We start from the raw sequence: 57,671 nt of genomic DNA, 5'->3' as shown, positions 1-57,671 counted from the left end.
TAACCTCTTACTCAACCAAACCGAAAAAGGTAACAGAAACCGTGGTAACCTCGATACCGCTAATACCACATTTACCGACCTCACCTTGCTCTACCCAAACACAAAACAAGCAAAAAGCGCTAAACAAAAACTCAAGCAAATTGCACAAGCTGACGTCCAGAGAAGCTTCAGTATCGCCGAATTCTACGAGAATAAAAAACAATACCCCTCAGCCGCTTTCTATTACAACGAAGTCATCCGTAATACAAAATCCGGCTCCCAACTTCATAATCAGGCCAAACAGCGCCTCGCTGCAATCTCACAGTAGTTAGATAGATGATACGGTTTCTCCTAGCAGCTCTCATCAGCACCTTCGCTCTCACCTCGTGTGCTGGCTATAAACTTGGGAATTCTAAACCCAGTGAACTCAGCACTATAAACACTATCGCAGTTCCTCTCTTTAAAAATAAAACCCAAGAACAGCGCCTCGCCAGCCTCGTAACCAACTCCATGGTCGACACCATCGGTCGAGATGGCACATACCGTGTCACCGACGCCCAACAGGCCGATGCCACCCTCCTCGGAACTATCAATACCGTGCGCTATAATGAGCGCAGATTCGACCGGTTCGATTCCCTACGAGCCTCAGAAATGTACATGTACATCGTCGTCGACTGGAAACTCGTCGGACCACAAAATGAAATCCTCGCCTCAGGACAAGCATCGGGTCGCACGAACTTCACCATCGAGGCAAACCAACAAACATCACGTGCTAACGCCTTCCCTGATGCTGCTAAAGCGACTACTGAACTCATTATGCAACGGATCGCCAACGGATTCTAACAATGGTTAGCTTTGTCCCAACACCTATTGGTAACCGAGGCGATATCACTCGAAGAGCAGTGGAAGTCCTCCAAGAAGCCGACCTCATTACCTGTGAAGACACACGCCACTCTCGGCCGCTCTTAGAACACCTAGGTGTCTCTAAGCCACTGATGGCACTCCACGATCATAACGAAGCCCAGAAAACCCCTGAGCTCGTAGAAAAAGCCAAACTAGGTACAAAAATTGCCGTCATCTCTGATGCTGGGATGCCAGCTATCTCTGACCCTGGATACCGACTCATGCAGGCCTGCATCGAGCATGAACTCGATTACACCGTCCTACCCGGCCCCTCTGCCGTGCTCACAGCCCTCGTCGGCTCCGGCTTCCCACTCCATGCCTTCTTTTTTGGTGGCTTCCTCCCAGTTAAAAAAGGGAAGCGTGCAAAGGCCTTGTTAGAATCCTGCGAGGCTCCACACACCTCCATCTTCTTCGAGTCCCCTCACCGACTCCTCTCTACCCTCGAAATCCTCAATAACCAAGCCCCGGATCAACGACTCTGTGTCGCCCGCGAACTCACCAAGAAGTTTGAAACCTACCACCGTGGATCATCCAGCGAACTCTTTGCGCATTTTTCCACGCACAAGGCGAAAGGCGAAATCGTTCTCCTCATCGCCCCTAGCGCCTGATTCCCTCATTCATGCTTAGCTTTTCTACATGCTGGAATAATGCTCGCCACCAATGTGGAGAAAAAGTTATCGATGAAATCGTCGAACTCGGCTTCCGCAACATCGAGCTCAGCCACGGCATGATGATCACAAAGTTGCCCGGGATTCTCGAAGCCTACAAGAAAGGTAAATTTAATTGCTGTGGCGTGCATAACTACTTCCCCTCGCCGGTCGAAGTCATGATCGACGCCCCCGACGCCTACGAATACACCTCTCACAGGCCCTTCGACCGCAAACGTGCCATGGATCTCACCCTTAAATCCCTGGAAATGGCATCCCGCTTTGAAGCCGATTATATGGTCCTACACATGGGCTCAGTCCCCATGAACCCAAAACGTTGGACAAACAAACTCACCGACTTCGTCAAACAAGAAAAGCACGAGGAAAAACGCTTCCTGCGCCGTAAAGAAAAGTTTATCAAAAAACGCGCTAAAGTCGGCACCACCTATTACTCACGTGCCATCGAAGCACTCGAAGAAATTGCCGAAAAAGCAACTGAACTTGGAGTCAAACTCGCCGTCGAGTCGCGCTCACGCTACGAAGACATGCCCACAGAGACTGAAATGCTCGCCCTCCAAGAACATTTCAAAGACAACCCCATCATCGGGTATTGGCACGACTTCGGCCACGTCCAACTCAAACATAACATCCACTTGCTCAAGCACGATGAATGGCTCGCGAGCATGCAGCCATACCTCATAGGCGCACATGTGCATGACGTCTATTGGCCAGACCGCGACCACCGCGTACCACTCACCGGAGAAATCGATTTCGATCAACTCCTCCAGTACTTTACCCCAGAGATGCCCTACACTTGGGAACTCAGCCCCACACGCTCAGCGGATGATATTCGCCAAGCCCTTGTCCAGTGGAAGCAACGCTTCCCTGAAACTCTTACAGAATAACGCTTGTGGCAGATTGGAAAAAATGGGCACTCGGTGACTTCACCTTGAAACGACTCCTAAAGTCAATCATCTCAATTTACGTCATCCTACTCATACTGGCCGTCAGCCTTGGAGATTTCCTCATCTTCCCATCTCCTCGCCCACAGTATGACGACACCCTACCTCATCTAAAGCTTCTCCCACCCACCGAAGACAGCGAAGCGATAGCTTACTATCATCTTCCAGCTAAACCTAACATGCCAACCTTGCTCTGGTCACATGGCAATGCTGAAGACATAGGCAGCATCCGCCCGCTCCTCGATATCCTCCATAATCAAGGACTCGGCATACTCACATACGACTACCCAGGGTATGGGTTGAGCCCAGGAAACACGAGTGACCGCTCCTGCTACCAAGCAATTGAAAGAGCCTACCAAAAACTTACCGATGACCTTAAAGTCCCACCTTCATCCATCATTATTGTTGGCCAATCAGTCGGCTCTGGCCCCTCCTGCTACATTGCCGAAAAGCAGCAAACCGCCGGCCTCATCTTGATCTCCCCCATTTCTAGCATCTACCGAGTTGCCTTTGGCTTTCGCCCCTTCCCTCGCGATCGCTTCCCCAATATTGATCGCATCAAACATATCCATTCCCCACTCATGGTCATTCACGGAGAAGCCGACACAATCGTGACTCCCGATCATGGCATGGCTCTGGCCGCTGCCCACCCCGGAGAAACACAACTAGAGATCCTTCATGCACGTGGTCACAACGACATCGTGGGGAGAGACCTCGATGAAACAAATACCTACATTGCCTTGATCCGTGACTTTGCCCTCCTCCATGCTACCTCATCCCACTGAGCACTCTGCTAGACAGAAACTATCTCTGTTCCAAAAAAGTCACGCATGACTTGTCGGTAGACATCTAACTTAAAGTCAGGCAACCACTCTTCATCAAATTCCTCAGGCCTCACCCAGTCATAGTCACTGAACTCAGGGTTATTATCACCTAGATCTACCTCCGGTGCTGACTTCTTTAGCTTACACAAAAAATACGTCTGCTTCTGCCCATCGTGCTTCTTTTTCTGCCGCACCTTCGGTGGGTACAGGTACTTGTAGCCATCCTTTTGGTCGATCACCTTATAATACTTGGACTCTAACCCAACTTCCTCCCACACTTCACGATGCAATGCCTCTATAAAGCTCTCCCCTTTATCCACTCCCCCTTGCGGAAATTGCCACGCACGCGCATTGTTCTTGCGCTCACAAATCAGAATTTCTCCCTCCCGATTCAGGATAATCGCAGCTACATTGTCGCGGTACTTTGGCATCGCGCATGTTCTCTCAGTATCCTCATGAAATGTAAACGCTCATTTTAGCCAATTCTCCTGTAACCAATATTGCCATATCCACTTAGTACCTTGTAGAAAAGCACCCAACATGAAAAGCATCCTACCAATCCTCACTCTCGGCGTTTTCGCACTTACACCTCTGAGCCATATCCACGCTCAGAATAATAACAACCGCAACGATAACGTCACCGACCAATCTTCAGCTCCCCGCTTCTGGGAAGCCAATCTGCCCGGTGGCCAATACATGGTCTCACTCGCTCGTATCTCCTCAATCAGCATGAGCACGTACCACGTCAAAGGCATGGTCGTCCACGAAGTCGATATCGAAACCATGGGCTCCGCACTCGCACGCTTCTACGCCATCGAAGTCGCCGGTGAAAGCAATGGATCCAATGTTGCCTCTAACCTCATCGACCGCGCGAAAGATATCGGCCGTGAAGCCGGGGAAAAAGCAGGTGTCGATCCAGACACTACCGTCACCAAAGAATACCCAATCACAACCCACGCCAAAACTGTCGAATTCCGTGTCGTCGATAAAGCCGACCTCAAGGAAATCTACAAATCCGTCAGCAAAGCGTGGCGCGAGAATCGAGGCCGCAAAATCACAATCAAGTGATCCCTCTACTCTAGGCGGTGTGGACACATTGATTCGTTAGGAGATGAGAGATGACTTCAGAACTGGCCAGGCGGTGAGTGAGAAGTCCCGCACGCGCGGGATGACGCAATTACCAAGGCAGTGAGTTGCCAAATCAGCCTCAAAGCACGAAATTTACCTACATAGCTCGGCGATAAAGCCGTGAGCACCATTTTTCAGCCCCTTAAAACACAAAAACCAGAGCGCATTCTAACACGCTCTGGTTTTCTCGTTTTAAATGCTTGGTATTAAGCGTCGCCCAAATCTAATTCTTGGTTTTTCGGTGCTCGAACCACTCGGTCAACCGCATGCTTCGTCACCAAGTTACCGCGGACCCCACGCCCCTTGATGGCAATGTCCTCAAACTTGAACGGTCGAGCTAAGTTGCGCAGACGCAATTGAGCCTTCAAATGTACCAGCACAACATTGTCATTGGATTCAGCTTCTGAATCGTGAATCGCAAAATACAAAATGCGTGTGCCCTTAGTAGCCGTTGCTAGATCGTATTCCTTATCGCGAGTGACTCCTCCTATCTTAAAGCGCTTCGCCCTCACGGGACCGTCTCGCCCTTCACGATAAATGATAGAGTAGATTTTTACCTCATCCTTACGGAACACAGCAATGTGCTGAGGACGCTTGCCAACGAAGAGCTTCTCAGCAACCTTCATGACCTTCATCTTACCATCAGTGCCGATCACAATGATATCATCGAGCTCTGAACACTTCTCCAAGGCCTCTTCTTTCTTCAGGCCGTATCCAGCAAAACCATTCTTGCGGTCAATGTACAAGGTCTCATTAGCCACCACCACTTGCGTACGGTCCACTTTCTCGAAGCTTGAGATCTCGGTCTTGCGCTCGCGTCCCTTACCATACTTCTTCTGTAAATTCTTGAAGTAAGAAATCGTGTAGCGCGTCAAATTACGAAGGTTCTTCTCGACCTCAGCAATGGAGTCCTCCAGCGCCTTGAGCGCCTCATCTGCCTTCGCACTGTCAAACTTCGTCATGCGCAAAAATGGCAACTTAGAGAGTTTAACAATGTCATCTTCCACCACTTCTCGCTGAAGCAATTTCTTGAATGGAGTCAACCCCTTATCAATCACCTTGATCACCTCCTCCATGCTCTTACAATCTTTCATCTTCAGATAGATCTCATTCTCAATGAAGATCTTCTCTAACGAGCTGAAATGCCACTTATCGTTGAGCTCACCTAACTTGATTTCAAGCTCCTGCTGAATCAAATCCTTGGTGTGGAACGCACTATGCTTGAGGATATCATGTACCCCCATGAACTGTGGCTTCCCATCAACAATCACACAGGCATTGCCAGAAATGCTCACTTCACAATCCGTGAATGCATACAGAGCATCACGCACAATCTCCGGATCTGCTCCAGTTGGTAGATGCACCAAAATCTCGGCATGAGCTGCCGTGTTATCCACCACCTTCGCGATCTTAATCTTCCCCTTCTCGTTGGCAGCAACAATGTTGTCCATCAAACCACCCGTTGTCGTACCATAAGGTACCTCAGTAATTCGCAACAACTTCTTGCTCTCAATCTCTACCCTAGCCCGTACTCGAACCTTACCACCACGCAAACCTTCACGGTAATCACTCGCATCCATGATGCCCCCCGTTAAAAAATCAGGAAAGATCTCTATCGCCTCCTTGCGAAGCACTGCAATACATGCATCCAACAACTCGTTGAAGTTGTGCGGCAAGATCTTACATGCCAAACCAACCGCAATCCCCTCTACCCCCTGCGCTAAGAGCAATGGGAACTTTACCGGCAAAAATACAGGCTCCTGGTTACGACCATCATAACTCGGTGTCCATTCCGTCGTCTTAGGATTGAAGGTAATCTCCTTCGCAAAGGGTGTTAGGCGTGCCTCAATGTATCGTGGTGCCGCAGCCCTATCCCCCGTCAACACATTCCCCCAGTTACCTTGGGTATCAATCAATAAATCCTTCTGGCCCAAACCAACCATGGCGTCACCAATCGATGCATCACCATGTGGGTGATACTTCATCGTATTCCCTACCACATTGGCCACCTTGTTATAGCGCCCGTCATCCAACTCATTGAGTGAATGTAAAATCCTGCGCTGCACAGGCTTTAACCCATCTTCCACATACGGTACCGCACGCTCCAAGATCACGTAACTCGCGTAATCTAGGAAATAATCCGAGTACATGTCCCGTAAACTCACCTCTGCTGGCATTTCATCCTGACTCATAAATTAATTAAGATCACTTAATCTCAACAAGCCAAGCCCAAGCGTCAAGGCGATTCGCTTCTCGCCTTTGCTTCCCCCTTTTCCCCAAAATCCCGCACTACCAATATCGACGCAAAGCTCTGGTCCAGCCTATCCCCAGCCACAGGAGTCAACACCCCTGAAATCGCCCCGTCTAGATAGAGGGCCGACTCACAGCCTAGGGTATCGCGCATATACATAGCGGTTCGATACAAGTTAAGCGGTTCAGAAAAGTAAGCCACACAAACAGCACCATTCGACTTCACGCCGATCGCATTCCTGGTGAAGGCATTCTTTGATGAAACTCGAAATGAAGGATGGATTTGACCTCGATCCAACAATAGAGGGCCCGATTGAATCGCTAAATTAAGCGACGCTAGATCTCTCGTAAATTGGCTACTCTCAACAATGAACGCATTTCCACCCTCGAGATAAAATACTCCATTCGGCTTGAGATAAAAATTTCCCTCACCTTCGTCGAGATTCAATGGCGTAACTAGTTCACCATCGTAGCACAAACCAAGTGGGTGATGGTTTCCGTCAAAAATCCCCCCATTCGTCGCTATAACAAGATTTTCAACTGAAACCTCTCTCAAACAATCGATGCCGTCTCGTTTCGAAACATATAGGGATACATCTACCTCACTGGGCTGAAAGCATGCACTCACAACTCCTGAGACAAGCAATGCCTCCACCTCTGATTTTTTTGATTGCGAACAAGATAGAGTACAAACAAGCAAGGACAGCATCAGCCCCCCCATCAAAGCTCTAGTCACCCCATGCAATCGACTAAGCACCACTCAAGACCTTCTGCACATCCGCTTCGATCTGAGCCTTCAATTCCTCCACAGAATGAAACTTTTGCTCAGTACGAATAAACCTCACAAATCGTGCTTCAATGACTTGATCATACAAATCCCCGTCATAATGAAACACATGCACCTCTAGTAGCCTTCTCGCCCCCTCATATTCCACAGTAGGACGCCTCCCGAGGTTGCCAATAGCTCTATATCGCTTCCCCTCAATGATAGCTTCCAGCTCCCACACTCCATCTGGCGGTAACTGCTCATTGTGAGCCACGACATTGGCGGTAGGGTACCCGAGTTGACGTGCCAACTGGCGACCACGCTCGACAGTCCCTTCAACCGTGTAATCTCTCCCTAACATTTCACGCGCGGCATCGAGATTGCCATCCCTCACTGCCTGCCTGATCCGTGTGCTGCTGACTCTCTCACCCGCTACCATCACAGGCGGTGCCGCATCGACAACAAAACCTAATGACTCCCCCCATTCCCTCAGCCTTTGGACATTGCCACCACGTGCTTTTCCAAAAACCCAATCCTCACCGACTGCTATGCGTTTGAGCGCCCCCGTAGAATCAGCTAAGTCTTGAATAAAATCAAAGGCCTCTCGCTTCGCAAAATCTAACGTAAATTCCTGCACACAGAGAAAATCCACCCCCAAATCAGCCAGTAAACGTGCCTTGTGCTCAATTGAGGCCAAAATCCTCCTCGGTGCACGCTCGGGCGCAAGCACTCTTATCGGATGTGGCTCAAATGTCACCACACCAGCTAAGCCACCCTCACGCCGCACACCTTCCACCGCGTGCCGAATTACCTCTTGATGCCCCACATGAACCCCATCAAAAACTCCCAGCGCTAAATGCACGGGAGCACCTAACTCCGCTAACTCTGAAAGTTGATGATAGACAATCATGCTTCTCCTCTCGATCTAACTTAACATCTCGGCAATTTCGTCGAGCTTGATCATCTTATCAATAATCTCCTGCCGCGAGGCCACCTTGAGATCCTCAGTCTTAATCGCCCGACTCAAGTCAAACTTCCCAGAACGTGTGCGTCGCAATGCGATCAAGTGTGCCCCACATCCTAATTGCTGGCCAATGTCATGCGCATAAGTGCGCACGTAAAAACCCTTTGTACAATGCACAGTGAAATCCACTTCAGGCAATCCAACCCGATGGATTTGATAGTCCATCACACGTACTGCGCGTGGCTTACGCTCCACCGTCTTGCCCTGCCGTGCCAGCTTATACAGTGGCACACCATTCTTTTTAATAGCTGAGACCATCGGCGGAATCTGTTCAAAATCTCCCACGAAATGCTCAAATCCTTCTTTAATCTCAACATCACTATATGCGGGAACCTCACGCACCTCCTCGATGTCACTCTCCTTATCCTGAGACCCTGTCGTCTCACCTAATTTGAGCGATCCATCATAGACCTTATCTTCAGACATCAATCGGTCTTGCAACTTTGTCGCTTTGCCAATCACTAACATCATCACACCAGTCGCCATAGGATCCAATGTCCCACAGTGACCAATCTTCTTGAAATTCAGTTGGCGTCGCGTGATCGCTACCAGATCATGCGAAGTCATCCCTGAATCCTTATCCACCACCAACACCCCGCTGGGAACTTCTTCAATCATCGCTTCCATTGATTTATTCTCACTAACAAGCGTCCACTCTCTTGCGTAACTCAGCAAGAACCGCATCGCGAATACCGTCTAGCGTCCCTTCAGCTCGGATGCCCGCAGCCAGTGTGTGCCCACCACCACCAAACAACTTGGCCACCTCACACACGTCAATCGAAGGATTCTTTGAACGCATGCTCACACGAATCGTTCCATCCTTCAGTTCCTCAAAAAATACAGCAACTTCAACCCCCTCAATCGCACGAATCATATCAATCAAGCCCTCACTATCCTCTGGCTTCAATTGCAATTCTTCCTTCGTCGCATACACAAGTTGCCAATCCGCAATCCGTCCATCCTCAGCCATCACCAAGGTATTCAATAAACGACGAGTCAATTCAACGCGGCGATACGGGTGAGAATCATAGGTCTTGGCATTGATCTCCCCCACATTGAGACCACGACGTACCAGATCAGCTGCCATCTCATAGGTTGCTACGGTCGTGCCACTGTATTGGAATGACCCTGTGTCTGTGGAAACCGCCACATAGATCGCATCACGCGTCACCTCACTCAAAGGCAATCCCTCAGCAGTAATGAAATCATACAAAATCTGTCCAGTCGCCGGCGAACCCGAATCAATGTAATTCAAATCACCATACCCAGGGTTCGATTTGTGGTGGTCCATATTGATCCACAACTTAGCCTGTGACGCAGCTTTGAGGGCATTGTCACCTAATCGAGGCTTATTGGCACAGTCTAACGCAATCGCCACATCGACATCCAACACCTCTCCCTGCGGCTGCGTAATACGCTCAGAATGCGGAAGAAACGCTAAATTCTCAGGCAAGCCATCCTCGTTGTAGTAATAGACAGTCTTGCCCATTTCCTCCAATGCGTGCCCTAATGCTAATTGAGAGCCAATAGCATCACCGTCAGGCCGTACGTGACTCATGATGATGAAAGATGCATGCTCACGGAGAGCTTGGGCGATTTCTGAAAAGGTACTGTTACTCATGGGAAATTCTTGTCTGAAGTTCGCGATTGTCTCCAGCTTCCCCTAGCAAGCAAGCCAAAGCAGCCTCATTCTTCTCATTTCCTCCACTTCGCCAGCACCCGCTCCCGGTCCGCCTTCTTTAAACCTTGTACCACCAGCTCATAGGAATGCTCAATCATGCGCTGTAACAATGCCACCTCCAGTGAGCCATCCAACACAACCGTATTCCAATGCCGCTTGTTCATATGCCATCCAGGCTCAACAGCATCATGCGCATCCCGCAACTCCAGCGCCCAATCGGGATCACACTTCAAATTCATGCTCACCGGATGCCTCCCCGGATCCGTCACCGCAAACATTTTCCCAGCGACCTTATACACCAAGGCATCAGGCCCAAATGGCGTCACCTCCTCCACCTCAGGTAAACCCATACAATATTCTATCATCTCAGCTAAATCCACACTCTCACTCATACCCCATCCTAACTTTATTGACCAGTCTCCAATATCTCAGTTCCACACACACACACTAAACTCATTCTCTATCAACCCACTACCATCCACATGCACCGGCACCCACACCTATCCCACAATCCAGCCAAAAGCATGCCTCATTTTCTGCTTGAGATCAGGGACATTCAGAAGACTATAACAAGTATTATTCTTCTACATCTGGTGTCGCCTACACGCACTCTGGTCGTCTGAAAAATACTATAATCAAGTAACCAAACTCAATGAAAACACAAAACATCTACCTCCTACCAACCATCAGCCTTGTTGCTCTCAGCCCACTGATGGCCCAAGACAACGGCGTCGATACTAAAGCGGCCAACTTCAAAGAAGGCAAATTCACCGATTACCTCGAACTTGCCGAAAAAGCCATCGAAGCAAATGCCGACGACCTCCCAGAAGATGTCAAAGCACAGGACCTCTTCAACGCTCTCGGCCTCGGTAACATTTCTAAGTACGCTCAATCCTCTACCCCTCAAGGAACTGAATGGATCAACAAAATCCACCTCAACAATGGCGGTGACAACCAAGGCGCCCTCAAGCTCCTTCTTGATACCAAACATAAGGGCCTATCAGTCCCTAACATGGCTCCAGCTGGATCCGATCTCGCCCTCCAGCTCAGCTTGAACCTCTCTAACCTAGAGCCTCTTGTCAGCAGTGTCATGGCTAAAGCCGCTACTGATGAAGACAAAGCAGACTTCAAAGCTCAAATGGAAAGCCCCGTCCCAATGATGGAAATGACTACCTCCGAGCTACTCCAAAAACTCGACCTCCGCCTCAACCTCGTCATCGACCTCGACGAAAATGAAAAACTCCCTACCCCAGTCGGTGAGTTCAATAAACCACATATCGTCGGCCGCATCGACGGCGCAGCCTGGACATGGGCAAAAGTTGGAGCTCAAGCCATCGGCGGCACCGGCCTTCCATTCCAAAAAGCTGAAGCCAACGGCGTCACCACCTACACATTGCCTGCCGAAATGAGCGCTAACTTCATGGGATACTCACCTGTGATTTCAGTGGATAAAAATAAAGACCAAATCTGGGTTGCTAGCTCCCCAGAATTCCTCAAGAAAAGCAGTAGCGGACAAAATACTCTCGCTCAAAGCGAAGACTATAAGAAAACAATGGAAGGCCTACCTAAAGACGGTGTCTCCATGACCTACGTCTCCAAAGGCTTCGCTAACTTCCTCTTCAATGCCCTCGGTGAACTCAAAACCAAAGGCATGCTCGACGAAGCTGGTGATGAAGCAAATGAACAGATTGACCTCGCTCTTGCACAGCTCAATAAAGTGCAAACCGGTATGGCCCAAGTCATCTCCACAGACGCTAACGGCATCCTCCTTTCAGAGCGTAATGTCAAAAATATTGAAGAACAAATGAAAGAAGGCCTCAAGCTTCTCGAAACGAAGTAACTGGCCCCCTCTCATCCCCTCCCATTCTATTGCGCCTAGCAGCTCCAGCTGCTAGGCCTTTTTTATACCCCACTATAATCCCTCCCCAATTTTGTCGTAGCCAGATAGTTTAATCCCACACACTCTCCACCTATGCCCGATATAGCTGACACCCACAAAAATGGACTCAAGTTACAGTCAGTCTCAGTCACCATCGGCAACTCCCGCATTCTCTCACAAATTAGCCTAGACCTCGACCCCGGCCAACTCGTCGCTCTCATCGGCCCCTCAGGTGCTGGCAAGAGCACCCTCATGCGCTGCATCCTTGGCCTCAAATCCCCAAGCCGCGGCTCTATCACATTCAATGCTAAACCACCCAGTCAAGCCGGCCCACTTGGCTACGTACCACAACACGACCAACTCCACCAACACCTCACAGTCGAACGAGAACTAGACTACGCCGCTCAACTCAGACTCCCCAATGACTCACAGGACCAAAGGCAACAAATAATACAAGACATCCTCCAAAAAGTTGACCTAACAGAGCGAAAGAACCTCAAAATCAACAAACTTTCAGGCGGCCAGAGAAAACGAGTTTCACTGGCGCTAGAACTTCTAACAAACCCTGAACTCCTAATCCTTGATGAACCCACCAGTGGCTTGGACCCTAACCTTGAGTCCAAAATGATGCATTTCTTCGCACAACTCACAGAAAAGAAACGCACCATCATCGTAGCCACACATGCCATGGAGAGTATCATGCTCTGCGACCAAGTCGTCATGCTGATGCAAGGCCACCTCATCTTCTCAGGCTCACCTCAAAAAACACTCGATCACTTCCAACAAAACGAATTCGTCGACATTTTTAAAGCTCTCGATAAACACCCCGTCTCACACTGGAGTAAACAATGGCCTCCGTCCCCATGATCAGTCCCGAAACAAAAAGACAAAAACGCATCCTCACCGAACGCTATTGGGATTGTCTGCTCGGCGACTTCAAAAGCGTCCTACTCCTTATTCTTCAAGCCCCTCTGATAGGCTGGCTGTGCACCGTCGTCTGGGGCTCGCTGGGCTCAGTATCCCCAATGCTCTACTTCGTCCTGTGCCTCAGCTCTGTCTGGTTCGGTGCAGTTAACGCCTGCCGTGAAATCGTCAAAGAACGTGCTATCCTACAACGTGAAAGCCTCTTCGGGCTATCCTCTCTCGCCTACTTGCTTTCAAAGTTTCAAGTTCTCTCCATCCTAGCACTCTGCCAAGTGAGCCTCCTCTTAATGGCTGTTGAATGGCAACTAGCCCTCCCTGGCCCCTTCGTCATCCAAATCATCACTCTCTGGTTCTGCTCTATTGCTGGGGTTGGCTTAGGCCTCACCATCTCCTCATTTGCTGGAAACCAAGAACGAGCCGTCCTCTCCGTCCCTATACTGATCATCCCACAAATACTCTTCTCAGAAATCGCTGTCCCCTCACACCTTTTCGGAAAAACCATGGCGATTGCAGAAAAACTCATGCCCGTGCGTTGGGCATACGATTCATTTCTCCAACTCGCCGCCCCCACTACCTCCTGGTTCACAGTTGCCACCAACCTCGTCGCCCTAACAACCTTCCCCATAGCACTAGGTTTACTCTCATTGCTCAGCCTAAAATTTACAAAATCGACCTGACCCTGAACTCCATGAAAAAAAAGCTTCTACTCCTCCTAGCTCTGCTAGGGCTCACTGCGAGTTACTTTGCGGCCGTGCACCTCTCCGGTGGGGCTTTCCCCGCTCCAGCGTTTCTCAAACTCGGAGGTGACAAAGAAAAATTGCGCTCGATTTCGATGAAGTTCATGGAAGATATCGAGTTCAAAGACTATCAGAATGCTGCTAGCTACCACCACCCTGAGCTCCAGTCCACTGTCGACATCCCCTTCCTTATCCACCGCCTCTTCAAAGTCAAACCTGAGGCCATGGATATCATGGAATACGAACCCGTCTTCGCTAAGTTAGACTCAAGCAAGCTGCGCGGACGCGTCAAAATGCGAGTCAAAGTAAAGCTCCTCGCTCAAGAAAATATCATCACCAGAGAACTCATGCTCTTCTACAGCAGAGACACCCCCACCTCACCATGGTACATGATCCTTGAAGATAGCCTCAGAAACCCTGAGTCAGATAAAATGAAAAAGTCTTGAAAGAGCCACCGCCAACTACCGCCAGGCGGGCATAAAAAATAAGCCCAGTTGCGAACTCTCACAACTGGGCTTACTTGAATAACTATCCTCCCTACCTTTCAAGTAAGGTCGAACCTGTCATTTCTTCAGGTTTCTCCACCCCTAACATGTCAAGCAAGGTAGGCGCAACGTCCGCAAGGATCCCATCCTTGACCTTCACAGCCTCATGGTCATCGGCCACATAAATAGCATGCACCAAATTCGTCGTATGCGCCGTATGAGGAGATCCGTCAGCATTGATCAACTTCTCACAGTTACCGTGGTCAGCCGTAATGAGCACCTTACCTCCGAGATTTAAGGTCTCCTCAACCACTGCCTGCACCCCTTGGTCGATCGTCTCACATGCCTTCTTACAGGCTTCCACGATGCCTGTATGCCCCACCATGTCTGGATTCGCAAAGTTTAGGATAACCATGTCGTAATCCTTCAGACGCTTCACCAATGTCTCAGTCACCTCCGGAGCACTCATCTCAGGCTGAAGGTCATAAGTCGCAACCGCCGGAGAGGCCACAATCTGGCGGTCTTCATCCATAAATGGCGTCTCAGCACCACCATTGAAAAAATAGGTCACATGCGGGTACTTCTCAGTCTCAGCAATGCGCAATTGACTCAATCCCGCATCAGCAACCACCTCACCTAACACATTCTTCATGCTCGAGGACGGATAGACTACGTCGCACTCATATGTCTCATCGTATTCAGTGAGCGTGAGGAAATGCGGCTTGGGATGCACTTCCTTGTCAAAAGCGACAAAAGCCTCCCCATTTAAAAATGCATTACACAACTGACGCGCACGGTCCGCACGGAAGTTAAACCAAAAGACAACATCCTCATCATCCACGCGCTGTTGGTCCGCATCGCCCAAAATGATAGGCTTGATAAATTCGTCAGTCTCGCCCGCCTCATATTCCGCAGCAAGTGCCTCACTCGCTTTGCCATCAAATTGTTTACCTCGACCTAACACAATAGCATCCCAGGCCAACTTGTTACGCTCCCATCGCGTGTCGCGGTCCATCGCATAATAGCGTCCCACTACAGTCACAATTCTCGCTCCAGTCCCCTCAATATCTGCCTCTAATTTCTTAAGGTAGTCTACCCCACCAGTTGGAGACGTGTCGCGTCCATCAGTGATTGCGTGGATCGAGATGTTCTTCACTCCAGCCTCAGCAGCGGCCTTAACAAAAGCTGCTAGATGATCTTGGTGACTGTGCACCCCTCCATCCGATACCAACCCCATAAAGTGCAACGTGCCACCCTTTGCTTTTTCAAAAGCTCGCTTCAATGCCTCAATATTTGGCATCTCACCATCATCGATGGATTTGTTGATACGCGTGAGACTCTGGTATACAATGCGGCCCGCTCCCAAGTTAAGATGCCCAACTTCAGAATTGCCCATCTGCCCATCAGGCAGACCCACATCCATGCCTGAGGCACTCACGAAGCCCTTCGGGTAAGTGCTTAATAAGCTGTCATGAAATGGGGTATTCGCTAGCAATGTTGAATTGCCATCCTGTTCGGCAGTTTCCTGACCACCAGGGTTCACACCCCAGCCATCACGGATAATAAGTACTACTGGTTTCTTGGCCATAGACGCGGCTTATAAATTCATTACGCCCTGCTGGCAACTGGGAACTGTAAATCCCCTACTTGCCTCTTGCCTCTTGTCTCCAGACACTCCAATCTGCGCCCATGCACGGCCAACTCCTGCTCCTCGGCATCAAAGGATACGAACTCTCTAGCAATGAAATCCACTACCTAAGTAAGATCCAGCCCGGCGGCTTCGTGCTCTTCGGTCGTAATATCCACTCACCAGAGCAGGTCCGCGCTCTCACCGATTCATTGCGAGACCTCTGCGATATCCCCCCCATCATCGCTATCGACCAAGAAGGGGGCCGCGTCACCCGAACCAAAGAAATCGGCAACACCCCACCCTCAGCCGAACAACTTGCACAATCCGGTAAACCCGACCTCATCGCCTGGCACGGTATCCTCACCGGCCTCGTCCTCACCCAGCTCGGGATCAACATGAACCTAGCCCCCGTCCTCGACATCAGCTATATGCCAGATGCCGACAATGCGCTACGAGGCCGTTGCTACGGCCGCGACGCACAAGAAGTCATTAACAATGCCGGGGTCTATAACCGCAACCTCATCCGCACTAAAGTACATGGCTGCGGTAAACACTTTCCTTCCTGCGGACTCGCCGATGTCGACCCACACCATAAACTCCCTACTTCGAATAAAACCAAGGAAGAAATGCTCCAAAGCGACCTCCTCCCCTACACAGCCCTTGGCAGCGAACTCAGTGCCATCCTCACCTGCCACACCCATTTCTCCGAGCTTGACCCAGATACCCCAGGCCTCCCGGCCTCCCTCTCCCGCAACGTCGTGACCCGACTCCTACGGGACCAACTCGGCTATAAAGGTGTCGTCATGACCGACGACCTCGATATGGGAGCAATCATCAATACCTACGGCCGTGGACCTGATGTGAAAATGGCAATCGAAGCCGGTAACGACATGGCAATGATTTGCCATCAAACAGATACAGCTGAACAAGCCCTCGCATCCCTCCAAGAACTCTCCCCCTATGCCATCGATGACTCACTCAAACGTATCCGTAAATTGAAAAAAAAGCTCGCAAAAACCATTGCTTTCAGCCGCGATCGCTGGGACAAACTCAATGACGAAATCATGGAGCTGCGCATCGAAACACTCGGTGAAGAGGCTGCCCGTGACCAACATGACTCGATCGCAAATTCACGCAGCCCCGTCGAAGACTACTAATCTCCTTTTCTCAATTCCTAGACCCAATTACCGTGAGCTCCAATCGCACCTCTGGCTCAGTCGCCATGGACGACTACCTCGAACAAATCCTCAACCTCATCGAGGAAAAAGGCTACGCCCGCCCCATCGATATCTCAAAAAATCTCGGCATCTCTCAAGCCTCCGTCACCAACATGTTGCGCCGACTCGATTCCGAGGGCCTCGTCAAACACGAGAAATACCGCGGCACCATCCTCACCGATAAAGGCCACGAAATCGCAAACGCCATCATCGAGCGACACGCTGCACTCACCGAATTCCTCCGCCTCTTCGATATCGATGAAGAGACCATCTACGCCGATGTCGAAGGCATGGAACACCACGTTTCCAAAGCCACCCTCGGCGTCATCACCGCACTCGTCGATGAGCTCAAGTCCAACCACGAGCTCCTCACGCGCCTGAGAAAGAAAATTTAAGCCTCCCTGAGACACAAAGTCCCTTGCCTATCGAGGCTAACGGGTGTATGCAGCTTCCCGCCCATCATTCAAATCCGGGCAGATAGCTATGCTTAAATGGATTCTCCAAAAAATCGTCGGCAATAAGAACCAGCGCGAGATTAAGCGCATGAACCCAATCGTTGCCAAAATCAACGAAATCGAGGAGGCACTGCAAAACGAGTCAGAAGCCACTGTGCTTGCCAAAGTTACCGCATGGCAACACCACCTCCACCGCTACCTCCCACTCGACGCCCCAACCAAGCGTACTGTCGAATCTCTCGACCAAGATGCCCTCAGCAGCCTCGCTGAAGTCCTTGAAACTCGCCTCTCAGCCCTACGCAACGAATACCCTTCGCTCCCTACTGTTGAAGCATCACCCGAATCTATCGAAGCCGCAAAAGCCGCTTTCTCAGACATCGAAGACGATTTCACCGCCAAGCGCGACACCTACCTCAAGCAAATCCTTCCCGAAGCTTATGCCGTCGTAAAAAATGCCGCACGCCGTATGTGCGGTCGTAGCATTAACCTCGGTGGCAACCAAATCGAGTGGAACATGGTCCACTTCGATGTCCAGTTGATCGGCGGTATCGCCCTCCACAATGGCATGATCGCTGAGATGCAAACGGGTGAAGGTAAAACCCTCGTCGGTACGCTCCCCGTCTTTCTCAATGCCCTTACTGGTCTCGGTGTACACGTCGTCACTGTAAACGACTACCTCGCCCAGCGTGACTCCGAATGGATGGGCGCCCTCTATTCCTACCTAGGGCTCACTGTCGGCTGTATCCAAAACCAACAACCGCCTCAGTACCGCCGCGCTCAATACGAATGCGACATCACATACGGTACCAACTCTGAATTCGGATTCGACTACCTGCGCGATAACGGCATGTCCTCCTCCCGTGACGAACAAGTCCAGCGCAGCCACTACTTCGCCATCATCGATGAGGTCGATTCCATTCTGATCGATGAAGCCCGTACCCCATTGATCATTTCAGGCCCATCCACCATCTCAAATACTGAGCAGTACAATGTCTACAAAGGTGGGATCGAAGCACTCGTTAAAAAACAAAATGTGCTCTGTAACGAACTCGCCGAAGAAGCCAAAAAAGCTCTCGAAAATGGCGATGATGAAGCCGCCGGTCGCGCACTCTTCAAAATCAAACTCGGCCAGCCACGCTCCAAGCAACTCGCTCGCTTCATGCAAGAGCCTGACACCCGCCGCTTGATCGAGAAAACCGAGCTCGACATGTACCAAGATGCGCAGAAAAAAGACCTCTACGCCATCAAGGAAGAACTCTTCTACACCATCGATGAAAAAGGCCACGACGCCGACCTCATGGACCTCGGCCGTAACTTCCTCGACCCGAACGATAGCGAATCCTTCGTCCTTCCCGACCTCGCAGAAGAATACGTCGACATCGACGCCGATGCCGGCCTCAGCGACGAAGATAAAGCCGCCCGTAAAGAATCACTCCAAACTCGCCTCGACCAACAAGGCGAAAAAATGCACTCCATCTCACAGCTTCTCAAGGCCTATTGTATCTACGAGAAAGATGTCGAGTACGTCATCGAAGAAAATAAAGTCGTCATCGTCGATGAACAAACCGGCCGAAAAATGGCCGGACGCAGATGGTCCGATGGCCTCCACCAAGCAATCGAAGCGAAAGAAAATGTGACCGTAGAACGTGAAACACAAACCTACGCCACCATCACCATCCAAAACTACTTCCGCCTCTACGAAAAACTTGCAGGTATGACCGGCACCGCTGAAACCGATGCCGCAGAATTCCACGACATCTACCACCTCGATGTCCTGCCAATTCCCACCAACCGCCCAAATACCCGCATCGATGATAACGACCAAGTCTTCAAGACCCGCCGCGAAAAATACAACGCAGTCGTCAAAAAAATCGCCGAAGCTCAGGAGCGCGGACAACCCGTCCTCGTTGGTACCGCTTCCGTAGACGCATCTGAAACTCTCTCTCGCCTCCTCAAGCGTAATAAGATCAAACACCAGGTCCTCAACGCCAAATTCCACGAGCAGGAAGCTGAAATTATTGCAAGTGCTGGCCAAAAAGGTGCCGTCACCGTCTCTACAAACATGGCTGGCCGTGGTACCGATATTAAGCTCGGCGAAGGAGTCCCTGAACTGGGCGGTCTCTACGTCATTGGCTGCGAACGCTACCCATCACGCCGCGTGGACAGACAGCTCCGTGGTCGCTGTGCGCGTCAGGGAGATCCTGGTCTCTCACAATTCTTCATCTCATTCGAAGATGACCTCATGCGTAACTTCGCCGCCGCAGACCGCATGACTACCATGATGGAACGCTTCGGCATGGAGGAAGGTGAAGCCCTCGAACACAAATGGCTCAACCGCTCCATCGAAACTGCACAAAGACGAGTTGAACAACGCGACTACCAGTGGCGTAAGCGCGTCCTCGACTTCGATGACGTCATGAACATGCAGCGCGAAGTTGTCTACGGTTACCGTAACGAAGTACTCTCCTCAGAGGATCCACGTGAGCTGCTCACTGAGATCATCGATGAAATGATCGCTGCCACCGTCTATGACTACATGGAAAACCGTGACGAAGGTGCCCCTGACTACACCGAGCTCCTCGGCTGGATCAACACAACCTTCCCTCTTGGCCTCTCCATGGAAGAGAGCGGCATCCAAGACCGCAATGCCGATGACAATGCCGAATGGCTCATCACTGAAGTCAAAAAAGCATACGAACTCAAAGTCGCCGACCAACCCGCTGAGTACCTCGATCACCTCGAGCGCCAAATCATCCTCACCGCCATCGACCGACTCTGGCAACAGCACCTCTATAATATGGATGCCCTCCGTGAAGGCGTCCACCTCCGTGCTCAAGGCCAGAAAGATCCCTTGGTCGAATACAAGAATGAAGCCTACGCACTCTTCGAAACACTCATGGATTCCATCAAAGCGGATGCACTCAACAACCTCTTTAGATCCACTGCTAGCCTCGACCAATTCGAGCAATTCCTCCAAAGCATGCCGCAGGACCTCAATGAACCCGAAGTCCCACAGCTCTCAGACGCAAACCTCGCTCAGGTCCTGACCTCACAAGACGTCGCCCTCAAGCCCGTCAAGAGTGATAAACCCGTCAAAATCGAGCTGCCAAAGCGCAAACCCATCCAACTTAAAAATACCAAAAAATCAGATGCATAAACACGCCACGTCGGCGATCGTTAGCATCACACAAAATTAATTAATCAATCCGTGCTTTCCGGCTTTTCTTTCAGCCCATTATCACCTTATAGAAGGCCAGAAAGCATTCGGTCCAACCACCTCTTTACTCAAATTCAAACACAACCCCTCAAGTCGGTGAGCTCAGATTCCCACTTGAGAAACACACAGACACATGGCCAACCTCAATCTTACACTCAAAGTCTGGCGTCAAAAAAACGCTAACGACCGCGGACATATCGAAACCTACGAGGCTAAAGATATCCCTGAAGAAGCATCCTTCCTCGAAATGCTCGATATCGTCAATGAGCGCGTTATCAATGAAGGCGGCAACCCCATCCACTTCGACCACGACTGTCGTGAGGGAATCTGCGGAATGTGCTCGCTCACAATCAACGGCGTCCCACACTCAAAAGAGCAAGGCATCACTACATGCCAGCTCCACATGCGTAAGTTCAAGAGCGGTGAAACCATCTGGATCGAACCATTCCGCGCCAAAGCATTCCCTGTAGTGAAAGACCTCGTCACCGACCGTGGTGCTTTCGACCGCATTATGTCTGCAGGTGGCTTCATCGACGTGCGTACTGGATCTGCTCCGGACGCCAACTCCATGCCGATCGAGAAAAAGATCGCTGATGAAGCATTTGACGCTGCTGCCTGCATCGGCTGTGGTGCTTGTGTCGCAGCTTGTAAGAATGCATCCGCTATGCTCTTCGTCTCAGCCAAGGCCGCACACCTCAATAAACTTCCCCAAGGCCAACCTGAAAAAACCAAGCGCACTCTCGCTATGGTCAAACAAATGGACGAAGAAGGCTTCGGTAATTGCACCAACCAGTACGAGTGCGAAGCAGTCTGCCCTAAAGAAATTAGCGTCGATAATATCGCTAAACTCAACCGCGACTACCTCCTCGCTTCCGTCAAAGACGGCGTCAGCTAATCGCACCTCTCGATTTCACAAAACGCCCACTTAGCTCAATGCTGGTGGGCGTTTTTTATGGGTGCAACGGTGACCTTCTCATCTGGGTACTGCCCCCAAAAGCTTCAATCCCCTCTCATTCCTTATCAACATCACACTAGGAATCACTTCGTACGTGTACCCACCGTAATCCCGCCTATACCTACTAGCGCTTCCCCCTTGAAAAGCTTCTTTCGCTCCTGAGAATAGAGAATGTTATCAATCGCTAAATTGTGCGCGTTCCCCTCACCACCAGTGCGCTTCAACACCAGCTCATAACTCTGGCCAGGCTCACCTACAAAACCTAACACAACCTGAGGTGCGCCACTAAATGCCTTGCCGTGGTCCGTCACCCATTCTCCAAACTTCTGACTGTGAACCACCTCACGGTCACTCGACCTTACTATGGCAACATCGTAGGCATAGCTATCCCCTTCCGTATCCCCAATAAAATTGAAACCATGAATGGTGAGCTGACAATCACTGGCATTTACCTCAAAACGTAACACGTGCTGCGCCCCCACCGTGGCGCCCTCAATCTGCATCACCGCCCCCTTTGCATACGGAGACCCACCCCATTTGTGATATTCCCAACTCCCACCAGCCCAACTTAATCCAATGTTAGGGGTCCCTCCATCAGTCACCTTGAAACCACTCTGCTCCGCTGAAATAAAATCACCAAAGGATTGGTCAATCGACACATTCGTCTCACGCTCCCCATCCCCATCGATCCGCGTACTGCCAGCCAACACAGATCCCGACAATAATGTAGCAACTAATAACACTTTCATAGGCATAAAATGATTGCCCAACATCATGCCCCACCCTCCACTTCTGAGTATACTCAAAAACCCATCACGCCGCCTAATGCTAGGCCTATGCCTTTTTTGCCTACCACATCCCCTCCTGCTTTATTATCAAGATTGATCAAGCAAAAGCGCCACATACTCCCCTCTGTGTACCCCCACTTTCTCGCCTTCACAGAAGATCTCCGACTCAACCCCTAAGCGTGCTCGCCCCTTGCGCTTCAACATCTTAACAAATCGTTCGAATTTCTCAGGACTCGGAATCTTCGCTACCGCCTGAAAAGACGCCACTGCTGGCTTGCCAAATTCAAAACTCGAACTCTGAATCACCAATGTATTCTCCATTCCTAATTCACGAAGCTTGATAAATAGCAGTCCCCAGCCAGATAAAATTCCTATCGCTGACATGCTCCCACCAAAAGCCGAATGACGATGGTTGATATTCGCCTCCAGGGGAGCCTCCACAACCAAGGCGTCCCCAGAATATTCAGTAAAATCCGCTTCTAAACACGCAGTGATCGGGATGTGCGCATGTACGTAAGCTTTGACTTCTCCCAAATCCATGACCGCTTATAAGTCAGATCTTCCCATTTGACAGTGGAATCTACCCAGCTCGGATTTGATATTGATCTAACTATCACCATAATTTATCTTCACCTCGCAATCATTGATTTAATCGCTTGCCACACCCTATGAATCAACCGCTCCAATTACTACGCATCTTCCTCATGGCCAGTCTTTTGCTCGGCGCCGCACATGCGCAGAGACTGAGCTCACCCACTGCTGCACGCGACCCTTTCCAAAAACAAAGCTACCCGTGGAAAAAAAATATCACTGCCACGATCTTCTGGATTGGCGAAGAACCCACTGCCAAAAACCCCACCCCCAACCACGCCAGTTCCTGGGACACAAAGTGGGAAAAAAACTACGGTGGCTTCGACGACCCCAATCCCGCGGCACGTACCTACGGATACCGCCCCATAGCCTTCCGCCCAAAACAAAACCCCTTCTACATCGCCCTCCCATACAACGACCGCATCGACTGGCGCCGTCACAAACCAGAAGCCTCCAAAGTCATCCCCTGGTTCCATAAATACCAACCAAAACCAGGAAAAACTGTCCTCAAAGGCCGCTGGCTCCAAATCGTCCACGGCCGGAAAGTCTGCTACGCCCAATGGGAAGACTGCGGCCCCTTTTGTACCGACGACTGGCGTTACGTCTTCGGAAACGCCCGCCCCAAAAATAAAAAAAATAATGGCGCCGGCATCGATGTCTCACCCGCTGTCCGCGACTACCTCGGACTAAAATCTGGTGGCAAAGTCCACTGGCGCTTTATCGACTTCGAAAATGTCCCCAAAGGACCTTGGTCGAAATTCGGAGATAACAACCCCTTTATCAATCCCTCCATGGACCGCGACCTCATCGCTAAAAGACGCTACATGGAATACCTCAGACGCCAACGCGATAAAGCCCACGGTAAACAATCATAAGCACACCGCCTATAGCTTCCCACGCCTGAGAAAACAGTCTACCGACTCTAACACATCTGGGTGCGATGTGATGAAGGTGTGATCGGCATGCACGACCTTAAAGTCGCTTAAACCTCCAACTCTCCCCGCATCCACTCGTACAATACCGTCACTCTCCTCATCAATCACGTGATGTAATAAAGGAATCTTCACCCGATCTCCCATGATCACCGCAGCATTCACATCGTGCGCAATGACACCAGACTCGTGGGCCATCGATTCTGTTGAGAGAAACTCACCAGCAGGACCTAACACTTTTCTCAGAGGTGAACCACTTAACCAATCAATAATCTTACTCCCGTGCAGTGGTGGCGCTATCATCAACACCTTTTCACATCGACTGTGCTCACACGTCTCTAAATACCGCCTCGCAATTACGCCCCCCAAAGAATGAGTCACTAGATGTACCTTTTCATAACCAGCACCTTCTTTTCTAACAATCCCATCAAGACGCTCAACCATCTCACCCAATGATTCCTTAAATGAAGGATAGGGAACGTTGAGACAACTAAAACCAGATTTGATGCATTGTCGTGCAATAGGCTCCATCGCCCACTTGCTCCTCCATAAACCATGTAAACAAATTACCAACTCCCGACCATCCCCTCTCAGCTCTGCTTTGTGCCACGGCATGGGCATTCTCAACACCCCTAGTTGCTCCCATGGAAATGCATCCCGATTCCTCTCTCTCTTCATTACCATCGTAGCTTAGTCAATTAAAGCCCCGTTGAAAATCGATTCTTCTGATGCTATCATCGATATAATCGTATTTGCCCCCATCCCATTAGAAATATTTTTTTTACATCTTCTCGGAATAAGCATACGATCCGCACCCTCCTAGTATGTGTGCCTGCTAAATATGCAGTGCGCACCTCAATGAAAATCGAAAGACACATATTATGAAGATCAAAATGACCCTACTCGCCGCATCAGCCATGGTTAGCTTTGCCGGCATCGCTCAAGCGGAACAATGCGCAACTTCCAAAAAGTGCAAAACTGCATGCGACTCCCAAAAAGCCGCGGCTTGTGAGGAAAAGTGTGAAACTGAATGCGCCGATAAGTGCGATAGCGAAAAGGCTGTCGCAGCAAATACCACACACTTTAATGTCTCCGGCATGACTTGCGGAGGTTGCTCCAAAAAGCTCACTACCGCTCTTGCTGCTGTCAAAGGCGTGAAGGTGAAGAAAGTTTGCCACAAGTCGGGCTGCGTTGATGTCGTTCTCAGCGATGGTGCTACTGCCGACCAAGTCAAAGAAACCATCACTAAAGCTGGCTTCAAAATCACACCAGAACAGAAAAAGAGCTAATCACTCCCATCATCGTTCAATTTTAAAAAAAGCGCATTGGTCATTCGACTAATGCGCTTTTTTTTGAGCTCCATAGCGTTTCACTTCTCAGCCGCAATCACCGAGACCTCTACCAGCAGCTCAGGTCGCGCCATTCGCGCCTCTACACAAGCACGCGCCGGAGCGTGCCCCTCTGGCACCCAAGCATCCCAAACCGCATTCATTGCCGCAAAATCCTTCATGTCTCTGATGTACACCGTGGCAGATAACATATGCTCGCGATCTGAACCCGCCTGTAATAACAAAGCATCCACCTTGTCTAACATTGTTTGAGTTTGCTCCTCAATCCCCTTACTAGCATCAGCACAAACCTGCCCACAGAGATAAATCGTACCATTGTGCTTCACAATCCGACTCATCCTCTGCTTGATTTCTTGACGTTCAATAGACATGCGTCGCTTCTAGGCCCTAGCTATTAAAATTGCCAGCCTGATTCACAATTGCATCCACACCAGACTTTGTCCTAACCTGCGACGAACATCGTGAGATGACCACCCACTAGCCACTTTAATGCCTGAGCTCATCCCTACTCCCGCCATCTGCACCCGCCGACTTCTAGATCCTGCTACTCCCTTGTTAGTATCAGCCGCTAGATACCTCCTTTCAAAAGGGGAAGATCTTAAAGACAGCATGGTCCTCGTACCTACAGCTCACTCAGGACGCCAACTTCGCCAATCACTTCCCGAACACGCAGGCAGAGCCATCCTAGCCCCTTCAGTCGTAACCCCAGATGTCCTCTTCCGTCCCCTAGCACAGGCTAACGCTGCCACAAAAATCGAATGGTGGCATGCCTGGGCGGAAGTGCTCATGCGCCACCCACTCGAACACCTCGACGCACTCTTCCCCCAACTCGATAATGTAGACCGTGATTTCAACTGGGCTCTGAAAGCCGTAACACGCTTCACTAAACTCAAAACCGAAATCACCAACGTCAACCACTCCCTCACCCAAGTTGCTGAAGCGAGCGAAGAACCTGACCGTTGGAAACAACTCGCAGAACTCGACCAACAGGTCATTGAATTACTCTCCAACCGAAACCTATCCTGCCCAGCAGACGCCAAACGCCAAGCCGCACTTCATTGGCAGCCCCCCCAAGGAGTCTCCTCTATCATTATCCTCGGAGTCCCCGATCTTCCCGTTCTCGCTCAGCTCGCACTTAGCCAATCATCTATCCCAGTAGAAATCTTAATCCAAGCTGATGAGTCTCTAGCAGAAACCTTTTCGCTCTGGGGAGTGCCGACTCCTGAGTATTGGGCCCAATGCCCTATTCACATTCCCCAACCCGCCGCTGAGCACATCTCTGTAAGTGCAACAAGCCTAGAAGCCGTGGACAGCCTTCTCTCAGAGCTAACATCGCATAGCTCAGACTCTATCACTCTAGCAGTAACAGATTCCGCTCTCTCGCCACTTCTCAGTGATAAAATAGCCTCGGCCGGTTGGCCTAGCTTTGACCCAGATGGTACCCCCCTCAGCCACACAGGACTTTGGGCATTCCTTAACCTCTACCGCAGAGCCCTCGCAAACTCTAATAATTTCCTCCCCATCCCCAGCTTGCTTAAAGCTCCCGAGTCCAGCAGCATCCTCACCAGCCTCAAAAACCACGCGACCATTTCCCAAAGTGTTGATTCTCTCAACAAACACTTTCTCCCACAAAATTTAAGCCACGCTATCCGCTGTGCTAACGGAGAACTAAAAGAGGTTCTAACCGAACTTCAAGCCCAACTCGTCAATGCTCAAAACGCCCCCGCGTCCATCGCGCTAGAAGCCCTCTTTGATAAAATTGAAAATGCGCACAGCTTCCCCGACGAATGGGTCCCAACATTCTTAGAAGCCATTACCGCCATCAAAAACTTAGAGCTCCATAAACAGTCTCTCAGCACCCACCACGCACTCGACCTCGTTCTTAACGCTTCCGAAGGAGTCAAAATTCAAAATGACCGATCTGGTTCAGCCATCGATCAACTCGGTTGGCTAGAAATCCCCTTTAGCCAAGAACCAAACCTCCGCATTCTAGGGCTCCACGAAGGACATGTACCCGAGAGGCCACACGATGACGGCTTTCTCCCCGAGTCACTACGCCAACACATTGGCCTCTACAGCCGAAAGCAGTTAGAGTCTCGTGACGCCTACCTTCTCAGCAATATGCTAAGTTCTAGAGCAGATTCAGGCTCCACCAAAGTCTTCTTGTGCCAAACCTCCCCATCGGGTGAAGAACGCCAAGCCAGCCGTCTCCTCATGCGCTGCCCGTCTCACGAACTTCCCGCTCGCGTCCAACATTGCTTCAATGAATCGCTCGAATCAAAATCACTCTTGCCCGCATACCACCCTGGCTCCTGGAAACTTTCTCTCCCCCACCCACCCGCATGGCCTGAAAATAAAACCCTTACCATAAGCCCCAGCCGCCTCCGTGACTTCCTCCACTGCCCATTCCGCTTCTACCTCAAACAAATCGAGGGTTTCCAACGTGAGACATTCGATGCACAAGAGCTCGATGCCGCACAATTTGGTAACCTCATTCACGATGTCTTAGAACGATTCGGCCTCGACCCCTCAATGCGCGACCTCTCCGAGGAAATAGACGTGATACACGCCTTCGATACCTTACTCGAAGACACCTTCAATAAAACATACGGCTCACAAACCAGCCTCCCACTCAGCATTCAAAAAGAAAGCGCTCAACAACGCCTCCACGCCTTCGCAGCCCAACAAGCTGCCATGCGCCGCGAGGGCTGGAAAATCCATCACGTCGAACTCGCTGTCGGTACTTCTGATAACGAAATCCCATGGCAAGTCGCCAATACCCCCGTCCGTATGCGTGTCGACCGCATCGATGTCCATGAAGAATCCGGCAAGTGGCGCGTCATCGATTATAAAACCTCCAAGAAGCTAAAAAAACCTAGCGAAGAACATTTCGAAAACGCCAGAACTTTCGACCATCCTAACCATAACTACGGCGAGCTCCTGCCTCCCGCTTCCAAACGCGCCCGAAGTGAACGACGCTGGCGAAACCTACAGCTCCCACTCTACGCCGAATTCGTTAAACAACACTTTGCCCTGACAGAATTACCCGAACTCGCCTATGTCGCTTTCCCAGCAGCCGCTGCCTCCACGGGACTCCAAGTCTGGAACCAATACGATGATACCCTCCATGCTTCAGCCATGGAATGGACACATAATGCCATTCTAGCCATTCAGAATAATCAATTCCCAATCCGCCAACTCACCAGCGCCCAAACCAGCTGGGATGACTTCGCCGCCCTATCACCAGAAGGCTTAGAGCACGCATTTGATCTATAACTTACAACTCACATTCATATGTTCTCTAGCCTTCTCATCGAAGCCTCTGCTGGCTCAGGTAAAACATTCCAGCTCTCTAACCGCTTCATCGCCCTGCTCGCACTCGGAGAGGAACCAGCTGACCTTATCGCCCTAACCTTTACTCGTAAAGCTGCCGGTGAATTCACCCGTCGCATCCTCAACCGCTTGGCACTCGCAGCCACCTCAGAAAATGAAGCCCATAAACTTTCTCAGGAAATCACTCCCACACTCCTCGGAGACCCCTCTTCACAACAGCCAGAACTCACCATCCCACCCGTGCTCCCAGCTCTCAATATGGAGCGTTTCCGTGAGCTTCTCGCTAAACTCGTCGACTCGCTAGACCGCCTCCAACTCAGCACACTAGATAGCTTTTTTACGCGCCTCGTCAGTAGCTTTGGCCCAGAACTCGGCCTTGCCGGCTTTGAGATGTTAGATGAAGATCGTTTTGCTCTCGCACGCGAAGAAACTCTTCAGCAAGTTCTGAATGGTGGTGCTCTGAACCAACGCCAAAGAGACCTTTTCCTCAGTGCATTCGCAGTCGCAAACTATGGAAATGAAGAAGCCAAAGTCAGAGACTCCATTCTAGATTTCGTCAACAAGCACCATGAGAGACTGCTTCAGTGCCCCTCACCCGAGTCATGGGGAAATGCTCCAGCACTATGGCATGACTCAGAGTCCTGGCCAAAATTTTCACCTGCAAAGCTCGCTGCTCTCCAACAAGATATCCTCAGCGCCACTCCCGAAAGCCTCGGCCACGCCACCCTCAACAAAACTTTCCAAACATTTGCAGCCTCTATCACAGACTACCAACCCGGCACGCCACTTCCTGATCCCATCAAAAAGAACCTCTTCAAGTGGACACAAAACCTTCCCCCCAATACTCTCGAAATCTCATTTACCTATTCGCGTAAAGAAATCACCTTCCCACAAAGGCTCACACAACTCCTTCTCTCTCTCGAACGACTCATCCGCTATAGCGAAATTCATGTGTTTCTCAAACGTACACAAGGAATTTGGGCCGTCGTAAAAGCCTTCGAAAACCAATACAATAAACAATGCCGCTCCCAAGGTAGAGTGAGCTTCGCTGACCTCACCCTCCTCCTCCAACAACATGCCGTGCTAGCCAGAAAAACTGGCTTTAATGAACTCGCCTATCGACTCGATTCCCAATTCAAACATTGGATGTTAGACGAATTTCAAGATACCAGCAGACGTCAGTGGGAAGTCATTGAACCCGTCATCAATGAGTCCGTCACAGACCATGAAGGTGACCGTAGCCTCTTTGTTGTGGGAGACACCAAACAATCAATCTACGGCTGGCGTGGTGGAGAACCCCGACTCTTCCGCGAAATGACCTTACGAGAAGACTGGTCTCGACTCAAGCAATGGACCATGTCCCACTCCTGGCGCTCAAGCCAAGTCGTCCTAGATTTTGTGAACCTCATCTGTTCTCCTGATAGTCCTGGCATGACTGCATTTCCCAATGCCACCCAACAACGTTGGAAATTCCAAACCCACCATGCCGCAAAGCAACTCCACGGCGAAGTCCGCGTCTACCAATTTAGCGATAAAGCCGAAGACCAACATAGCCCAAAAGAACTTGCCATCGTTGAAGAATTGAAACGACTCAGCCCAATCCAACGTGGACTCAGCTGTGCCATCCTAGTCACCTCCAATAAACAAGTCCAACACTACACTAGCCTCTTAAGAGAATCCACCGGCCTCCCTGTCGAGGCAGAAGCCGCCGTCAGTATCGCCTCCGACTCTCCATTTGGTTTAGCATTGTTAGATTGGTTCCGTTACCTCACTCACCCAGCAGATGCTTTCGCGAGAAGACACGTAGACACTTCTCCACTCGCACACTCTCTTGCTCAATTTGGTGACTCACCCGAGCTTCAATTTACTACTGCTAGACAACAGATAAGCTCAGAGGGTGTCGCTGCCCATATCATTGCATTACACCAAAACCTCCCCCGCGATCTCGTCCTCGGTGAGTTCCAGACCATGCGCCTTGAACAAATTCTCAATACCGCCCGCTCATTCGACTCCCAAGGCGGCACTCTCGAAGAATGGCTCAGGATGTTAGTAAATCAAACCCACCGAGAAGAGAGTGGCAAAGGAGCGATCCAGGTCATGACCATCCATAAATCAAAAGGCCTTGAATTCGACCTCGTTTTCCTCCCCGAACTCGACGGCAATAGCTACGACACCGTCAGCCGAATGGACATGCTCACCAAAGAAAATGATCAGCACCTCCCAATTCATTTCCTCAACAAACCAGCCAAAGAAATCATAGCTAATGACGAAACACTCAACCTCCAATACAATGACTGGGTAGCCAATAATTGCTACGAGCGCGCATGTAACCTCTATGTCGCACTCACACGTGCTGCTCGCTCACTCTACCTTTTCCTAAAACCACCTCCACGCTCAACCACTCCGCTCAATGATGCTAGCTGGATTCGCTCGACCATCGGAGATATCGAAACAACAGAGCATACCATCGCCGACTCGATTTCAGGTCACCTACTCTATCAGCGAGGGTCAGACACTTGGCTATCAGATTACCCTATCCAGGACCTAGCAACTGACCCACACGCCGCTCCATTGCTGCTCCCACCTGCTACCCCTCGTTTAGGTAGACGTACGGCTTCAAAGGAAAAATCCACATCGATCCAACTGAGAAATTCTAGGAAAAACCAAGCCGGTATGGACTTCGGCAATCAAGTTCATGCACTTTTCGAGTCTATCAATCATGCCGATGACGCCCTAACACTTCCCGATTCAGATGCTGCAAATGCCGTTCGCCAAGCGATCCTCCTCCCTGAATCACAACATTGGTTCGCCCCAGCCCCGCAAACCGAAATCCTCCGCGAACAAGCAATTGAAGCCATCGATTCGAATGGAACATGGTTCTCGGGTGTCATCGACAGAGCCCTCGTCCACCGTGATGAAACTAATCAAGTCAGCTCAGTAGAAATCCTAGACTTTAAAACCGATTCTGTTGATTCTGCTGACACATTAATAACACGCTACAAAGCCCAGCTCGAGAGCTACGCAGCCGTCATCGCCAGCGTCTATCAAATTCCTGCGAACACTGTCACTACAACGATTCTATCAACTAAGCTTAACACCTACATCCCCGTCTCATAGATGGGCACAACACAGGCCACATACCAACTAGAAGCACTCCATTCGTCTATTCCGTGTCGAGAGATGCTATAACACCTTTGATTGTCAAAGAACCCAGTCTCACTCGACGGACTCAAAAACCCCACCGCCAAGAAGCACACCGTTCTCGTAAAAAGCACAAATCTGCCCAGGCGTGAGCGCACGCTGCGGCCTGATAAATTCTACATCTAACTTCCCATCTTCTCGTGGTGTCACCCATACTGGCTCACCCTTGGCTCGGTAGCGTGGTTGTGCCTCAATTTTACGTCTGCTGGTCACTGGCTTGTTGACCCAAGACACCGTCCCGACAACCGACCTATTGGCAAACAAGCCCGGAGTCTCTTGCTCGTTGTACCCAACAATCAATTCGTTCTTTTCCAAATTCTTCCCCACAACCACATAAGCGACCCCATCCCTTGGTGAGGCCACTCCATGCCCTTTCCTTTGGCCCAATGTATAAAGGTGCAAGCCCTGATGGCGCCCCAAACGTTTGCCCTCGGTGTCTACGATATTTCCAGGACGATCAGGCACATAATGACGCAAGAAATCACTCATCTTCACATTGCCAATAAAACAAATCCCTTGGCTATCCTTCTTCTTTGCCGTCGGTAAATCAAAGCGTTCCGCCACTTCCCTCACTTCTGGCTTTTGCATTTCTCCACATGGAAACAATGCGTGCTTCGCCTGATGCTGTTCCATCAGAGCTAAAAAATAACTCTGGTCCTTGTTGGTATCTGAACCGCGTAAAATATCCGCACTTCCATCCGCACGCTCACGCTTCCGCGCATAATGGCCAGTAGCCACATATTCAAAACCCTGAGAAAGTGCATAATCCAAAAAGACGCCAAACTTCATCTCACGGTTACAATACACATCTGGATTGGGCGTGATGCCACTCCGGTAACCTTCCAATAAATAATCAACTATCCGCTCCTGATATTGGTCAATCAAATCCACGACACGAAACTCAATGCCCAATTTCTTAGCCACTGCGTGCGCATCTTCCACATCGTTCTCCCATGGACAATCACCTGGTACATTGTCCGTGTTGATCCAATTCTTCATGTACGCGCCCACGACTTCGTGACCTTGCTCTACCATCAGAGCTGCTGCTACACTTGAATCTACCCCCCCTGAGAGGCCTACCAGAATCTTCGCCATGCCGACCAGTAGAACACATCTCGCGAACATGCAAACCCGACATTGTTTAAACTTGCATGTTCCGCCCAGCAAGCCCATCACCACTGCATGTCCAAACCAAATACTGAAGCCACTGGCAAGCCCACGCCCATCGCCGGCTGCACCATCTTTCTGGTGATCCTCGGAATGGTGAGCTTCCTTGCCATCTTTGCTTGGTACCAATACGGACAATACAAAACAGAAATCATCAATATCTCCCAAAAAGAAGCCAAGCCCACCCCTCTCGCTTCTCTCGATGATAAAGCCGCTATCTCCGCCCTCGATGCCAAAATGGGGGCATTCGAACGTGCCGTCAAAAATGGTGATAAAACACAAATCACCTTCACCCCAGAGGAAATGAACCTCGCCATCGCACGCTACGATAAGCTCAAGCCATTCCGTGGGATGATGAGCATCCGCGAAATCACCGAGCAAACTATCATTGCCGATATCTGTTTTGAGGTCCGCGCCGGATTCGAAGGGGAACGCTTCCTCAATGGCTCAATGACTATCGAACCTGAAATTGCCATGGGTTCGCTCTTTCCTACAGTAACCGAGATCTCACCCGATACAGGAAACCCTGTCCCCCCAAAAATGACACGTGAGTTCCCAACCTTCCTTTTCACCGAGTACCGCAATGACGAAGAACTCGCCAAAGTCTTCCATAAACTCAGCACCGTCCAACTTAGCCCCGGTCTCATGACCATCGTCAGTGACCCAAAAATCAAACAACCAGACGCCCTCCCAGAGAATGTCGATGATGATGTAGACAAGGCCCTTTACCTATTCGGCCTCCTCGTCTTCATGTTCAGCACCACCGTTGCATTCCTGCTCTGGGTGCGAAAACGAAAACAACAAGCAGAAAACGAGTAAGCCAAAACTCGCCACTTCCAGCTCCTCCGCATCCTGACGATTTTCTCATAAATCATTTTCCTTTTTAACAAAGCTGCCCCACATTAGCGGCACCAATAGCATGAGCGCACTCACCTTTAGCCCGATTGAAGAAATCATCGCAGACATCGCCGCCGGTAAAATTATCATCTGCGCCGATGACCCCACGCGCGAAAACGAAGCCGACCTCATTTGTGCCGGTAGCCTCGTCACCAAAGAACAAGTCGCCTTCATGGCCACCCACGGCAGAGGCCTTATCTGTGCCCCCATCTCAGCAGAACAGGCTGACAGGCTCGACCTTCCCCAAATGAGCCGACGCAATACCGAGGCGCTCAAGACAGCCTTCACAGTCTCCGTCGATGCCGCAGAAGGCATCACCACCGGAATCTCTGCTGCGGACCGCGCAAAAGCACTCCAAATCTTAGCCGACCCTCATAGCTCAGCAGATATGTTGGTCAAACCCGGACACGTCTTTCCACTCCAAGCCGTCGAAGGTGGTGTCCTGCGCCGCGCTGGCCACACCGAAGCTGCTGTCGACCTCGCTCGCCTTGCTGGCCTCGAACCAGCTGGCGTCATTTGTGAAATCATGAATGAAGACGGTGAAATGGCGCGCGTCGGTGACCTTGGTGAATACCAACAACAACACGGACTCAAAGCCTGCACAATCGCCCAACTCATCGAACACCGCAGAAAAGCAGAAAAACTAGTGCACCGCTCTGAGGTCATTAAGCTCCCCACAGATTTTGGCGAATTCGACTGCCACCTTTACGAAATTGATACCGATGACTCCCATCACCTCGCCCTCGTACGCGGCGAAATCGACTCATCAAAGCCCGTCATCGTTCGGGTCCATTCGGAATGCCTCACCGGTGATGTCTTCATGTCTCGCCGCTGTGATTGTGGGGGCCAACTCCACCAAGCTCTCGAGCACATCTCTCAAGAAGGTGGTGTCCTCCTCTACCTTCGCCAAGAAGGCCGCGGCATCGGACTCCCCGCAAAAATCCACGCATACAAACTTCAAGAACAAGGGTACGATACCGTCGAGGCCAATGAAAAACTCGGCTACGGTGCCGACCTCCGCGACTACGGTATGGGCGCCCAAATCCTCCATGACCTCGGAGTGCGCCAAATCCGCTTGCTCACCAACAATCCAAAAAAGATGGTCGGCCTCCAAGGCTATGGCCTCGAAATCGTCGAGCAGTTGCCCATCAAACAATGCGCTAACGAGCATAACGAAAAATACCTCCAAACCAAAAAAGATCGCATGGATCACATGCTCTAATCCCCTACATGCATTTCTTTAAGGAGCCTACACGCCACTCTGTGTAGGCTCCTTTCTTCTTACTCACAAAACCAAATAAAACAACGTGCCCAGAAAAACAAAAGCTGCATGGGAAAAATCCATGCCAAAAGCCCAGTTCGACTTCATGCGCGAAGTCCTCGCCGCCCCTAGCCCAATTGGCCTCGAAGCCGCCATGTCCTACGGCGTCCTCAAACCCGCATTCGAAAAGTTGATGCCAAAGTCATGGGCAATTCACCAATTCAAAGGAAATGCAGGCCTTGTGCTCGACACCCATCCAGGTCGCGATGACATGACCTCCGTGATGATCATCGGCCATGCCGATAAAATCCGCCTCCAAGTCCGCAAAATCGATGCCGATGGTAAAATCTGGGTCAATACGGATTCCTTCCTCCCCTGCACACTCATCGGCCATGAGGTCACCCTCTTCTGCCAAGACCCTAAGAAACCCGGTAACTATCGCTCAATCGAAGGCGGCACCCTCGAAGCTCTAGGTGCCATTCATTTCTCAGAGCCAGCCCAACGCACCGGTGACAAAGGCCTCAAGCCAGAAATGATCTACCTCGAGCTTCAGATGCATGGCGAAAAACGAAAAGAACGCATCGAAAAACTCGGTATCCGTCCTGGTGACCCAATCATCCTCAACCGCCCAATCAAACGTGGCTTCTCTGAGGACGCATTCTATGGCGCTTACCTCGATAACGGTCTCGGTTGTTTCGTCGTCGCTGAAATTGCCAAAATCCTCGCTAAATCACCACTTAAGAACATCCGTGTCCTCTACACGATTGCCACGCACGAGGAAATTGGACGCTTCGGCGCTACTGCCATCGCTGGTGAGTTTAAACCCGATATCCTTATCGGCTCTGACGTCAACCACGACTACGATGCCGCCCCCGGAATCGGCGCAAAACGCATGAACCCACTAACCATGGGCAAAGGCTTCTCAATCACTAAAGGCTCCATCACCAGTGAGCAGCTTAACACCATCATCGAAGAAGCCTGCATGAAAGAGGGAATCCCCTACCAAATGGACTTTGCCGGTAGAGACACAGGCACCGACGCCATGGCCGCTGCGCTCGCAGGCTTTGACTCTGCTGCCACATCTATCGGCTTCCCTATCCGAAACATGCACACAATTTCTGAAACGGGTCACACTGCTGACGTCCTCGCTGCGATCCATGGCATGGTCGCCACCTTCCGCGCTATGGATAAAATGAACCGTGGCAAAGGAATGCGCCGAGAAGACCTCAAGAACGGTCATCCACGTCTCGACTCAGCTAAGCCACTCTAGACGCTCAGGAATCACTCAACTTACCAAACTCGACTCTCACACCAGAGAGTCGAGTTTTTTTTAGGCTCAGTGCTCCAACCAATGCAGCGCAATCCCCAAAAAATCATCATTTGTCACTTTGGAAGTGCGATTTGGCGAAACTACCTCAAAACTAACGACTCTCCCCCATTTCTGAAATTAAACTATGAGTCCATCAGTTTTCATCTCTACCACAGCTCGACGATGGTGATCTTGAGCTTTGGCTTCTTAGACGGTTTTTCTACAGCCTTCACGCGCTCATGCCCAGGCGTCGTTGACTTTGCTACCCGCTGATCGTCCCTCTCACTCCCCGTAGCCTCTGCTTTTTTAGCAATTTGCAACAATTGGTAGTCTCTCTCAACTTTAGCTATGGATTTGACAAGCGTTTCTTCCTTCCATTCTCCTACTAAACCACCCTTGTAAATAACCCACCTATAGACGCCTTGCCTGCCACATGGGTAAGAGGCATAGGCTACCACCCGATAGCGATTTGCGCCTCGTAATTCCCATGGGCCACCACCCACATACACCCAGCGTGAATCATGGTTAGTCCTCGGATCAGTGGCAAAACACGCCTCCTCAGGCAAAAAATCCTCCAGACACTTTGGAGCCACACCATAAGCTGAAATATACGTACTATACGCCTTCCCTACCCTCCGCATGCTCCGCCTTTCCTCTTCTTCCCTCTCCTCTATCCATAAATCATAATACGCATCCATCAACCGCTTCACCAAATAAAATTCCTCAGCTCGCATCTTCTGCGCTCTGGCCTTCCCCATAAGAAACTGACCACGTGGCCTCACAAAACCAGCCCGCTCAAACTTCGCCACTAGTTCCAACCAATCCGCTCGCTCATAATCCACCTTGCTTCGCCGAATCTTCTTCAAATAATCCAAAGATATCTTATCTGCCCCTAATGCCTCAAATTCCTCCACTAAATTCCTTCGCGCCGCCACCGTGCGCTGCCCCCCCTTAAGCTCAGGACATGCACGCAACATCCCCGCCGCCAACTTCTCCATCGACCTCTCCAATCCCTCGTCAGCCTCCACAAACCCACACACATAGATCAGAAACCCTGCCCATAACCATTGCCGATACCTCATCCTTACACCCTAACATAACCTGTTAGAATGCCGCAAGCTCTTACAAATTACGCTTACATTATTGAGCTTGAGGTAGCTTGAGGAATTCTCGTCTATCTGGAGTCGCCATATAGCCTCCATTGCGCCAAGCCTCATAGTGACTCCACCCTTGTGGAATCACGTGTTCGACAAAAGCAGCACTGTCGGCAGATCCCAAGACAACCACAATTAATTGCACTGGAGTCACGCGCTCCCCACCATCAGCTAATTTCTCCACATAGGCATGGCGATTCGCAAGTACACTAGCGCATTGAGCAGCCATGGGACTATACCCAGCCTTCAAACCACTGATCTTTAACTTGGATGATAGGAGCTTATTCGAATTGATCACGGTAAGCTGAGCCGTTCTGCCATCGCGTTTGACTACCCGCAGTGAACGTTGTTTTTGTTTGGCGTAAAATCCGTAAGCCGTGTCCGTCGAGAGAGCCACACTCAATCGCGCAATGTCTGAAGCGGTCGAGTAATTGCTCCTTTTCTGAGTGTCAGCCCCAGAGGGTAGAGTAAAACGTGTGCTGTTCATCCCCAATGAACGCCCCAAATTGTTCATCTCATTGACAAAAACCGCTATCGGATCACCACTCAGCTGACGACGCTGTAGTAGCTGCCCACCTACATGGTGCGCCAAACTCGTTGCAGCCACACTGTCCTGCCCCAAAATGGTGGCATACAAAGCATCCCTGATACTTAATTGATCACCAGCTTGCAAACTCAATGGATTATCCACACCACTATAGTATGAGTGATTGGGTACTGCTATCATCGTCGCACTGCTGACCCCGGCCGCCTTCGCCCAATCCAGTGCCACTTTGGCCGTAGCCATGTGCGCTAAGCCCGCTATCGGCCGCCTGTACTCAGAACCAGATGCCAACAAAACCTTGCGCGAATGACGCTCCAATACAATGTAACTCTCCGGAGTCTGTGCCTCCAATTTCGGTAATAAAAAGCTGCCTACCAATATAATGCTCAAGAGAGTGCGAATCATAAATACTTAAGGTGTCTAAATTTTCTCCACGATAATACCCAATGCTAAAAAAGCAACATTGAATCCGTGGCAGCATTGCGAAACGTCTTGCCTTTTATAAAGTCCGTGCTCAACGTTTCTTAGCTCGAGCTACGGGTGCTCCTACCAGAAGACCCGTAGAAGCGACAAATGAAGCACTGAGCAGGTTCAAGATACGGAATAATATCGAGCCCCTTTCACACTGCCGATGAAGAAACACCATAACGTTCCAGCATCGGGTGAAATGTGAACCTAAAAATCATTTGTCGTTCCCTAGCTTAGTGCCCGACTAAAGAACACATCCGACACCATGTCAGACCAACAGAAACCAAAGCAAGGTAACGGCCAAAATCGCCGTCCGCGACGTAACAACAATAATAATAACAACAATAATAATAACAACAACCGCAATCGCAACCGCAACAGGAACCGCAATCGCAACAACCGCCCCCCAAAACCACTCAAACTCACCTTGTGGCAGAAAATCCTCAAGGCTCTCGGCCTCTTCGATGAAGAGAAAGCCCGTAAACAACAGCGCGATCAACAACGCAGCCAAAAAGGTGGCCAAAGCAAAGCCACTCCTAAAAGTAATGTCCGCAATGCCAAATCAGGTGGCAATAAACAGCGTAGATCCCCACAGCCAGTGCCTGTGGAGTCTGCTCGCCTCTACGTAGGAAACCTCTCCTACGACGCCACAGAATACGACCTTGAAGACCTCTTCAAAGGCGTGGGTACAGTTAAGAAAGTAGAAATCATCTACAACCGTAACACCCACAAATCAAAAGGCTACGGCTTCATTCAAATGCTCAACACCGATGAGGCAAAGCGTGCTGTCGAAGTATTGCACGACCAACCCTTCATGGGGCGCCAACTTGTAGTCAATGGCTCCAAGTCACGCAAAGATGGCGATACACCAGCTACGGATGAAACCAGCGAAGCCGCTGAATAATCCACCCCACAGTATCAACAAGACCGGCCCCAAGGTAACAACACCTTGGGGCCTTTTTTGTCCACCTATAGAAAGATCGATCTCGACATCGATTGCCATTCGGCACACACCTCTCCAATCGTCACCACAGCCCGAGAAGCTTCCAACCATAGACATGCCCGACCCAATTTACATATGCGGCCCCACCGCCTCTGGAAAATCCAGCCTCGCCATTGCTCTTGCAAAAGCAATTGATGGAGAAATCGTCAATGGCGACGCCTATCAAGTCTACAGTGGTCTGGAAACTCTCTCCGCGGCACCAAGCACCGAGGAACTATCTCAAGCTCCTCACCACCTCTTCTCTATCCTAGAAACTAGCGAAGAGTTTGATGCCCAACGCTACCGCAATCTCGCTCTCCCCATCATTCGAGACATTCAATCCCGTAACAAGCCCCCTATTATCGTTGGAGGCTCTGGCATGTACCTCAAATTCCTGACCCACGGCCCATCACCAGTCCCCCCATCAGAACCTAAACTCAGGGCAGAACTCGAAACGCGAAGTGACGCAGACCTCATCGCCGAGCTCAAAACCCTCGACCCAGAAGGTGCCGCCATCACCAACCTCCAAAACCGTCGCTACCTCATTCGAGCTCTCGAAATCTGCCTCCTCTCAGGACAAAAAATGTCCGAAATCAAAAACGACTGGAAAAATACCAGCTCCGAGATCGAACAAAACCTCCGAGGTGCCATCATCCAGTGGCAAGCCGGACCACTACGTCATAGAATTGCTCAACGGACAAAACGCATGCTCGCTCAGGGGGCCATCGAGGAAGTCCAAGCTGCCACAAACCTCTCAAGCACATGCGAAAAAGCCATCGGTGTCCCTCAAATCCGTGACTACCTCGCAGGAAAAAATGACCTCAAACGATGCGAAGAAAAAATCTTCTTTGCTACCTGCCAGTACGCAAAACGCCAACGCACATGGTTCAAAAAAGAATCCTGGCTCACCCCACTTCAGTACGACAACACGACCAAACCCGAGCAAGTAGCCGCAATGCTGGCACTCGCACTCAATCAATAAACCTTTGCGTCATGTGCCTGAGTTGGTAGCAGCTAAAATTCCTGCGCACAAACCATGCGCCCCATTCCCTAGAACCCTTCCAGCACTAGTTTACCCCGCGTCCTACCACTCTCAATGGCTGCATGCGCCTTTTTTAAAGTCGCCGCATCAATCTTTCCAAGCACTTCAGTCACGGTCGATTGCACCTTCCCAGCATCTACAAGCTCAGCTAATTTATTTAATAATGCTGCCTGCTTTGCCATGTCGGGAGTCTCAAACAACGAACGGGTGAACATCAATTCCCAGTGCAATGAAATTGCCTTCAACTTCAATGGCATCACATCTAGCGCTTCTGGATCATCAATCAGTCCAAACCGCCCTTGGGGCGCTATCAATTCCACAATATCAGGAAAATGGTAAGCCGTGTGGTTCGTAGAAAATACATACCCTGGAGCCCCTATACCCAGAGCTTTAACCTGTGGAGCCATCGCCTCACGATGATCAATCACATAATGAGCACCACATTGCTCAACCCACGCTCGTGTCTCAGGCCGTGACGCAGTCGCAATAACCTTGAGATCCGTCAACGCACGAAGCAATTGAATCGTAATCGAACCAACACCACCTGCTCCCCCCACTACCAGAATACAATCCCCACCCTCAGCCGTTGGCCTCTCCACTTCCAATCGATCAAATAACATCTCCCAAGCCGTAATGGCCGTCAGAGGAAGGGCCGCTGCTGCACTAAAGTCCAAGGACTTTGGCATCCCCCCGACAATCCTCTCATCCACAAGATGGTATTCGCTATTCGTGCCTGGCCTCGCTATAGAGCCAGCATGAAAAACTCGGTCACCAACTGCAAAATTTTCAACTTGCGCTCCAATTGCTTCCACCACTCCTGCCGCATCAAAACCAAGAATGCGCATGCCATCCCCTTCTGGGTCTCTGCCACCACGCAACTTCACATCCACAGGATTGACCGAAACCGCTTCCACCCGCACCAAAATATCACGCCCACTCACCTCAGGCCGCTCGATTTCCACATTAATTAATGCATCATCACGTGTAATGCTGCCCGCCTGTCTGTATCCAATTGCTTTCATTCTTATTCAATCACTTCACTCTTCATCACCCCAACATAGGGCAAATTGCGAAACCGTCCCCGGTAATCTAAGCCATAACCAATCACAAATTCATCCTCGATATCAAAAGCCTTGTAGTCCGCCTCACATTCCACATCTCTCACTTTGAGCTTGTTTAACAACACACACCCCCGGACCTCACGCGCCCCCAATTCCCCCAAACGATCAATCACCGCACGCATCGTCAACCCCGTGTCCAAAATGTCATCCAGTACCAATACCTTCTTCCCACCCACCTCCGGTAACTTCGCATCTAAAAATTCTACCTTTCCACTCGATTTAATGTCCCCATGGTAACTCGCCACGTTCAAACACTCCACCGTCATCGGTACTGGTAACCTCCGACACATATCCGCCGCAAATACCAAGGCCCCCTTTAGCAAAATAACCACCACAATCTCCTCATCCGCAAAATCAATAAGCACCTTCTGAGCCAAAACATCCAACCGCATACGAATCTCTTCCTCAGTGATCAATATCTTCTCCACATCTCGGTGCATACCATCACTTATACCTAACAAGTCGAGTTCAGCAACTCTCATCGTCCACGTGATCACACACCTCGCAATCATTAGCCTTCCTTATACTTTATTTAGACTTAGAATTATTCTAAAAAAGACTTGAACCACACTCAGGCGAGGCTAGCTTCCCTCAGCACTATGAGTGAAAACGCACACACCCTCAACATTCCCGGACTGCGCATGACAAAACAGCGCAAGGAAGTCTACCGCGTGCTCATGGAAAACCGCGACCACCCCACCGCCGCCGAAGTCTACGAGCGCGTCAAAAAAAGCACTCCCGGCATCTCACTCGCCACCGTCTATAACTGCCTCGAAACACTCGTCGAACACCACGCCGTACGACAAGTGAATTTTGAACGCGAATCTTCTCGCTATTGTCCAAATCTTAGTGAACACGGTCACTTCCATGACGAAGCCACAGGCACCATCCTGGATGTCCAATTCAAAAAAGGTGTCCAACTCAGCGACTTCCTCGACCTCCCTGAAGGCGCACAAATTAACAACCTAGACATCACCCTCCGCGGCACCCTCCCCCAAAACTAATCACTTTCCGCGACCCAGTCGCGAAACTCCAACTTAACACATAACACCTAAAACAACACAACCATGTCCATCATCATCAAAGACCTTCACGCTAAGATCGGAGACACCGAGATTCTTAAAGGCCTCAACCTCGAAATCCCAAAAGGCGAAGTACACGCAATCATGGGACCAAACGGTGCTGGTAAGTCCACTCTCTCCAAGATCATCGCAGGTCACGAAGACTATGAAGTGACTTCCGGTTCCATCACTATGGATGGTGAAGACGTACTCGAAATGGAAGTCGATGAGCGCTCCCGCGCCGGCATCTTCCTCGCTTTCCAATACCCAATGGAAATCCCAGGTGTCTCCAACGCAAACTTTATCCGCGCTGCTCTCTCAGCTCGCCTTCCAGAGGGCCAAGAAATCGACGCCGTGGCCTACTATAAGGACCTCTACGAAAAAATGGATTCCCTCAGCATGGACCGCAAGTTCACCGCTCGTGCAGTCAACGAAGGCTTCTCAGGTGGTGAGAAAAAGCGCAATGAGATCCTTCAAATGATGATGCTCGATCCTAAATACGCTATCCTCGATGAAACCGACTCCGGCCTCGATATCGATGCCCTCAAAGTCGTTTCCGAAGGCGTCAACATGCTCCGTTCACCTGAGCGTGGATTCCTCGTCATCACCCACTACCAACGCCTCCTCAACTACATCAAACCTGATGTCGTCCACGTCCTCGCTGACGGTAAAATCGTCAAGACCGGCGGACCTGAGCTCGCTCTCGAACTCGAAGAAAAAGGCTACGACCACCTCTCACCAGCAGCAGTCTAAGCAAATGGCTGGGACGCTTTTCCCTAAGTGTCCGCAGTTATTAATCCTAACTCTACGAAGTATATGGAAATTTCAGATTCTACAATCGCTCCTGACATCGATCAGGAAACAGCTGACGCGATCGCAATCGACCGCGCTAAGGGCGACTTCCGTTTCCCTGAAAACCACAAGTTCGATGCTGGTTACGGTCTCAATAAAGACACCATCGACTACATCTCTGATGTCAAAAAAGAAAAGGACTGGATCCGCGAATTCCGCCACAAGGCGCTCGGTGTTTTCGAATCCAAGCCAATGCCTACCAACTGGGCTACCGATGACCTCAACAATATCGATTTCGATGCCATCCGCTACTACCTCTCCGATGGTGAACGCCCAAAGCGTAGCTGGGACGACGTGCCTGACGACGTAAAGGAAACATTCGAACGTCTCGGCATCCCTGAGCAAGAACGTGCATTCCTCGCAGGTGTGGAAGCACAGTTCGACTCCGAAGCAGCCTACTCCAACGTCAAAGAAGATCTCGAGAAGCAAGGCGTCATCTTCGTCAACTCCACAGAAGGTCTCCGCGAACACGAAGAAATCTTCCGCCCTTGGTTCGGTAAGGTCATCCCAACTGGCGACAACAAGTTCTCCGCACTCAACTCCGCAGTATTCTCTGGCGGCTCTTTCATCTACATCCCGAAAGGTGTGAAGCTTAAGCAGCCACTTCAGGCATACTTCCGTATCAACTCAGAAAACTTCGGTCAGTTCGAGCGCACGCTCATCATCGCGGACGAAGGCTCAGAAGTCATGTACATGGAAGGCTGTACCGCACCTCAGTTCGAAACATCCACACTCCACTCAGCAGTCGTTGAGCTCGTGGCAATGAAAGGCGCGAAGATCCAGTATGTAACCGTTCAAAACTGGTCATCTAACGTATTCAACCTCGTGACCAAGCGTGGCATGGCACACGAAGACGCAGAGATCCGCTGGATCGACTGTAACATCGGTTCCCGCCTCACAATGAAATACCCAGGTGTGGTCATGAAGGGCGAGCGCGCTCGTGGTGAAGTAATCTCCATCGCACTCGCTAACAACGGCCAACAACAAGACACTGGTGCGAAGATGATCCACGCGGCAAACAACACTACTTCCAACGTTGTTTCCAAGTCCATCTCCGTAGGTGAAGGTATCTCCACTTACCGCGGCCAAGTTCACATTCCAAAGCACCTCAAGGGCTGCAAGAACAACACCGAGTGTGACGCGCTTCTCATCAACACCAACTCACGTACCGACACCTACCCAGCAATCACTGTGCGCGGTAATCAGCACGTGACCCAGCACGAAGCATCTGTTTCTCAGGTTTCTGAAGACATGCTCTTCTACATGCAGCAGCGTGGCCTCTCCGAAGGTGAAGCAATGTCACTCGCTGTAAACGGCTTCGTCAACGACCTCGTACGCGAGTTCCCAATGGAATACTCGGTGGAACTCAAACGCCTCATCGACCTCGAAATGGAAGGCTCCGTCGGTTAATCCGCTAGTCGAGTTCTAAGTGAAAATGCGGCATAGCCACCTGACTCATCACTTAAAACTTAACACTTAATACTTAACACTTTCTATATGACTACAACTTTAGAAATTCCAAGCATCACTGCCGAGCAGCCACCAACACTTGCTGACGCTCCTCAGTGGTTCATCGACGCTCAGACCGCAGCTTGGCAAACCTACCTCGACACCCCTGCCCCTTCGCGCAAAGACGAGACATGGCGCTTCGGTGAGCTCAAGCAACTCAACTTCGAAGAGTTCGCTCCAGCTGCATTCGCTTCCTCAGAAGACATCGATGTCCAAATCTCTGGACTCGATGAAACATCCGCTCAGTTCATCTTTGCAAACGATTCACTCGTACACGCCGAAGCTGACCTACCAGATGGCGTGATCTGTCTTCCTCTCGAAGACGCACTCCAACAACACAGCGACCTCGTTGAGAAATACTTCATGAAGGGTGACACCAAGCTCGGCTCCGCCAAGTACGCGGCTCTCCATAAAGCTCACCTCACTAACGGCCTCTTCGTGTGGGTTCCAAAAGGTGTCGAAGTCGAAAAACCAATCGAAGTCTACCACATCGTTGCCGGCGAAAAGTGTGCCATCTTCCCCCACACACTCATCATCACCGAAGACAACGCGAAGGTAACCGTCGTTGACTACTTCAAGAACGCCAGCGATTCCTCCGGTCTCGTCATCGCCATGAACGACCTCATCGCTGGTAATGGATCCCAGCTCAACTACTCAGCCATCCAAGACCTCAACCTCGACTCCAAAATCGTTCAGATCAACAACACAGAAGTCGATCGCGATGCAAACGCAAAGGCATTCACTCTCAATGTCGGCGCAGCATGGGCACGCAATGAGTCGCTCTCCAAACTCAATGGACAAGGCTCAAACTCCGATATGCTCTCAGTCAATATTCCGACTGGCGAGCAGAAGTACGACCAGCGCACCTTCCAGCACCACGCAGCCCCTCATACAAACTCAGACCTACTCTACAAGAACACACTCTTCGGCAAGGCCAAGACTGTCTTCTCAGGTCTCATCAACGTGGACGAAGGCGCACACTACACTGATGCCTACCAAACATGCCGTAACCTCCTCATGGACGACACTACGGAAGCAAACTCAATGCCTGGTCTCCAGATCCATGCAGACCAAGTAAAGTGCTCACACGGCTCTACCTCCGCAGCAATCAGCGACGAGGAAATCTTCTACCTCCAAGCCCGCGGTATTCACCCGAAAAAAGCTCGCCAGCTCATCGCGCGTGGCTTCTCGGTTGAAGTCGTCGAACGCCTCGAGAATGAAGCTCTCGAAGCCCTCGCTCTTGGCTACATCGATGCCAAGTTCGATACAGTCGCCTAACGACTTCATTATATCTTATTTTCAAGGCAGGTTCTCTCTAGAGCCTGCCTTTTTCTTTACCCCCCTACCACACTTCTCACGTACTGAGCCCCTCTGTATTGTTAGAAATAAAATCATTTGCCACTTTAGGATATCGATGCGCTATGATACGCCGAGATTCCACCGCACAGTCTATGAGCAATAACGATACTTTCGACTTCTTTCACTCAGACCCACTCATCCGAGCACAAGACCTCCTTCAAGAGTCGCGGCCAAAAGACTCACATCTCAAAAAACGTTCGCTCGCAAAACGCTCTCTCGAAATCTCCTCACAATGCCTAGACGCCTGGCTTCTGCTCCTTTCAACCTACTCACAATTCCCCCAATCGCGTGACGCTTGTATCGAGGCCCTAACGATTGCCGAATCACTCTACCCAAGCCCAAGGCCGACCACTGACACCTATTCCCCTAACGAGCTTGCAATGTTAGAGATCTATAAACACCTTGGCACCCTCTACTACAATCAGGAAGACTATACTGAAGCAATCCAATGGCTCAAAAAAGGACTCGACCACGACCCTGCCGACCCACGTCAACTCCGGTCAGTCCTCGTGCTCTGCTACCTCTACGCAAACAAGCACGATGATGCCGAAAGACTCTGCCATCACGAGGCATTCGAAAAATCACTCTCCAGTAGAGTCAGCCAAGCATACCTCCACTTTCTCAAAGAACTTCCTGACTGGACTCCTGATCAAATGGACGAAATCCCCGAACTCCTCTTTGGTCGCAGCCTCTGGCAGTGGATGCATGAACGATCTAACAGCATGAAGCGCCACTTTCGTGCCATCAACCACGCTAACCCATTCTTCGCCGCATTCATGCTCAACCCCGAATGCCACGCCATCGAACTCCCCACCGATAGGCCAGCCAGGCATGCAGCAGAAGCTCTCGAGGTTGCCCAACTCCATCAAGCACTCTGGAGTGAAGAGGAACTCCCCATGAAATTGCTAGAAGAATACCCTTGGGAAAATCCAATCAAAAAAGAAATCATCGCTGCCGACAAACCACTCCTAAAGAAGACAATTAAACTTCTCGAATCCCACCGAGACCAAAGGCGGAGTGAAGCGGAACGTGCCCACCTAGAAGACCACTTCTATTAGCCAGCACTTAAGAGTGCCCAACAACTTCGCTGACGGGCTTAGCACGTCGGTGGATCGCCCGGACTACCACGCCATCCGCCGGCCCAAATAGCCAGGCTAACAAAAATAAACCGAGCCCCGCTACAACCACTGCCGCAGACTGGTTTCCATTCGTCCACACATGAATGTATATACCAATCAGCGACGATAAAAAGGCATGCAAACTCGCCAATATCAATATCGTCTTCAACTTGTGCGAGCATAGATACGCACTCGCTCCAGGTAAAATGAGTAACGCGATCACTAAAATCGCCCCCACAGCCTGAAATGCCGCCACTACCACCACTGACAAAAATGCCATCAAGGCATAGTGTACCACCATCGGCTTGTAACCAAATGAAGCCGCCAGCCCCGCGTCAAATGAACTGAGCATCAGCACCCTGTAAAAAACAACGATAATCACCATCGTCAATGCCGCAACTACCCCCATGGAAACCACTGGAGTCGGCACATCAAACCCCAGTAATGCCACTGTGTCGTAGTGCAAAATATCCCCCAAAGAACCTTCCACTACACATTGCTGATCAAGATGCACCTTGTCCAAATAGAGTGAGAGCATCACCACCCCCAAGGCAAATAACGATGTAAATGCTATGCCAATTGCTGAATCTTGCTTGATGCGCGTCCTTTGGTGAATCTGTTCAATCAACACTGTCACTAACAAGCCAGCAACCGCAGCCCCTATCAATAACCATGGAGATGCCAAATCTCCCACAAATAAGAAGGCCACAACAATACCAGGTAATACGCTATGGCTGATCGCATCACCAACCAATGACATCCTCCTGAGGACCAAAAATGTCCCTAGCTGAGCACAGGGCAAAGCTACTAAAAAACACATCAATGTGAGCCACACAGCCCCCATCCCAAATATCGCCCACGGTTGTTCCCAAATACTCACTTCTCTTCCTTATTCGATCCTTCTTTCGTGCTAAATGGAATGAGCTTCTTGGTGAAGGCTACGAGTTCATGGATAATTTCACCCGTACGCGTCCGTGGTGGTGCCTGCTCATCAACATTGATGCGCACCCTCACAGTCTTGAGTTTGGCTTTTTCTTCGTCCATTACTGTAGCTAAATGCCATAGCCCGTTTCTTCACTCTTTCCAACGACAGAATCCGCAGATCGTATCACACTCGGAATCGGCTTCCCGTGTGGATCAAATTCGGGGAAGTCCAAGTCACGCTCTAACTTCCTTACGGCCTCTGCCCCTAAAATATGCTCAATCTTCTCAGCGTCATCATGCACGTGGTCCGCTTCGTAATTTGCTAGATCAGTCAAATACAGCTCCCATAGACGGTGATTTCGTACAATTTCCGCCGCCCTACGCCAGCCAGAAGGAGTTAAATAAATAGCAGATCGATCTTCCTCCCAAGTCGCTTCCTCAGCATCCACCAATAACTTTCCTTGCCGCTGTGCTTCATCCAAGGTCGCACGCCGCACTTCGGCAAGACGCTCAACACTAATCCCAGAATCTACAAAATCATTCGCCTCAAGCACACGGTAAATAGCCTTGAGGATATTCTCGCGCTCGACACGCTTACGCTGTTGTAAATGACGCAGCAGCTTGGCCAGCACCCCATGCTTGGGTGCCAAGAAGTAGGTCACAGCAAACATCCCAGCCCCCACTAATGCGATCACTGGCCCCGGAGGCATTCCATTCACCTTGCTAGAAATATACCCACCTACCAAACAAGCAAAACACCCAAATCCTACCGCATACAGCATCATCCGGTGCATCCTGTCGCTCAATAAATACGCAGTCGCTGCCGGCGTAATCAGCATCGCCGAAACTAACACTACCCCCACTGCCTGCAGCGCCACCACCACCGTAAAGGTCAACAAACCAAAAAAGACAAAGTTCAACACCTTCACCGGGTAGCCCAAGCCCACAGCAAACCCCTCATCAAAGCTCAATACCTGAAAGGGACGCACCAGCGCTATCACAGCCACTACCACTAGTCCCGTCACTCCCCCCATCAAGGCTAGGTCAAGTCCACTAATCACAGCCAAATCGCCAAACAAAAAATCCTTAACCCCGCTCTGCTGCTGCGTCGAGTTCCACAAAATGCCTATGCCAAAAAACGATGCCAACACAATCCCCAAGGCCGCATCTGACTTCAACCGTGTCGACTTCTCCAACGCCCTCACAAATACCACCCCCAATAAGCCCGCAACCATTGCACACCCAAAGATCACAAAAATATTCCTCTCCTCACTCCACATAAAGCCAGCAACCACCCCAGGAAATACCGCATGAGAAAGGGCATCCCCCACCAAAGCGACACGCCGAACCACCACGTAACTCCCCAATAAACCACATGATACCCCCACCAGCAATGCTGCTAACATTGCCGACTGCATCACACTCAAAGATGCTAAATAATATGGAAAACCATCAGGCATCATGCTTTGCAGCAGGAGTTTTAGCGGCCTTCTCGGCCATCTCAGAAAGTACGGTAAGCTTACCTCCATACGTCTTGTGCAACAACTCAGGAGTGAAAATCTCACGCGTCTCGCCAAATGCCACCAAACGCATGTTCAATAACATCAGCATATCAAAATACTGTTGGGCTGATTGTAAATCGTGGTGCACCACAATCACCGTCTTGCCTTTCTCGCGCATTTCTTGAAGCAATTGGATGATCGCTCTCTCGGTAGCGGCATCCACCCCAGCAAAGGGCTCATCCATGAAATACAGATCACTGTCCTGTGCCAAAGCTCTTGCTAAGAAAACACGCTGCTGCTGCCCCCCACTCAGATTGCCAATCTGACGGTTGGCGTAGGGAAGCATCCCAACTTTGTCTAGTGCCTCACTCGCCACCATGCGTTCCTTTTTACCCACCCGTCGAAAAAGCCCCAGTTTCCCGTAGGTCCCCATCAGGGCGACGTCCATCACCGTCACAGGAAAATCCCAATCAACACTCTCACGCTGCGGCACATAACCGACCCGGTGTAGCATCTCCTTCAGAGGTTTTCCAAAAACCTTCACCCAACCACCAGAGCTGGGCACCACCCCCATGATCGATTTAATAAATGTCGACTTCCCAGCACCATTCGGTCCGATGATCCCAACCAAATTCCCCTCAGGTATCGCAACATCCACACCATAAAGCACCGGCCGCTTGTGATAAGTTACCGTCAAATCATGAGTTTCTAATGCTGGAATCGACATAGCCTCTGTCTGCTGTAAAAAAGAGAGAGTAGCAAGTCGTTAGTGACGATCCAATCGCCAAGCTGCACGGCCTGCTACTCTGACTTGTTACGAATTAAAATTTAACTGTAAAACCTGTGAAGGTATTGAAATCCTGAGCCGCATCGTTCAAGCCCACTACCGCACCCCAATCTAATTGAAGGAGGTCAGTCACGGCATAGGTCACACCTCCACTGGCGTGCGCCTGGTATTGGTGACCAAAAATCCCCAAATACTCTCCATACACACCCCATTTGTCAGTCAGGCTGTACCCTAAGACCGCTGTGTGAAGAAGACTTGAGTCGTAGTCATCATTCTCATCGTCATAGGCGTATTCCCACTCAAGTTGACAACCAAATCCCCACTTGTCATCGAGCTCGTACGCAAAGGGTAAAATGAAGCCACCCTCCCACTTGTCGTTAGAAAGCTCAGTCCCAGTCGGCACCTTGACGTAGGGAAATAAAGCCAAGGCTGACTTGCCTCCGTCATTTCCCCATACGTTGTATTTCAAACGAAAAGCCACATCGCCAAAACCATCAGTGATTTCACCCGCATTGTTTTCTTCCGTGTAAGGCGCAAAAACAAACTGTAAGTCCATGTTGTCCGTAAGACCGTACTTCAAGTTTGTTTCACCCCATGTCCAGGCCTGAAACTGGAAGTCTTTTGCATAATCAACCACACTCGTTTCAATCTGCCAGTGACCCTTGTCGACCGTGATCGGACTCTCAGTCGCGTCTGGCCTGTCTGCTGCCAAATCACGCAGTGCACTCGGCGTCGCTGTCGTCATTACCTCTCCAGCAAACGCATTCACAGCGCTGCCCATCAATATGTAGCTTGCTACCTTTTTCATAAATTCTCTCTATTAGAAAATGCCTTCTAAAACTTACTTGAGCCCATCAACCACTGTGTTGATGTTGTGCTTCTGCATGCCAATGTAGGTGCCGCGGTCATAGCTTTCGCCATGAAGCTCCACAACGTCCCCGGGCTCCCCCATGGCATCAGAAAAGAGCTCTTCCTGACTCAACTTTACCCCAGCCTTACTGGCTACTGTCTCAATCCCCTTCTTGTTGACACTAGATTCTGGGAAAATCATCTTCAACTGACGCTCCTTAATGAAGGTAATCAAATCCTGAACGTCCTTTACCCCTGACACATTCTCAGTAGATACCCCCTGCAATCCCTTGACCTCGAAGTCATAGGCCTTGGCAAAATAGAAAAAGGCATCGTGACTCGTCACTAAAACTCGCTGCTCTTTGGGAACCTCAGCAATACGCGCCTTTGACCAAGCCTTTAGCTCCAACAATTGCTTGCGGTACGCTTCACCACGCTTCTTAAACTCATCAGCGTGAGCTGGCGCTTCCTTGCTGAGCCCCTCTACAACCACATCAATAGTCTTTACCCACAACTCTGGATCTCCCCATACATGAGGATCTGCATAGGACTCAAACTCCTCTTCAGGCTGAATCAACTCCTCCTCGCTCATGTTCTTTGTCACAGCGTAAACGTCGCCCCCCTTTTCTGCACGCTTCTCTAAACCCTCTTGAACATGACCCTCTAGATGCAAGCCAGAGTAAAAAATCACATCCGCTGTGTTCATCGCAGCCACATCACTCGCTGTCTGCTCATAACTGTGTGGATCCACCCCAGCTTTCATCATCCCAATGACCTCCACCTTATCCCCACCAATGACTTGAACTAAATCAGTCACCATCGTCGAAGTGGTCACTGCGTTCACCTTCGCCTCATCCTGCCATATACTTACTTTCGAATTGCAGCTCGTTAGTGCCGCCATCCCCATCGCTATCGCGCCAATCTGAATTAACTTCATGCCGCTGCAATACCCACCACCTCATACCCAGTCAACCCCTATTTTAGGCTAGGCTAATTTTATCTATTTCAAATAAATTTATTCACCAAGACATCAGCTATACACCATAACAAAAAAAATACCCGACACCAAATACGGCATCGAGTATACTCATACGCACCCCTTAGGGTAAGCCAATCGTAATGAAACAATCTAGCGGGTCTTCGCAGGCTTCGCCTTCTTTGCTTTATCAAATTCTAAATACGTAATCCCTACCGCCTTGTTCGTTTTCGCATCGATTGTATCAACACGCATTTTTCGCAAGGTGTATTCCTTCCCAATACGCATCAAGTCCGTGACCTGAAATTGCTTGAGTGGCTTGCCTGCTGCATTGTAACCAACAAGCTTCATCATTGCCCCATACTTCTTGTGCACCCACACATAGACAATGCGGTATTTGCCAGAGGTCTTAGATGGGTTGATCAATCGCAACTTGTGGCACAACTGACCATTCACCTTCTCCTCACCCACCACAGTCGCATCCTTCCAATACAGAAAACGCATGCTCAAATCCTCATAACTAATATCTGTGCCATTGATATTCTCAGAGAGCTTTGCGTCGCTAAACGCTCTAGTCTTACCACCATTAATCTCAAACAACTTGAAATGGTCATCCTTCAATCGCATGTGAAATCGATTATCCCCCCCCTTCGTCCGATACAAAAACTGAATGTCTTCATTCCGCAAAAATAAACTCACCGGTGTGCGCTTACCATTCTTAGACATATTGCCATGCAAATCCTGCTGCGTCTGCAATGTCGCCGCATAGCGCGTCGTCGACAAAATCTTCTCCGCTTGCTCATCCGCTGCCACACCCATCGGTAACAGCATCGCTACACAACCACACAAGACTCGAACCATTGATACTTTCATGCTGGAAAAATAACACTTCATTATCTATCTGACGGCAAGTGCAATCTACTTATTCAAAGAATTTTGATAGATCACCTAACATCCTAATGATTTTTTTAAAAACAAAGCCACTCTAGACTTGAAGATTTTGAAGTTTCGACACCATCTTGCTCCTAAGCCGATCTAGCAACTTCACACTTTATGAGCCTGAGAACCCAACTCAACAACGTACTTCCTGACATTCTGCCAGCTTCACCCAAAGAAGCAATCAAAGGCACAGAACTTATCCGCCTCGTACGTATGCGCCTAGACGGCAACTACTCAGACGCATCACTGCGCTACCACTTCTCTATCATGTCCTGTGACCCAGGCTCCTCTATCGCCAAGGTAGAAAAAGGCCAGGGCTATTACCGTCGCACCGCCGCAGTACCCGCACTAGCCGGTGCTCAGGAACTTCTCTCCATGACCCAAGGACGCCTCGATGACCTTGGCTCTGACCAAGATGCCGTTGACCTTGCTCTTCTCCGCGTCAAAAAATTCCGCGCTATCATCCACCGCTGGTGTGAAATCAACGGCCGATCACCTTTCGTCTTTCGCGAGCCCTTTAATGCCAATGCCCCCATGGGAAACCTCTGGAAATTTCCCGAACTCATGCTCGTTGATTGGGAAGGCGCCGGAGAAGATGACTCCCTTAACGCCGTTCTCAAACTCAAAAATACGCTAAACCTCCCCCCATTTAGACTCTATGCTAGCCGACTTCGCATCCAGCCTAACATTCACACATTTCGTGAAGACTTCTTCCAAGCCTTGAGCGCCTCCGTTTGGGCCAATGGCGGTGAGCTTTTCTACGCAACGGCCATCGATGACGAAGCTCTCACCGATGCCTTCCGTAAACTCAATGCAACCTTCGGCGTCGGTGTCACCTCCTTCGGTCTGAGCCTCGAACAACTCGATGACCTCCCTCGCCCCGCTCACATCCTCAATGCCCACCCCAGAGAAACTGAAGCATTGATGGAACGACTCGAAGTCCATCGCGTTGCTGCTGCCCACACCCGACCACACCTCGATTGGGGCGCCCTCGATGCCATCCGCAACGACTCAGAAGAAGTCGACCAACTCTTTGCATGGCTCGCTGAATCACTCGAATCCGGAAATACCAAATCCTTCACCGAGTAAGCCCCCCACTATCAGAATTCCACACCGTAATTCTGCCCTCTCCATTCAGGCCTGCCCCTCTACAGACAGGATCCCTGAGATTCCATGTTTGACAAGCTTGGGGCAAAATCGCTATCACCTCTGAAACCTATTCTCACGCCCAACTGAGATTAGGCAATTTAGCGATGTCAGACTCACCTCGAGTGTGACCTTCCCTAAAAAGAAGAAATTTGTTACGATTTATTCTAAGAAATGCCTCCAGCTTAGAGTTAGTGCAGTGACCCATTTCTAAAATCCAACTATATACACTATACACCCATGAGCCTACACGCCCAACTTAGCCCTGAAGCGCAAGCCGCGCTCGCGGCTCAGAAAAGGAATTCTACTATCTCTTCTCTGATCATCGCCGTACTCTCCCTATTCTTGATTGGCCTGATTCTCTTCATCATCGCTTTGACTATCGAGGTGAAGAATCCGCCCGAAATTATCTCCTACTCCTCTGGACTCTCAGAAGAAGAAAATATTGATCGCCCTGAAATGACAAACCAGGTGGAGCGTAAACCTTCCTCCCCCTCATCTTCAATGGCAAAGGTTATTGCCAGCACCAGCGCATCACCTACCGCAGTACCTGTGCCAGATATCGAAATCACGGAACCATCACTCGACTTCGGTAATGGCGACGACTTCGGTGACGGTTGGGGCGACGGCGACGGCGACGGCTCAGGTGGCGGCGGCTTCGGCAACCTCCCCTCCTCCATGAAAAAGCGTTGCTCTAAAGCAGACCGCCTCGCTCGACTCAAAAAAGAAGGTGGCACACCTGAGTGTGAAGACGCCGTAGTCAAGGCCCTCCAATTCCTCCAGAAAACACAAAACAACGACGGATCTTGGCAGAAGAAACACCGCGTCGGCTACACCGGCCTCGCCCTCCTCGCCTACCTCGGTCACTGCGAAACTCCTACATCTCCAGAATTCGGCGCCACCGTTGAAAAAGCGATCGTTTATCTCGTCAATGTCGGTATGGCTAACAATGGTAAACTCGCGACCGACATGAATGACAAACACTGGCCATACGAGCACGGTATTGCCACCTACGCCCTCGCAGAAGCATACACCCTCTGTAGCAAACAAAACCTCAACCTTCCAAACCTCGATGAGGTCGTCTCCATGGCTGGCCAACAAATCATCACTTCACAGCACCAACGCACTGGCGGCTGGGACTACAACTATGACTACAGCGGTCCACGCGGCGGTGATAGCTCCATCGTCTGCTGGCAGCTTCAAGCTCTCAAAGCCTGTAAATACACCGGCATCGAAGGCTTCGAAAAACTCACCACAGTTTCACGCAAAGGCCTCGAATACCTCGAAAGCTGCCAAGCGAGTGATGGCGGCGTTCGCTACCAGCCAAATAACGGTAAGCCAACCATGACTGGTGGCTCAATCCTCTGCCACCAACAATGGGGTAAAGGCTCTCGCTCTACAGTGCGCGCTGGTCGTAAATTTATCGAAAAGAAAGTCACCTTCGGCTACGACACCGCAGAGTCCGACCTCTATGCCCACTACTACTATGGACAAGCCATGATGAACATCGGTGGGACCACTTGGAGAAACTACAACAAACTCTTCCGCGATGAAGTACTCGCTGCTCAAAACCCTGACGGCTCATTCAAAAGCCCAGGTGGAGGCAATGCCATCAATGGTACTGCAACTTCATTTGCCGGTGGCGGCTCCGCAGCACTGCACTACCGCACATGCTTAGCCACACTCATGTTGGAAGTCTACTACCGCTTCCTTCCAGGCTCCTCATCACGCTAAGCCACATCTTATTTCAATCAGCCACTCTCGTTTTAGCGGGAGTGGCTCTTTTTTTGCTCGTATCCAACCACACTAAACCTCAACTAACTTGAAATATCTAAACGTCCCATCAAACCAAACCTAATACGACTGAGAGATCGTCCTACTAAAAACAGATGAACGTTTCATATCTACAGATGGACACGCTCTTCAAGTTGTGTGTGCAGGCTCCAAATCGACCATTCAAGAGTGTCTGGGCCTTGGCTCTAAAACCTACTATGAAACGCCCTCTAACAGTAAAACTACCCACCCCATCATAAACTACGATCAAATTGAAAGAATGTTCCACAAAAAACCTAACAGAAATTATGACAACAAAGCGGAATAATAATCAAAAGTTGACGCAACTAAGCCGATGACAAAGTGATAATCTGACGCGATGACAATTCGGTTTTTAACAAGAACGAAGAAATCCTCTCTCGCATCACCATGTCAGAAGAGTTCAGACCGCTCTCTCCAGCCCACATCGTTGAGTTCATTCACAAACAATTAGATCGAGCAGGGTTGCCGCACAACACCTTCACAGAAGAAGCTATTCATATGATCAACAAAGTCAATGGAGGTAACCTCAGAGCCACCAAAAACCTCTGCATCGGCGGCATGGTGGAAGCCATAAGACATCAGACAAAGACGGTAGACACCAAGCACATCAACCTCGTGTTAGATCAACCACACTGGCAGAACAGCAACCGACTCGAAGGCATTGAACCCGTCGTCTTCACCAACCAACAACCCAAATACAAAGACAAAAACCTCAGCTAGAAAAAAGAGACTAAGCATTTTGGCGAAACGGAAGTTGGCTCTGCAGAGGTGCAACCAGCCGAGGGATAGCCAAACCCAACACGACTGAGTAATCCGTCGGAACAGCAACAGGAGAGCGTGTCACATCTACGGATGGACACGCTCTTCATGTTTATGTGTGTAGTATCAAAACGACCACTCAAGAGTGTCTGGGGTATGCCTCAAAAAAACCTACCAAGAAGCGTTCTCTAATCAAGAAGCTGCCAACCCATGCGCGTTCACTTAAGGAGCTGTAGTTTATCCATCAGCGACTTACGACTTCTTCGATCCATC

Annotated in this window: 55 protein-coding genes (1 of these 55 running past the window's edge); 31 read left to right on the top strand and 24 right to left on the bottom strand. The window is 50.3% G+C overall.

Annotated features, from left to right (window positions below; translation table 11 throughout):
* The 5 genes in view from bamD to ACFSW8_RS10510 are tightly spaced (at most 11 nt apart) and all read left to right on the top strand, a layout consistent with a single transcriptional unit that may run on beyond the window.
* A protein-coding gene (gene bamD, locus ACFSW8_RS10530) for an outer membrane protein assembly factor BamD (protein ID WP_377085563.1) crosses the window boundary here: on the top strand, positions 1–307 show its 3' end. Its footprint begins 641 nt before the window's first position; 307 of the gene's 948 nt are visible here — the last part of the coding sequence; its start codon lies beyond the left edge, outside the window; its stop codon occupies positions 305–307.
* Between the two features lie 8 nt (positions 308–315).
* Positions 316–822, top strand: coding sequence for an LPS assembly lipoprotein LptE (gene lptE / locus ACFSW8_RS10525; protein WP_377085561.1), 507 nt, complete (start codon positions 316–318; stop codon positions 820–822).
* Between the two features lie 2 nt (positions 823–824).
* The gene (gene rsmI / locus ACFSW8_RS10520; RefSeq protein WP_377178184.1) at positions 825–1,490 is read left to right on the top strand and encodes a 16S rRNA (cytidine(1402)-2'-O)-methyltransferase; all 666 of its coding nucleotides are present in this window, start codon (positions 825–827) and stop codon (positions 1,488–1,490) included.
* An 11-nt stretch (positions 1,491–1,501) separates the two neighbouring features.
* Positions 1,502–2,434, top strand: coding sequence for a sugar phosphate isomerase/epimerase family protein (locus ACFSW8_RS10515; protein WP_377085559.1), 933 nt, complete (start codon positions 1,502–1,504; stop codon positions 2,432–2,434).
* A 5-nt stretch (positions 2,435–2,439) separates the two neighbouring features.
* A complete protein-coding gene (locus ACFSW8_RS10510; RefSeq protein WP_377085557.1) occupies positions 2,440–3,276 on the top strand; it encodes an alpha/beta hydrolase in 837 nt (278 codons plus the stop codon).
* 8 nt (positions 3,277–3,284) lie between these two features.
* Here the strand turns inward: ACFSW8_RS10510 and ACFSW8_RS10505 are convergent, their stop codons facing one another.
* Positions 3,285–3,746 carry an RNA pyrophosphohydrolase gene (locus ACFSW8_RS10505; RefSeq protein ID WP_377085555.1) on the bottom strand — a complete coding sequence of 154 codons (462 nt, stop codon included), beginning with the start codon at positions 3,744–3,746 and terminating at the stop codon, positions 3,285–3,287.
* A gap of 109 nt (positions 3,747–3,855) precedes the next feature.
* On the opposite strand from ACFSW8_RS10505, the gene ACFSW8_RS10500 reads away from it, so the two are divergent.
* The gene (locus ACFSW8_RS10500; protein ID WP_377085554.1) at positions 3,856–4,383 is read left to right on the top strand and encodes a hypothetical protein; all 528 of its coding nucleotides are present in this window, start codon (positions 3,856–3,858) and stop codon (positions 4,381–4,383) included.
* A gap of 266 nt (positions 4,384–4,649) precedes the next feature.
* Here the strand turns inward: ACFSW8_RS10500 and ACFSW8_RS10495 are convergent, their stop codons facing one another.
* The 6 genes from ACFSW8_RS10495 to ACFSW8_RS10470 form a co-directional block, all read right to left on the bottom strand.
* Entirely contained in the window at positions 4,650–6,635 is a 1,986-nt protein-coding gene (locus ACFSW8_RS10495) for a DNA gyrase/topoisomerase IV subunit A (RefSeq protein WP_377090795.1), read from the bottom strand.
* Positions 6,636–6,679: 44 nt separating this feature from the next.
* Positions 6,680–7,321: a phosphodiester glycosidase family protein gene (locus tag ACFSW8_RS10490; RefSeq protein ID WP_377178182.1), complete on the bottom strand. Its 642-nt coding sequence runs from the start codon at positions 7,319–7,321 to the stop codon at positions 6,680–6,682.
* A 121-nt stretch (positions 7,322–7,442) separates the two neighbouring features.
* The gene (locus ACFSW8_RS10485) at positions 7,443–8,369 is read right to left on the bottom strand and encodes a bifunctional riboflavin kinase/FAD synthetase (RefSeq protein WP_377090797.1); all 927 of its coding nucleotides are present in this window, start codon (positions 8,367–8,369) and stop codon (positions 7,443–7,445) included.
* A 15-nt stretch (positions 8,370–8,384) separates the two neighbouring features.
* Positions 8,385–9,110, bottom strand: coding sequence for a tRNA pseudouridine(55) synthase TruB (truB, locus tag ACFSW8_RS10480; RefSeq protein ID WP_377178180.1), 726 nt, complete (start codon positions 9,108–9,110; stop codon positions 8,385–8,387).
* Between the two features lie 13 nt (positions 9,111–9,123).
* The gene (locus tag ACFSW8_RS10475; protein ID WP_377090798.1) at positions 9,124–10,104 is read right to left on the bottom strand and encodes a DHH family phosphoesterase; all 981 of its coding nucleotides are present in this window, start codon (positions 10,102–10,104) and stop codon (positions 9,124–9,126) included.
* A 74-nt stretch (positions 10,105–10,178) separates the two neighbouring features.
* The gene (locus ACFSW8_RS10470) at positions 10,179–10,556 is read right to left on the bottom strand and encodes an MmcQ/YjbR family DNA-binding protein (RefSeq protein WP_377090799.1); all 378 of its coding nucleotides are present in this window, start codon (positions 10,554–10,556) and stop codon (positions 10,179–10,181) included.
* Between the two features lie 260 nt (positions 10,557–10,816).
* On the opposite strand from ACFSW8_RS10470, the gene ACFSW8_RS10465 reads away from it, so the two are divergent.
* The 4 genes from ACFSW8_RS10465 (at position 10,817) to ACFSW8_RS10450 (ending at position 14,150) form a co-directional block, all read left to right on the top strand.
* Positions 10,817–12,004 carry a hypothetical protein gene (locus ACFSW8_RS10465; RefSeq protein ID WP_377090801.1) on the top strand — a complete coding sequence of 396 codons (1,188 nt, stop codon included), beginning with the start codon at positions 10,817–10,819 and terminating at the stop codon, positions 12,002–12,004.
* Between the two features lie 132 nt (positions 12,005–12,136).
* Complete coding sequence (locus ACFSW8_RS10460; RefSeq protein ID WP_377090802.1) at positions 12,137–12,910, top strand: ABC transporter ATP-binding protein; 774 nt, start codon at positions 12,137–12,139, stop codon at positions 12,908–12,910.
* Positions 12,907–13,644 (top strand): ABC transporter permease, encoded by a 738-nt coding sequence (locus tag ACFSW8_RS10455; RefSeq protein ID WP_377178178.1) that lies wholly within the window; start codon positions 12,907–12,909, stop codon positions 13,642–13,644. Before ACFSW8_RS10460 ends, ACFSW8_RS10455 begins: the two co-directional genes overlap by 4 nt.
* 11 nt (positions 13,645–13,655) lie before the next feature.
* Positions 13,656–14,150 carry a hypothetical protein gene (locus ACFSW8_RS10450; RefSeq protein WP_377090805.1) on the top strand — a complete coding sequence of 165 codons (495 nt, stop codon included), beginning with the start codon at positions 13,656–13,658 and terminating at the stop codon, positions 14,148–14,150.
* Between the two features lie 91 nt (positions 14,151–14,241).
* Here the strand turns inward: ACFSW8_RS10450 and gpmI are convergent, their stop codons facing one another.
* Positions 14,242–15,777, bottom strand: coding sequence for a 2,3-bisphosphoglycerate-independent phosphoglycerate mutase (gene gpmI, locus ACFSW8_RS10445; protein ID WP_377090806.1), 1,536 nt, complete (start codon positions 15,775–15,777; stop codon positions 14,242–14,244).
* 101 nt (positions 15,778–15,878) lie between these two features.
* Between gpmI and nagZ the strand changes: the two genes are divergently transcribed.
* From nagZ to ACFSW8_RS10425, 4 genes are all read left to right on the top strand, one after another.
* Positions 15,879–16,976 carry a beta-N-acetylhexosaminidase gene (gene nagZ / locus ACFSW8_RS10440; RefSeq protein WP_377091582.1) on the top strand — a complete coding sequence of 366 codons (1,098 nt, stop codon included), beginning with the start codon at positions 15,879–15,881 and terminating at the stop codon, positions 16,974–16,976.
* A gap of 32 nt (positions 16,977–17,008) precedes the next feature.
* A complete protein-coding gene (mntR, locus tag ACFSW8_RS10435; protein ID WP_377090808.1) occupies positions 17,009–17,431 on the top strand; it encodes a transcriptional regulator MntR in 423 nt (140 codons plus the stop codon).
* Positions 17,432–17,519: 88 nt separating this feature from the next.
* Positions 17,520–20,648, top strand: coding sequence for a preprotein translocase subunit SecA (secA, locus tag ACFSW8_RS10430; RefSeq protein WP_377090809.1), 3,129 nt, complete (start codon positions 17,520–17,522; stop codon positions 20,646–20,648).
* Positions 20,649–20,841: 193 nt separating this feature from the next.
* On the top strand, positions 20,842–21,603 hold the full coding sequence (locus tag ACFSW8_RS10425; RefSeq protein ID WP_377090811.1) for a succinate dehydrogenase/fumarate reductase iron-sulfur subunit: 762 nt from the start codon (positions 20,842–20,844) through the stop codon (positions 21,601–21,603).
* A gap of 143 nt (positions 21,604–21,746) precedes the next feature.
* Here ACFSW8_RS10425 and ACFSW8_RS10420 read toward each other — a convergent pair whose 3' ends face one another.
* Together ACFSW8_RS10420 and ACFSW8_RS10415 are read right to left on the bottom strand one after the other, a co-directional pair.
* Positions 21,747–22,412, bottom strand: a complete 666-nt coding sequence (locus ACFSW8_RS10420) for a hypothetical protein (RefSeq protein WP_377090813.1) — start codon at positions 22,410–22,412, stop codon at positions 21,747–21,749.
* 126 nt (positions 22,413–22,538) lie between these two features.
* A complete protein-coding gene (locus tag ACFSW8_RS10415; protein WP_377090814.1) occupies positions 22,539–22,991 on the bottom strand; it encodes a YiiD C-terminal domain-containing protein in 453 nt (150 codons plus the stop codon).
* A 128-nt stretch (positions 22,992–23,119) separates the two neighbouring features.
* Between ACFSW8_RS10415 and ACFSW8_RS10410 the strand changes: the two genes are divergently transcribed.
* Positions 23,120–23,917 (top strand): hypothetical protein, encoded by a 798-nt coding sequence (locus tag ACFSW8_RS10410; protein ID WP_377090815.1) that lies wholly within the window; start codon positions 23,120–23,122, stop codon positions 23,915–23,917.
* A 9-nt stretch (positions 23,918–23,926) separates the two neighbouring features.
* On the opposite strand, the gene ACFSW8_RS10405 is transcribed toward ACFSW8_RS10410, so the two are convergent.
* A complete protein-coding gene (locus ACFSW8_RS10405; RefSeq protein ID WP_377178176.1) occupies positions 23,927–24,589 on the bottom strand; it encodes an alpha/beta hydrolase in 663 nt (220 codons plus the stop codon).
* Between the two features lie 266 nt (positions 24,590–24,855).
* On the opposite strand from ACFSW8_RS10405, the gene ACFSW8_RS10400 reads away from it, so the two are divergent.
* Positions 24,856–25,263 carry a heavy-metal-associated domain-containing protein gene (locus ACFSW8_RS10400; RefSeq protein WP_377090817.1) on the top strand — a complete coding sequence of 136 codons (408 nt, stop codon included), beginning with the start codon at positions 24,856–24,858 and terminating at the stop codon, positions 25,261–25,263.
* Positions 25,264–25,343: 80 nt separating this feature from the next.
* Here ACFSW8_RS10400 and ACFSW8_RS10395 read toward each other — a convergent pair whose 3' ends face one another.
* Positions 25,344–25,694 carry a RidA family protein gene (locus ACFSW8_RS10395; RefSeq protein ID WP_377090818.1) on the bottom strand — a complete coding sequence of 117 codons (351 nt, stop codon included), beginning with the start codon at positions 25,692–25,694 and terminating at the stop codon, positions 25,344–25,346.
* A gap of 118 nt (positions 25,695–25,812) precedes the next feature.
* Here ACFSW8_RS10395 and ACFSW8_RS10390 point away from each other — a divergent pair, with 118 nt between their 5' ends.
* Both ACFSW8_RS10390 and ACFSW8_RS10385 read left to right on the top strand, forming a co-directional pair.
* The gene (locus ACFSW8_RS10390; protein WP_377178174.1) at positions 25,813–28,599 is read left to right on the top strand and encodes a PD-(D/E)XK nuclease family protein; all 2,787 of its coding nucleotides are present in this window, start codon (positions 25,813–25,815) and stop codon (positions 28,597–28,599) included.
* A gap of 18 nt (positions 28,600–28,617) precedes the next feature.
* Complete coding sequence (locus ACFSW8_RS10385; RefSeq protein ID WP_377090821.1) at positions 28,618–31,773, top strand: UvrD-helicase domain-containing protein; 3,156 nt, start codon at positions 28,618–28,620, stop codon at positions 31,771–31,773.
* A 99-nt stretch (positions 31,774–31,872) separates the two neighbouring features.
* Here the strand turns inward: ACFSW8_RS10385 and mnmA are convergent, their stop codons facing one another.
* Complete coding sequence (gene mnmA / locus ACFSW8_RS10380; RefSeq protein ID WP_377091584.1) at positions 31,873–32,952, bottom strand: tRNA 2-thiouridine(34) synthase MnmA; 1,080 nt, start codon at positions 32,950–32,952, stop codon at positions 31,873–31,875.
* 87 nt (positions 32,953–33,039) lie between these two features.
* On the opposite strand from mnmA, the gene ACFSW8_RS10375 reads away from it, so the two are divergent.
* The 3 genes from ACFSW8_RS10375 to ACFSW8_RS10365 all read left to right on the top strand — a co-directional run bounded on the left by ACFSW8_RS10375 (position 33,040) and on the right by ACFSW8_RS10365 (position 36,452).
* Complete coding sequence (locus tag ACFSW8_RS10375; protein WP_377090823.1) at positions 33,040–33,843, top strand: hypothetical protein; 804 nt, start codon at positions 33,040–33,042, stop codon at positions 33,841–33,843.
* A 100-nt stretch (positions 33,844–33,943) separates the two neighbouring features.
* A complete protein-coding gene (locus tag ACFSW8_RS10370; protein ID WP_377090824.1) occupies positions 33,944–35,143 on the top strand; it encodes a bifunctional 3,4-dihydroxy-2-butanone-4-phosphate synthase/GTP cyclohydrolase II in 1,200 nt (399 codons plus the stop codon).
* A 121-nt stretch (positions 35,144–35,264) separates the two neighbouring features.
* Positions 35,265–36,452, top strand: coding sequence for a peptidase M42 (locus ACFSW8_RS10365; protein ID WP_377091585.1), 1,188 nt, complete (start codon positions 35,265–35,267; stop codon positions 36,450–36,452).
* Between the two features lie 206 nt (positions 36,453–36,658).
* Here the strand turns inward: ACFSW8_RS10365 and ACFSW8_RS10360 are convergent, their stop codons facing one another.
* Positions 36,659–37,573, bottom strand: coding sequence for a hypothetical protein (locus tag ACFSW8_RS10360; protein ID WP_377090825.1), 915 nt, complete (start codon positions 37,571–37,573; stop codon positions 36,659–36,661).
* 58 nt (positions 37,574–37,631) lie between these two features.
* Positions 37,632–38,594: a D-alanyl-D-alanine carboxypeptidase family protein gene (locus ACFSW8_RS10355; protein ID WP_377090826.1), complete on the bottom strand. Its 963-nt coding sequence runs from the start codon at positions 38,592–38,594 to the stop codon at positions 37,632–37,634.
* Positions 38,595–38,922: 328 nt separating this feature from the next.
* Between ACFSW8_RS10355 and ACFSW8_RS10350 the strand changes: the two genes are divergently transcribed.
* On the top strand, positions 38,923–39,561 hold the full coding sequence (locus tag ACFSW8_RS10350) for an RNA recognition motif domain-containing protein (RefSeq protein ID WP_377178172.1): 639 nt from the start codon (positions 38,923–38,925) through the stop codon (positions 39,559–39,561).
* Between the two features lie 154 nt (positions 39,562–39,715).
* Entirely contained in the window at positions 39,716–40,621 is a 906-nt protein-coding gene (gene miaA / locus ACFSW8_RS10345) for a tRNA (adenosine(37)-N6)-dimethylallyltransferase MiaA (RefSeq protein WP_377178170.1), read from the top strand.
* A gap of 68 nt (positions 40,622–40,689) precedes the next feature.
* Here miaA and ACFSW8_RS10340 read toward each other — a convergent pair whose 3' ends face one another.
* Positions 40,690–41,703, bottom strand: coding sequence for a zinc-binding alcohol dehydrogenase family protein (locus ACFSW8_RS10340; protein ID WP_377090831.1), 1,014 nt, complete (start codon positions 41,701–41,703; stop codon positions 40,690–40,692).
* Between the two features lie 2 nt (positions 41,704–41,705).
* Positions 41,706–42,284, bottom strand: a complete 579-nt coding sequence (gene hpt / locus ACFSW8_RS10335) for a hypoxanthine phosphoribosyltransferase (RefSeq protein ID WP_377178168.1) — start codon at positions 42,282–42,284, stop codon at positions 41,706–41,708.
* A 117-nt stretch (positions 42,285–42,401) separates the two neighbouring features.
* Here hpt and ACFSW8_RS10330 point away from each other — a divergent pair, with 117 nt between their 5' ends.
* The 5 genes from ACFSW8_RS10330 (at position 42,402) to ACFSW8_RS10310 (ending at position 47,641) form a co-directional block, all read left to right on the top strand.
* Positions 42,402–42,806 (top strand): Fur family transcriptional regulator, encoded by a 405-nt coding sequence (locus tag ACFSW8_RS10330; RefSeq protein WP_377178166.1) that lies wholly within the window; start codon positions 42,402–42,404, stop codon positions 42,804–42,806.
* A 63-nt stretch (positions 42,807–42,869) separates the two neighbouring features.
* Positions 42,870–43,616 (top strand): Fe-S cluster assembly ATPase SufC, encoded by a 747-nt coding sequence (gene sufC, locus ACFSW8_RS10325; RefSeq protein WP_377090834.1) that lies wholly within the window; start codon positions 42,870–42,872, stop codon positions 43,614–43,616.
* A gap of 63 nt (positions 43,617–43,679) precedes the next feature.
* On the top strand, positions 43,680–45,125 hold the full coding sequence (sufB, locus tag ACFSW8_RS10320) for a Fe-S cluster assembly protein SufB (protein WP_377091586.1): 1,446 nt from the start codon (positions 43,680–43,682) through the stop codon (positions 45,123–45,125).
* Positions 45,126–45,212: 87 nt separating this feature from the next.
* Entirely contained in the window at positions 45,213–46,502 is a 1,290-nt protein-coding gene (sufD, locus tag ACFSW8_RS10315) for a Fe-S cluster assembly protein SufD (RefSeq protein WP_377090835.1), read from the top strand.
* A 143-nt stretch (positions 46,503–46,645) separates the two neighbouring features.
* Entirely contained in the window at positions 46,646–47,641 is a 996-nt protein-coding gene (locus ACFSW8_RS10310) for a hypothetical protein (protein ID WP_377090837.1), read from the top strand.
* A gap of 7 nt (positions 47,642–47,648) precedes the next feature.
* Here the strand turns inward: ACFSW8_RS10310 and ACFSW8_RS10305 are convergent, their stop codons facing one another.
* From ACFSW8_RS10305 to ACFSW8_RS10275, 7 genes are all read right to left on the bottom strand, one after another.
* Entirely contained in the window at positions 47,649–48,521 is an 873-nt protein-coding gene (locus tag ACFSW8_RS10305) for a metal ABC transporter permease (RefSeq protein ID WP_417750631.1), read from the bottom strand.
* 56 nt (positions 48,522–48,577) lie between these two features.
* Positions 48,578–48,745, bottom strand: a complete 168-nt coding sequence (locus ACFSW8_RS10300; protein ID WP_377090839.1) for a hypothetical protein — start codon at positions 48,743–48,745, stop codon at positions 48,578–48,580.
* A gap of 8 nt (positions 48,746–48,753) precedes the next feature.
* Positions 48,754–50,088, bottom strand: a complete 1,335-nt coding sequence (locus ACFSW8_RS10295; RefSeq protein ID WP_377178164.1) for a metal ABC transporter permease — start codon at positions 50,086–50,088, stop codon at positions 48,754–48,756.
* Entirely contained in the window at positions 50,078–50,854 is a 777-nt protein-coding gene (locus ACFSW8_RS10290) for a metal ABC transporter ATP-binding protein (protein WP_377090841.1), read from the bottom strand. Before ACFSW8_RS10290 ends, ACFSW8_RS10295 begins: the two co-directional genes overlap by 11 nt.
* A gap of 94 nt (positions 50,855–50,948) precedes the next feature.
* Positions 50,949–51,722, bottom strand: a complete 774-nt coding sequence (locus tag ACFSW8_RS10285) for a transporter (RefSeq protein ID WP_377090842.1) — start codon at positions 51,720–51,722, stop codon at positions 50,949–50,951.
* Positions 51,723–51,755: 33 nt separating this feature from the next.
* Complete coding sequence (locus ACFSW8_RS10280; protein ID WP_377178162.1) at positions 51,756–52,700, bottom strand: metal ABC transporter solute-binding protein, Zn/Mn family; 945 nt, start codon at positions 52,698–52,700, stop codon at positions 51,756–51,758.
* Between the two features lie 192 nt (positions 52,701–52,892).
* Positions 52,893–53,612 carry an outer membrane lipoprotein-sorting protein gene (locus tag ACFSW8_RS10275; protein ID WP_377090843.1) on the bottom strand — a complete coding sequence of 240 codons (720 nt, stop codon included), beginning with the start codon at positions 53,610–53,612 and terminating at the stop codon, positions 52,893–52,895.
* Positions 53,613–53,792: 180 nt separating this feature from the next.
* On the opposite strand from ACFSW8_RS10275, the gene ACFSW8_RS10270 reads away from it, so the two are divergent.
* From ACFSW8_RS10270 to ACFSW8_RS10260, 3 genes are all read left to right on the top strand, one after another.
* Positions 53,793–54,767 carry a hypothetical protein gene (locus ACFSW8_RS10270; protein WP_377090844.1) on the top strand — a complete coding sequence of 325 codons (975 nt, stop codon included), beginning with the start codon at positions 53,793–53,795 and terminating at the stop codon, positions 54,765–54,767.
* A gap of 297 nt (positions 54,768–55,064) precedes the next feature.
* Positions 55,065–56,558 (top strand): prenyltransferase/squalene oxidase repeat-containing protein, encoded by a 1,494-nt coding sequence (locus tag ACFSW8_RS10265; RefSeq protein ID WP_377090846.1) that lies wholly within the window; start codon positions 55,065–55,067, stop codon positions 56,556–56,558.
* 468 nt (positions 56,559–57,026) lie between these two features.
* The gene (locus ACFSW8_RS10260) at positions 57,027–57,359 is read left to right on the top strand and encodes a hypothetical protein (protein ID WP_377090848.1); all 333 of its coding nucleotides are present in this window, start codon (positions 57,027–57,029) and stop codon (positions 57,357–57,359) included.
* Positions 57,360–57,671 lie beyond the last annotated feature (312 nt).

The organism is Rubritalea tangerina, assembly GCF_042683245.1.
Classification (GTDB): domain Bacteria; phylum Verrucomicrobiota; class Verrucomicrobiia; order Verrucomicrobiales; family Akkermansiaceae; genus Rubritalea; species Rubritalea tangerina.
This window is presented reverse-complemented; position numbering and strand designations above follow the sequence as displayed.

What these genes read in the sequence shown, in the direction of transcription:
- lptE (WP_377085561.1), top strand. Translation starts at nt 316, where the DNA reads ATGATACGGTTTCTCCTAGCAGCTCTCATCAGCACCTTCGCTCTCACC.
- rsmI (WP_377178184.1), top strand. Translation starts at nt 825, where the DNA reads ATGGTTAGCTTTGTCCCAACACCTATTGGTAACCGAGGCGATATCACT.
- ACFSW8_RS10515 (WP_377085559.1), top strand. Translation starts at nt 1,502, where the DNA reads ATGCTTAGCTTTTCTACATGCTGGAATAATGCTCGCCACCAATGTGGA.
- ACFSW8_RS10505 (WP_377085555.1), bottom strand. Translation starts at nt 3,746, where the DNA reads ATGCCAAAGTACCGCGACAATGTAGCTGCGATTATCCTGAATCGGGAG.
- ACFSW8_RS10500 (WP_377085554.1), top strand. Translation starts at nt 3,856, where the DNA reads ATGAAAAGCATCCTACCAATCCTCACTCTCGGCGTTTTCGCACTTACA.
- ACFSW8_RS10495 (WP_377090795.1), bottom strand. Translation starts at nt 6,635, where the DNA reads ATGAGTCAGGATGAAATGCCAGCAGAGGTGAGTTTACGGGACATGTAC.
- ACFSW8_RS10485 (WP_377090797.1), bottom strand. Translation starts at nt 8,369, where the DNA reads ATGATTGTCTATCATCAACTTTCAGAGTTAGCGGAGTTAGGTGCTCCC.
- truB (WP_377178180.1), bottom strand. Translation starts at nt 9,110, where the DNA reads ATGGAAGCGATGATTGAAGAAGTTCCCAGCGGGGTGTTGGTGGTGGAT.
- ACFSW8_RS10475 (WP_377090798.1), bottom strand. Translation starts at nt 10,104, where the DNA reads ATGAGTAACAGTACCTTTTCAGAAATCGCCCAAGCTCTCCGTGAGCAT.
- ACFSW8_RS10470 (WP_377090799.1), bottom strand. Translation starts at nt 10,556, where the DNA reads ATGAGTGAGAGTGTGGATTTAGCTGAGATGATAGAATATTGTATGGGT.
- ACFSW8_RS10465 (WP_377090801.1), top strand. Translation starts at nt 10,817, where the DNA reads ATGAAAACACAAAACATCTACCTCCTACCAACCATCAGCCTTGTTGCT.
- ACFSW8_RS10460 (WP_377090802.1), top strand. Translation starts at nt 12,137, where the DNA reads ATGCCCGATATAGCTGACACCCACAAAAATGGACTCAAGTTACAGTCA.
- ACFSW8_RS10455 (WP_377178178.1), top strand. Translation starts at nt 12,907, where the DNA reads ATGATCAGTCCCGAAACAAAAAGACAAAAACGCATCCTCACCGAACGC.
- ACFSW8_RS10450 (WP_377090805.1), top strand. Translation starts at nt 13,656, where the DNA reads ATGAAAAAAAAGCTTCTACTCCTCCTAGCTCTGCTAGGGCTCACTGCG.
- gpmI (WP_377090806.1), bottom strand. Translation starts at nt 15,777, where the DNA reads ATGGCCAAGAAACCAGTAGTACTTATTATCCGTGATGGCTGGGGTGTG.
- nagZ (WP_377091582.1), top strand. Translation starts at nt 15,879, where the DNA reads ATGCACGGCCAACTCCTGCTCCTCGGCATCAAAGGATACGAACTCTCT.
- secA (WP_377090809.1), top strand. Translation starts at nt 17,520, where the DNA reads ATGCTTAAATGGATTCTCCAAAAAATCGTCGGCAATAAGAACCAGCGC.
- ACFSW8_RS10425 (WP_377090811.1), top strand. Translation starts at nt 20,842, where the DNA reads ATGGCCAACCTCAATCTTACACTCAAAGTCTGGCGTCAAAAAAACGCT.
- ACFSW8_RS10420 (WP_377090813.1), bottom strand. Translation starts at nt 22,412, where the DNA reads ATGAAAGTGTTATTAGTTGCTACATTATTGTCGGGATCTGTGTTGGCT.
- ACFSW8_RS10415 (WP_377090814.1), bottom strand. Translation starts at nt 22,991, where the DNA reads ATGGATTTGGGAGAAGTCAAAGCTTACGTACATGCGCACATCCCGATC.
- ACFSW8_RS10410 (WP_377090815.1), top strand. Translation starts at nt 23,120, where the DNA reads ATGAATCAACCGCTCCAATTACTACGCATCTTCCTCATGGCCAGTCTT.
- ACFSW8_RS10405 (WP_377178176.1), bottom strand. Translation starts at nt 24,589, where the DNA reads ATGCCGTGGCACAAAGCAGAGCTGAGAGGGGATGGTCGGGAGTTGGTA.
- ACFSW8_RS10400 (WP_377090817.1), top strand. Translation starts at nt 24,856, where the DNA reads ATGAAGATCAAAATGACCCTACTCGCCGCATCAGCCATGGTTAGCTTT.
- ACFSW8_RS10395 (WP_377090818.1), bottom strand. Translation starts at nt 25,694, where the DNA reads ATGTCTATTGAACGTCAAGAAATCAAGCAGAGGATGAGTCGGATTGTG.
- ACFSW8_RS10390 (WP_377178174.1), top strand. Translation starts at nt 25,813, where the DNA reads ATGCCTGAGCTCATCCCTACTCCCGCCATCTGCACCCGCCGACTTCTA.
- ACFSW8_RS10385 (WP_377090821.1), top strand. Translation starts at nt 28,618, where the DNA reads ATGTTCTCTAGCCTTCTCATCGAAGCCTCTGCTGGCTCAGGTAAAACA.
- mnmA (WP_377091584.1), bottom strand. Translation starts at nt 32,952, where the DNA reads ATGGCGAAGATTCTGGTAGGCCTCTCAGGGGGGGTAGATTCAAGTGTA.
- ACFSW8_RS10375 (WP_377090823.1), top strand. Translation starts at nt 33,040, where the DNA reads ATGTCCAAACCAAATACTGAAGCCACTGGCAAGCCCACGCCCATCGCC.
- ACFSW8_RS10370 (WP_377090824.1), top strand. Translation starts at nt 33,944, where the DNA reads ATGAGCGCACTCACCTTTAGCCCGATTGAAGAAATCATCGCAGACATC.
- ACFSW8_RS10365 (WP_377091585.1), top strand. Translation starts at nt 35,265, where the DNA reads ATGCCAAAAGCCCAGTTCGACTTCATGCGCGAAGTCCTCGCCGCCCCT.
- ACFSW8_RS10360 (WP_377090825.1), bottom strand. Translation starts at nt 37,573, where the DNA reads ATGAGGTATCGGCAATGGTTATGGGCAGGGTTTCTGATCTATGTGTGT.
- ACFSW8_RS10355 (WP_377090826.1), bottom strand. Translation starts at nt 38,594, where the DNA reads ATGATTCGCACTCTCTTGAGCATTATATTGGTAGGCAGCTTTTTATTA.
- ACFSW8_RS10350 (WP_377178172.1), top strand. Translation starts at nt 38,923, where the DNA reads ATGTCAGACCAACAGAAACCAAAGCAAGGTAACGGCCAAAATCGCCGT.
- miaA (WP_377178170.1), top strand. Translation starts at nt 39,716, where the DNA reads ATGCCCGACCCAATTTACATATGCGGCCCCACCGCCTCTGGAAAATCC.
- ACFSW8_RS10340 (WP_377090831.1), bottom strand. Translation starts at nt 41,703, where the DNA reads ATGAAAGCAATTGGATACAGACAGGCGGGCAGCATTACACGTGATGAT.
- hpt (WP_377178168.1), bottom strand. Translation starts at nt 42,284, where the DNA reads ATGAGAGTTGCTGAACTCGACTTGTTAGGTATAAGTGATGGTATGCAC.
- ACFSW8_RS10330 (WP_377178166.1), top strand. Translation starts at nt 42,402, where the DNA reads ATGAGTGAAAACGCACACACCCTCAACATTCCCGGACTGCGCATGACA.
- sufC (WP_377090834.1), top strand. Translation starts at nt 42,870, where the DNA reads ATGTCCATCATCATCAAAGACCTTCACGCTAAGATCGGAGACACCGAG.
- sufB (WP_377091586.1), top strand. Translation starts at nt 43,680, where the DNA reads ATGGAAATTTCAGATTCTACAATCGCTCCTGACATCGATCAGGAAACA.
- sufD (WP_377090835.1), top strand. Translation starts at nt 45,213, where the DNA reads ATGACTACAACTTTAGAAATTCCAAGCATCACTGCCGAGCAGCCACCA.
- ACFSW8_RS10310 (WP_377090837.1), top strand. Translation starts at nt 46,646, where the DNA reads ATGATACGCCGAGATTCCACCGCACAGTCTATGAGCAATAACGATACT.
- ACFSW8_RS10305 (WP_417750631.1), bottom strand. Translation starts at nt 48,521, where the DNA reads ATGTGTTTTTTAGTAGCTTTGCCCTGTGCTCAGCTAGGGACATTTTTG.
- ACFSW8_RS10300 (WP_377090839.1), bottom strand. Translation starts at nt 48,745, where the DNA reads ATGGACGAAGAAAAAGCCAAACTCAAGACTGTGAGGGTGCGCATCAAT.
- ACFSW8_RS10295 (WP_377178164.1), bottom strand. Translation starts at nt 50,088, where the DNA reads ATGATGCCTGATGGTTTTCCATATTATTTAGCATCTTTGAGTGTGATG.
- ACFSW8_RS10290 (WP_377090841.1), bottom strand. Translation starts at nt 50,854, where the DNA reads ATGTCGATTCCAGCATTAGAAACTCATGATTTGACGGTAACTTATCAC.
- ACFSW8_RS10285 (WP_377090842.1), bottom strand. Translation starts at nt 51,722, where the DNA reads ATGAAAAAGGTAGCAAGCTACATATTGATGGGCAGCGCTGTGAATGCG.
- ACFSW8_RS10280 (WP_377178162.1), bottom strand. Translation starts at nt 52,700, where the DNA reads ATGAAGTTAATTCAGATTGGCGCGATAGCGATGGGGATGGCGGCACTA.
- ACFSW8_RS10275 (WP_377090843.1), bottom strand. Translation starts at nt 53,612, where the DNA reads ATGAAAGTATCAATGGTTCGAGTCTTGTGTGGTTGTGTAGCGATGCTG.
- ACFSW8_RS10270 (WP_377090844.1), top strand. Translation starts at nt 53,793, where the DNA reads ATGAGCCTGAGAACCCAACTCAACAACGTACTTCCTGACATTCTGCCA.
- ACFSW8_RS10265 (WP_377090846.1), top strand. Translation starts at nt 55,065, where the DNA reads ATGAGCCTACACGCCCAACTTAGCCCTGAAGCGCAAGCCGCGCTCGCG.
- ACFSW8_RS10260 (WP_377090848.1), top strand. Translation starts at nt 57,027, where the DNA reads ATGTCAGAAGAGTTCAGACCGCTCTCTCCAGCCCACATCGTTGAGTTC.